The organism is Sphingobacterium sp. HMA12 (genome assembly GCF_002933815.1).
Classification (GTDB): Bacteria; Bacteroidota; Bacteroidia; order Sphingobacteriales; family Sphingobacteriaceae; genus Sphingobacterium.
Genome location: NZ_BEYR01000009.1, coordinates 1 through 57,671, shown reverse-complemented (window position 1 = coordinate 57,671; position 57,671 = coordinate 1). Strand labels below are relative to the sequence as shown.

Sequence of the window (57,671 nt, the reverse complement as noted above, 5' to 3'; positions counted from 1 at the left end):
GAAATTTTCGTTGAAAAAGTTGATATCCTTGAAGTCTACTGCTGTGGATCCCGCAATGACCATTGGGTCTTCGAACAGCGGTGTGATCAAGAGCTCGCTCGCGTATATAGGCGCACGCATAATTCCGAGATCCAATTTTCCGTTTTCTAGCGCTGCTTTTTGTTTTTGTGTGGATGTCTCAAATAGGCTCACCCTTAGATAGGGGAATTTTTGCTGAATCTGTTTCAATACCGTCGCCAACATCTGCTTGGGAGTGGAGCTGATGTAACCTAATTTAAATTCTCCGGAAATATTGTTATGAATCTGTTTGGTGATTGTTTTGCTATGCTCTAAGTTCTGGAGCAGCTCGCCTACCTCTTCCAAAAAGTATTTGCCGGCCTCGGTCAGTTCCACCCTTTTGTTTGTTCTGAAGAAGAGTATAACACCAAGCTCATCTTCAAGATCTTTGATCTGTCTACTTAGCGGTGGTTGAGACATAAATAAACGCTCGGCGGCTCTTCCGAAGTGAAGCTCCTCAGCTACTGTTTTGAAATAAATAAGATGTCGGATTTCCATTGATACTTTTTTGGTATGAATCGATGACAAAATAAATATTTTTAATGAATTCGAGTTAACCCTACCTTTAAATAATTAAAATTTATATATCCAATCCTATCGGAAAAAGCCTAGAATGCTTTTCAAAACGACCTGGATGCGATGTATTCATTAAAAGACAAAGAGCATGGGTAGCTCGTAAATAATATATTACTATGAATAAAGCAACATTACAGGAAATTGAAACGCGATTTGACAAAGATGTCGAACGGTTTGCTAATTTAGAAACGGGACAGGCGACTACATTGGATGCGGTGTGGAATATGGAACTTATAACGGATGCGATTTCATCACTTTACCCTAATCTCCAGCAGGTGTTGGACATTGGCTGCGGTGCAGGTAACTATGATGTCAAATTATTGCAGAAAGTAAGTTCCAATCCAGATGTTACCTTAGTTGATCTGAGTTTACCGATGTTAGAACGGGCTAAAGAACGTGTAGGAGCAATTACCAGTGGGCGGGTGCATCAGGTCAAAAGCGATTTTCGGCAGGCCGATCTATCCGAGGGAAAATATGATGTAATAATCGCGACGGCGGTATTACACCATTTGCGGGACGATCTGGATTGGGAGACTGCATTCCGGAAGCTTTTTAGATTACTCAAAAGTGGTGGTAGTGTATGGATTTTCGATTTAATTGAACAAAATAGTGCGTCTCTTCAACAGTTGATCTATCGCGAAAAATATGGAGCCTACTTGACGAATTTGCAGAATGAAGCATATCGCGATCATGTCTTTGCCTATATCGAACATGAGGATACACCGAGACCGTTGGTTTATCAGCTTGAGTTATTGGCAAAAGTCGGATTTAAAGATATCGATGTATTGCATAAAAATTTGTGTTTTGCCTCTTTCGTCGCATTCAAATAGGATCCGCCATTATAATCGTTGATGGAATTGAGCAACGTTAGAGATTGCTAAAAAAGAAATGAAGCATGAGTATCTAACGTACTCCCGGGATGTGTAAAAGGCTCTAAATAAGGTGTCAGGGGGGCAGCACAAAAATAAGACAAAAAATAAGGCGATACGGGGAGTATCGCCATAAAATCACACTAACTATTAAAAAACCTATAGGACTAGGAATTTACAAATTCAATAAACCAATGTCTGTTTGATATCGCTTTTCCCTTCACTCATCTCGTCTTGCGAGATATCAAAAAAATAATAAAATGTAATTATTAAGGTCAATACTTTAAAAAAACAAAGTATTTCCATTGGTTTACGTAAAGATATATGTTTATTTTTTAAATACAAATAAAATTGACGAAAATTAAAAATTTATTATTATTTCAACGTTTTCAAAAACTCTGCCCAGGCAACTTGATCCGTTTTAAATGTTAGATCCGCTATCGCAAGTGTATGGACAGGAACCCACCGGAAAGACTGACGCTTATTATCTTCAACTTTCTCATTCGGATCAAAGTCAAATGCCTTGGTGGTTGTTCTGATCTGAATGGCTGAGGTATTTTTGACCTGATAATAAATTGATATAATCTGACTATCATTGAAACTTGATTTTTCGTAAAAATCAGTTGTATAGATATGCTTAACGACGTCAATATCGAATGCACACTCCTCTTGGTATTCTCTGACTAGAGCTTCTAATAGCCCCTCTCCATATTCTAATCCTCCGCCCGGAAATTTGGTAAATGAAACATTTTCCGTCCTCTCGTCACTGATCAGTACTTCTTCTTTCTCGTTGATCAATATTCCGTATACTCTTACGTTAAATGGAAACATTCTCTATTCTCTATTTATATAATCAAATTTTTTCTTTTACAACGGCATAAAGCCATTTTCAATCGCAAACTCATCCAATCCGATATAGGAATAATGTCTTGGCAAGAACCAACCGATTGCTTCCATGATATTCGTGAATTCTTTTTCTGTCCTAAATTGATTGGCAACGATATTAAAGACTAGATCTTGAGAAACGTTTTCTTCGTCTTTATAATTACGTGCAATAAGCATAATTTTGGCGTTCTTTACGCCATAATAATCCAAAAACTCACGAAGTTGTGTACGGACTTGATGCGGTAGGATCGTTTCCGACGGTTGACCGACTAATATTTCTTCATCTTTACCAATGGTGGTCTGTTCATTTTTTTGTGAAAAAATGCTCTGGTTCGTGTAAAACTCTTCGTTCAAGAAATAATTAACCAAGTCTCCATAAGTAAAGATCCAATCCGGGTTTTCATTTTGAGTATTGATAGCAATACCAAAACCTTTCGGCAATACAAAATCCTTCAACCGATTTTTGATAACAAAAGCCTGGAAATTTTGGTCCTTAGGCACACTTTCCAGCTGAAAATAAGGAAATCCGTCCGGGCCGATCACAACCTCAGTTTCAGCAAGCTTTAGGGTACATTCTGCTATGTTGTTTAAGAAGGTGTCGCGCCATAATTCATCCCGCTCGCCAAAAGGAACCTCCATCAGGTTATTCATGATGATGGTTTTTTCCAGATCTCCTAGGCGATTGTCGTTCGCATTATTACTATCGTCAAATAAATGTATTGTACTCATCTTGGACTGTGATTTTGTTAATTGCAGGTAAAAGTAAAAGAATAATTATAAACTAACGACGTTTTTTCGATTTTGATTGGCCTTTTCGGGTATTGTTTTGACTGCTGGACAGCATTTTTTCCCAACTCAATAAAAATGGATGTTGATCGTCAATCTGTATCTGTTTATTTAGTGACAATTGTAGTTTGATCCATTTCTGATTATCTTCGGCGTCACAAAGTGTAATAGCTATGCCGTCAGCCTGAGAACGGCCCGTTCTTCCGATGCGATGTGTATATGTTTCTGGGGAGTCTGGCACTTCATAATTAATCATAGCCTCAAGATTTGGGAAATCTATGCCTCTTGCCAATAAATCCGTTGCGATTAATACTCTATTTTCTTTGTTTCTAAATTTATTGACGATATCCTCCCGTTGTTGTTGTGACTTATCACCATATAGGGCGAGAGCCGAAATACCATTTCGCTGAAGGTCTACTTCAATCCGTTCGGCAGCATGAATAGTACGTGTGAAAATAAGCACTTGCGATTTTAACCTGTTTTCAAGCAAGTATCGGATGAGATTTTTTTTATCATTTTTATCAACATACAACACATATTCGCTTATTTTTCCTTTTTTAAGTTGATTGTCTACGACGATTTCGATTGGATTATTGAGCCTTTTCTGAATTATTTTATCCATTTCTGCCGTGCGTGTTGCCGATACGAAAATAGACTGTCTTTCCGTAGGAAGTACCTGCATAATTTTATTGATTTCTAGTGCAAAACCCAAATCAAGCAGTTGGTCAAATTCATCAATGACTAGGGTGTGTATCGATTTCAGGTCAATAATCTGTTGCTCCAGAAAGTCAAGTAGTCTACCTGGAGTAGCCACGATCAGCTGAGCTTTTGGATAGGTTGCGAGTTGGCTTTCGTAAGTTCCGCCGCCATAAAAGCAGGCCATATTGAGGCCTGTACCCTCGATCAGCTTAGCGATTCTATCTTTCGTTTGGATGCAGAGTTCACGTGTTGGAAGCAGAATAAGCACGGAGGCATGTTCCTTTTGATCTTTTTCTAATAAATGTTGTACGAGCGGGATGGCGAAAGCTTCGGTTTTTCCGGTTCCCGTAGGGGCAATCGCCAGACAATCTTTGCCATCCAATAGGGCAGCGATAACCTGTTCCTGTACGGCTGTTAGTACCGAAAGCTTCTGTTTTTCAAGGTTGGAAAAAAGGAACTTATTGAGTTGTAGTGTTGAAAAATTCACAGTAAAAAAATAAAATTAATCCCTATCTATAATAATTAAAAATTTGCAAAAATTAGGAATTTTTCTCAAAAAGTACTAATTTGAGAAATTAGAATATTCTATTTCAAAATCGAACTATTGATTGTCAATTTATTTGACAAACACCAATTATATAGAATAATATTTTTGTTAAATTTGTTGAAACAAAAAAGAATATGCTTGATACTGCATTTGACCAAAACAATGAATCTATTTCCGCTTTGAGCTTTGATGAGTTCAAAAAGATTATTGTGAATGATTATCGAACTGCCTTGGAGAGTCGTTACGTGAGTTTATTGGGGCGTAAAGAGGTGCTTACCGGTAAGGCGAAGTTCGGTATTTTTGGCGATGGAAAAGAATTGGCACAAATTGCGATGGCTAAGGTCTTCAGAAATGGCGATTGGCGGTCGGGATATTACCGTGACCAAACATTTATATTTGCTTCGGGCATCAGTGATGTCTATCGTTTTTTTTCTCAATTATATGCGCATCCGGATGTTGAGGCAGATCCTTCTTCTGCCGGCCGGCAAATGAACTGTCATTTTTCTACACGGGTATTGGACGATGAAGGTAATTGGCTCGATCAGATGGTGCAGAAGAATTCTTTTTCGGATATCTCTACCACAGGTGGGCAGATGGCACGGGTACTGGGACTCGGATTGGCCTCTAAATTATATAAACAAAATAGAAATTTGGATTATTTGTCCTATTTCTCGAATAAAGGAAACGAAGTTACCTTTTGTACCATAGGGAACGCTGCAACTTCAGAAGGGGTGTTTTTTGAAGTTATCAATGCCGCCGGGGTGCATCAGATACCTACAGTTATTTCTATTTGGGATGATGGTTACGGAATTTCAGTATCAAATGAAATACAGACTACGAAAGGTGATATTTCTGAAATACTGAAGGGTTTCCAAAAAGAGGAGCTGACCAATGGAATCGAAATTTTCAAGGTCAGGGGCTGGGACTATGCAGGCTTATGCGAAACGTATGAACGGGCGGCCAGCATTGCAAGAGAAAAACATATCCCCTGTTTGATCCATGTAACCGAATTGACACAGCCTCAAGGGCATTCCTCTTCGGGATCTCACGAACGTTATAAATCTCAGGAACGCCTACAATGGGAAACGGACTTCGACTGTATCGCCAAAATGAAGGAGTGGATTCAAAGTTCGGGTATTGCTACGGATGAAGAGTTGGATCAATTGGATCGTGATGCCAAAGATTTTGTTCGTCGGGAACAAAAAAGGGCTTGGACTGATTATATCAGAACTTTGACGCTTGAAGCAAAAGAAGCCATCGAGTTATTGTCACGAATTCCAAATGAAAAAGCCGACTTTGCCGCAAAAAAACTGCAATCAATGGTAGAACCTTCTTTGAAAGAGGTCTATGGACAGGTTCGTAAGGTACTCCATGAGCTTAAAGGAAGCCAGACCGGAGGTCGTCGGGAATTGTTGGATTGGTATAAAGTTAAACAGGAAAATAACGAAAAACGGTACAATTCCAAACTATTTACTGATGGTATCGATTCTCCGTTCAATGTACCTGTGGTCGCTGCAAATTATACAGAAGATGCTAAAATCGTGGATGGTCGGGAAGTCTTGAATCTTTGTTTTGAACAAAATTTTCAACGCGATGAGCGTTTACTGGCATTCGGAGAAGATGTTGGAAAGATCGGGGATGTCAACCAAGGATTTGCGGGCCTACAGGAAAAGCTCGGCGCGCATCGCGTGTTTGATACCGGAATCCGTGAAAATTCAATTATCGGTAAGGGAATCGGGTTGGCGATTCGCGGGTTAAAACCAATTGCTGAAATTCAATACTTAGATTATTTGATCTATGGAATCACTGTTGCCAGTGATGATCTGGCAAGCTTAAGTTATCGTACTTTCGGAGGTCAAAAAGCACCGGTCATTATCCGTACCCGCGGACACCGTCTGGAAGGTATATGGCATTCCGGATCACCGATGTCTGTAATATTGGGCTCTTTAAGAGGCTTGCACGTTTGTGTGCCACGTAATATGACGCAAGCTGCTGGAATGTATAATACACTTTTCCGCTCTGATGAACCGGCTATTGTCGTTGAATGTCTGAACGGTTATCGCCTCAAAGAACGTTTGCCGGAGAATGTTGGTGAATTTACGGTGCCGATCGGTTACGCAGAACGTATTAAAGAAGGACAGGATATCACGGTTGTCTCCTATGGCTCAACTTTGCGCGTTGTAGAAGAGGCTTCGGTAGAATTGGAACGTCTGGGAATATTTATCGAAATTATTGATGCTCAGACCTTGTTACCTTTTGACAAAGGGCATTTATGTGCGGAGTCTCTGAAAAAAACAAATAAGTTGTTGGTTGTGGATGAGGATGTACCCGGGGGTGCTGCCGCATTTATATTACAGGAAATACTTGAAAATCAAAATGGCTATTATTTACTTGATAGCCAGCCTCGGACATTGACAGCAAAAGCGCACCGACCCCCTTATGGTTCGGATGGTGACTATTTTTCGAAGCCATCTTCGGATGATGTTGTAGAAACTGTGTATGCAATCATGCATGAGGCCAATCCAGAAAAATATCCATCTATGTTTGAATAGATGGATATCTTTTTGGATCTGTTATTTTAACGATGCTATTCAAGGAGCTTCTTGTGGGACGCTCCTTGAATAGCATTCTTTTTTAGGGGAAACGCTATTTTGTGTTTTAAGTCCTGAACTAACTGAAAATACTTGCTGCGCCGATCATGGCTGCCTTCTCACCCAATATCGCTGTATGGATGGTGAATCTATTGAATTCTTCCCGATCTGCAATAAAGATAGGAAGTGCTTTCGCAATATTACCACCAATAATAAAGAGGTTAGTCTGATATTTTTCTTCAAAAAACTGCATAAAATCAAATAAATGTGTTGCGTATTCATCTTTGATTGTAGCGAATGCAGCCGTTTCTCTATGATTGTCCAAGATTTCCTTTAAACCAGTGACATCTTTCCCAGTGATTTCTTTGAATCGTTTGACAAACCATCTTGTCACAAGATATTCTTCAAAGATACTTTCTTGATAAGGTGTATTCCAAAGGTCTGCATCGAAGGCCTTCTCGCCTTTATTCCATACTGCAGATCCTAAGCCTGTGCCCAATGTAATCCCGAGTATTCTCGGATTGGTCTGAAGGTTCTGTACAAATATTTCCCCCTGTAAGAAAGCCGCGGCATCATTGATAAAGTGAATGGCGGTAGGAGGTAAACCCAACTCAGCGGATAAAAGGCTTTTAATGTCTTGATCGTACAAGTTGTCGTACTTGCTTTGTCCTAACATTTTAGAGATACCATTTTCATAGTCAAAAGGCCCCGGCATTGCTATGCCAATGAATTGAATAGCAGTGGGTGAGGTGGTAATACTTTCCTGTATTGTGGAAGCCCAAGTGTGTAAAATCGTTTTAGCATCTCCTTGAGAAAAAACGTGGTTTCTGACCACGTTCTCTAAATGTATATTCCATTGTTTGGTGTCAATGATACAGGCGGAAATATGAGTGCCTCCAATGTCAACACCTACGACATAATTATCTTGCAGCATGTTTGTAACTTTGATGTTTAAGTAGATGATCCGCAATCACAAGTGCTGCCATGGCTTCCACAATAATTACCGCTCTCGAAACAACACAAGGATCATGTCTTCCCTTGCCACTTGCGATGGCCGGATTGCCATGGATGTCGACTGTTTCTTGATCTCTCATGATGGTGGCAACAGGCTTAAATGCTACTTTAAAAGTAATATCCATGCCGTTTGATATACCACCTTGTATTCCCCCGGAGAAATTGGTATGTGTATGCACTTGATTTAAATCATGGTCATCTGCTACAAATATATCATTATGTTCGGAACCTCGCAACTCCGAACCTGCAAAACCTGATCCATATTCAAATCCGTGTACGGCATTGATGCTCATCATCGCTTTTGCAAGGTCAGCATGGAGTTTGTCAAATACGGGTTCTCCAAGTCCAATAGGAACATGTCTTATCACTGTCGAAATGCGTCCACCTACTGTATCACCTGCTTTTCTTACTGAATCTATAAATTCGACCATTTCATTGGCGGTGGCCGGATCAGCACAGCGTGCGATATTGGATTCGCGCAGCTCAAGCAGGGCTTTAAGATCTTTGGTGTCCAAATTGGGCGCTTCGATCCTACCTACACCCGAAACATGCGCGAAGATTTCGATGCCAAATTGTTGTAAAAAGCTCTTTGCAACAGCACCTGCAGCAACGCGGGCGGCTGTTTCACGGGCTGAAGAGCGGCCACCGCCACGGTAATCACGGATACCATATTTCATTTGGTAGGTGAAGTCCGCATGGGAAGGTCTAAAGATATCTTTAATGTGGGTATAGTCCTTAGAACGCTGATCTTCATTTGGTATAACAATGGCAATCGGTGTTCCGGTCGACTTGCCTTCGAATACGCCCGATAATATCTGAGCGGTATCACTTTCTTTTCGTTGTGTCGTAATCCTGGACTGTCCCGGTTTCCGTTTATCTAGTTCAGACTGTATAAACTCTTCGTCTATCGTTATATTTGAGGGGCAACCATCAATAATTACACCGATCGCTTTACCGTGTGATTCGCCAAAAGTGCTGATTCTGAATAAATCGCCAAATGAGTTTCCTGCCATAAGAATTAAATTTCAATAAACTTAGATAAATTTGCCTTTAAATGCAATGAAAACACTACTGTAAAACCTAACTTTATCAATTTTGATGATTTTAAATCACGTCTGAGTCTGTTTACCGGATAGTGTCCTTCCGTTGCCATTAAAGCTATTAATAGCGTGTATATAGGTTATAAAACCTGGAAGTATATAACTGTATTCTCCCAGGTTTTTAAATATTAGTCAATGATAAAAGATTGGGCCTGTAGATGTTTCCAGAAATCAGGATACGATTTTTCTACAACCATTGGCTCGGCAATCTTGATCTGGTCAAAAACCAATGCAAGGGGGGCAAACGCCATTGCCATACGGTGGTCCTCATAGGTGTCAAATGTCACCTCTTTTGGTTGGAATACCTGTGCTGTTTTAAGATGATAGGTTTCGTTATCTGCTATCAATTCAGCGCCAAATTTTGCTATCTCAGTCTGTAAAGCGGTAATTCGGTCCGTTTCTTTGATCTTTAATGTTTCAAGACCTGCAAATGAAACGTCACGACCTAAAGCTGCAGCGACAACGACGACAGTCTGCGCTAGATCTGGGCATTCTTTGAAATCAAATAACGTTTTTTCCGAATCTATTGCTGTTTTATGAAGATGTAAGCCATCGGCTTCAAAACTGGATTGCACGCCAAAATGGGTCATGATATCAACAATTGCAATATCTCCCTGTAAACTGTCTTTTTTAAGTCCCGGTAACACAATAGATGCACCGTCTTCAGCCAACGCTACAATAGCGTACCAGTAAGAGGCTGCGCTCCAATCTGGCTCCACATAAATCGTGCTTTTTGAAAAAGCCTGTGGGGCAATATGTATTTCATTCGCTGTCCACTGATGCTGTATACCGACACTTTTCAGCATATCGAGGGTCATGGATACATAGGGTCTGGAAGTCAGTTCGCCCTCGATTTCCAATGTAAGCCCTTTTTTCAATGCGGGAGCAATTAAAAGCAGCGCCGAGATGTATTGACTACTGATGTTTCCTTTTATCCGTACGCGGTCCTTTCCTTGAAATAAACCTCCTTCTATTTTTAGGGGCGGATAGCCCGCTTTTTTTTCATAATGAATGTCAGCGCCGATTTCCTTCATGGCGTCAACCAATATGCCGATTGGCCTTTGTTGCATGCGTTCGGTCCCGGTAAGGATAAAGTTTCCTGGAACGAGGTTCAGGTAAGCCGTTAAAAAGCGCATTGCTGTACCTGCAGGGCCGATGTCAATCGTGTTGTAGCCGGGTTGGGGATCTGATGCGATCTGCAATACACGGTTTAACGTAACCGTATCGGCAGCCTCGGAAAGATTCGCTATATCAACCTTTCCCTTGCTCAACGAGTGAATAATAAGAGCACGGTTGCTCTCGGATTTTGATCCTGTCAGTTGAACCGTGCCTTTTATTTTTTTTGATGGGTGCGTCAGCTTGATGACTTGTTGATTCATTATGCTTCGGCTGTTGGTTGTTCCTGTGAATTCATTACCGCGTTTTGTTTACGGATAGATTCATTGTGAATTAATTCTAGGAATTTTGTTGCAAATTCACTGCCCAAAGATAGTGCTTCAGCAAGTTTTGTGCGTTTTTGAACAATCTCATCCCAACGGTTTACCTGTAAAATTGTCACATTGTTATCGCGTTTGTATTCACCGATTTTCTCCGCAATTTTCATACGCTCGCCGATTTTCTGAATAATTAAATCATCCAATTTATCAATGTTGCTACGCAATTCGGCTAATTTGTCCTCAAATGATGGGTTGTCAGAATCAGCTTTACGTAATGTCAAATGATTGATCAACTCTGCTAAGGCTGCCGGCGTAACTTGTTGTTTGGCATCTGTCCATGCAACAGAAGGATCAATATGTGATTCGATGATCAAACCTTGCATATCCATATCCATTGCTTTTTGTGCGATGTACGGTAACAATTCGCGGTTACCACAGATGTGGCTAGGATCATTGATGATCGGCAAATTAGGGCAAGCAGTTTTTAATTGGATTGCTAAATCCCACATCGGCTCGTTGCGGAATGCTGTTTTCTCGTAAGATGAGAATCCGCGGTGGATAGCACCTAATTTTTTGATGCCAGCACGGTTGATACGCTCCAAAGCACCGATCCACAACGATAAATCTGGATTAACAGGGTTTTTTACGAAAACTGGTACATCTACTCCCTGTAGTGCATCAGCAATTTCTTGTACTGTGAACGGATTTGCAGTTGAACGTGCGCCTACCCAAAGTACATCAACACCAGCTGCCAAAGCTTCTTCGACGTGTTTTGCTGTCGCAACCTCTGTAGCTGTCAATAAACCGGTTTCTTCTTTCGCTCTCTTCAACCACTCCAAACCAATGGAACCGATACCTTCAAATTCACCTGGACGAGTGCGGGGCTTCCAGATTCCAGCACGTAAGATATTTACTTTTCCAGTATTTGCCAATAAATGTGCTGTAGATACCAATTGTTCTTCTGTCTCTGCACTACAAGGACCTGCGATAATTAAAGGTTTGTCTCCAGTATCCAACCATGATTTCAAAGGAGCGATTTCTAATGTATTTTTCATCGGAATAAATTTTTTAAAGGTATCTGAGTCTGTTAAGCTCTTCTGCTTGTTTTGTAAGCTTTTATCGCTCCAACAGATTCAGGTAAGTTGATTTTTTTATAAGTATTAAATTGTTGATTATAATTTTTCGTTTTTGATGTATTCGCCCATAATATTGAAATTGATACTATGTTTGAGTACTTTTCGGATCGCAGCTTCATAGTCTGATTGTTTTTTCCATTCAACATCAACAAAAAAGTCATATTCGTTGCGTTTTCCGATAACAGGCATGGACTGAATCTTGCTCAGGTTGATATTTTGCTCAGCGAAACACTGTAAAATTGTCGCCAAGGAGCCTACGGTATTTCCAGTTTGAAAAGATAAAGATGCTTTATTGGCATTTTTGTGTTCAACCACCTCATTCGATAGAACCAAAAAACGTGTTGCATTCTTTTTATTGGTTTCGATTCTTTTCTCCAGAATCTCAAGACCATAGATCTCAGCAGCCAAAGTACCCGCAATTGCAGCTGTATCAGTTAATTTTCGTTCAGCGATCATCTTTGCTGTGGCCGCCGTGTCTGATCCTTCGGTAATACGTACACCCTCCAGTTCCGAAAGGAATTCTTCGCATTGACGGATGGCGATCGGATGTGATTCGATGTGTTTTATATCTTTCAATTTAACACCCGGCAATACCATCAGATTCTGCTGAATGTTGAGATAGACTTCACCTGTGATATGAAATTTATAGTCTCGAAGCAGATTGTAGTTTGGTAGCAGGCTACCCGCAATCGAATTTTCAATCGCCATAACAATGTAATCTACTTTTCTTTGCTTAAGCAATTCACAGGTTTTTTTGAACGAATCACATTCAACAATCTCGACTTCGCGTCCAAAATATTTAAATGCTGCTTCCTCGTGAAATGAAGCTTTTGCTCCTTGTATCGCAATTTTTAAACTCATTTTTTTTTGTTGCTATTTTGCCCTTAAACAAGAAAGAGTCCCGATGATCTAAACCGGGACTCTTTCTTGTTATATTTTAATGTATACACAATCTAATCCCGGCTCTTATTTTTAAAATAAAAGAAGTTAAAATAGAAATATGTATATGATCTGTTCATCCTTGTGTTGTTTGACATTTCAAATGTACGAATGTTTTTGAAATATCAAAGAAAAAATAATTTTTTTAATAAAAAATGCATCATTTATAGCTGTTTTTTACTTGTTTTTTGAAGGTAAAAATGGCTATATTTTTATGTGTTTTTTTAGAGTTGTTAAATTGTAAAATTCTTATTTTCATATTGTTGGTATTTTAAAAGCTGTTTTATTGTTGTTTTTTTTATATGATTTTTTAACACAAAAAACGTATATAAAATGAGTTGTTTTTATGTGTATTTTTTATTTAAAAACAGTGATTTTTTTGTTTAAATATGACATATTTTATCCGTTGTCTGCTGAAAAAGTATTTTATTACCTTTGTTCAAATGTAATTTTTATGCTAGCGCGATTTAATTTTTTGGTAAGTGCCACGATCATCTGTTTCTTGTTTTTAGGTTTTTCTTATAAAGGGGAGGAGCGGTATGTGAAGGTGCGACGGGTAATTGATGGTGATACCTTTGTGATTGAAAATGGTAGTAAAAAAGGTGAGCGGGTCCGGTTGATCGGGATTGATGCACCCGAAACAAGGAGATCGGCGCGAAAGGAAGTTGGTTACTATGGCGTGGAGGCAAAAGAATATCTAAAAACTATGTTGACCGGAAAGAATGTGAAACTGGTGTTTGATGTCGGTAAAAAGGATCGTTATGGAAGACTTCTAGCTTATGTGTATCTTAGGGAGAAATTTGTTAACGCGGAGTTGGTAGAGCAAGGCTATGCTGTGACCTACACCCTGACGCCGAATGTTCAGTATGCCGATTTTTTTGTAAAATTAGAACGGGAGGCCCGTCAGGCTAAGCGCGGGCTTTGGAAATAATTTAGTAACAGAACAATGATTTTTGTCCTCATAAGTGTTATCTGCAGCGTCACTGTAGCCGTATTATTAAAATTGGCAAAACAGTATGGCGTAGAAACAAAACAAGTGATTGTCTGGAATTATCCTATGGCGGTTGCTTTGACCTACTTTATATTACGACCTGAAATAAAAGAAATTAGCTGGGATGCCTTACCATTCCCGTTATATGCCGCACTGGCTGTGCTGTTACCGGGGATGTTTGTATTTATTGCGTTATCTATCCGTTATAGCGGTTTGGTAAAAACGGAGGTAGCCCAACGACTGTCTTTATTTATTCCCTTATTGGCGGCATTTTTTTTATTTCACGAAAAGCTACAGGGAAATAAACTATTGGGGATAGGGGGAGGTCTATTGGCGGTAATATGTTCTATCGGTTGGCGAAAATCTCTCCCTACAGTAGCCCTGTCAAATACAGGATATAAAAATAGTCTCTACCCATTGCTTGTTTTTATTGGTATGGGGATTATTGATGTTCTTTTTAAACAGGTTGCATTGCATGTGACAATACCGTACGTCAGTTCGATGTTTATTATCTTTGTCATGGCCATGCTGATTGCATTTGGTTTATTAGGCTATTTTATCTTTGTTGAAAAGCAGAACTTTTCAGGTAAAGCTGTTGTCTACGGCCTGATTTTAGGCGCTTTCAATTTTTGTAATATTTTATTTTATATGAAAGCTCATCGGGCATTACCTGAGAATCCTTCCATCGTATTTACTGGAATGAATATTGGTGTTATCTCGCTGGGTGCTTTGGTGGGTGTATTATTTTTTAAAGAAAGACTCTCATGGTTGAATTACCTGGGGATAGCTCTTTCCATTATTTCAGTTTTAATTATCGCATATCAGTGAGTTTATTTGAAGATACTTATCGAACGATCGATGCAAATTATGAGGGAATTTTTAGAGATAAAGGAAGCAAATTTATTGCCTACGCATTTCCTTTTAAATCTGAGGAGAAATTAAAAGATCTGCTACAGGAGGTGAAATCCCTACATCCAAAAGCAAGACACCACTGCTGGGCTTATCGGCTGACTCCGGATCGGAATGTATTTCGGGTAAACGATGACGGTGAGCCTTCTGGCACCGCGGGGCGTCCTATTTTAAATGCTTTGCTCTCGGCAGATATTACAAATATAATCGTCGTTGTTGTCCGCTATTTCGGTGGAACCCTTTTGGGCGTACCAGGCTTGATTAATGCTTATAAATCGGCCACACAGGATGCCTTGGATCAAGCTCAGATAATCGAGCGTACAGTTAACGATAGCTATGGGCTGACCTTCGATTATCTGAATATGAATGATATCATGCGTATTATTAAAGAGGAAGGACTGGAAATCGAAAAGCAGGAATTTGACAATAATTGCTATCTGGAATTTGAGGTACGTAAAATGCAGGTGAATCGCGTCATTGAACGTTTTTCCAAAATAGAAGGTTGTCAATTGAATTATTTAAAAACGATATGATAAACAATTCAGAACTCATTTTAAATTCAGATGGGAGTATTTACCACTTGAATTTATTGCCGGAGGATTTAGCCGATACGGTCATTACGGTAGGAGATCCGGACCGAGTGACCAAGGTGTCGAAATATTTTGACCGTATCGAGCTCAAAAAGGGGAAGCGTGAGTTTATCACCCATACCGGATATATTGGTACTAAACGGCTGAGCGTAATCTCTACAGGGATAGGTACAGATAATATTGATATTGTATTGAATGAACTAGATGCTTTGGTAAACATCGATTTTCAGCATAAGATTGTGAAAAGTAAGCTAACCTCTTTGGATATTGTGCGTATTGGTACTTCTGGTGCTGTGCAGATGGATATTGAAATGGGAAGTATACTGGCTTCGGAATATGGAGTTGGCTTTGATGCATTGATGCAGTTCTATCAAAAGCCTTACGATGAGATTGAATTGAATATCCAGCAAGCTCTAATTCGGTATTTTCCACAATTGAGTTTAAAACCTTATGTAGCAAGGGCCGGAGAGCGTCTATTAGACCGAATCGCTTTTGATCTGCCCCAGGGGATGACATTGACAGCGCCGGGATTCTATGCACCACAGGGGCGTTGTCTGCGGTCAGACAATACGATTCCAGATCTGATTCCTTTGGTAAATTCATTTAAGCATAACGATTTCCGTTTGACCAATCTGGAAATGGAAACTGCTGGTATCTATGCGCTGGCGAATATGTTTGGTCATCAGGCCTTATCCATTAATGCTATTTTGGCGAGTAGGGTAGCAGGAGAATTTTCAGCGAATCCTGAAGCGGTAGTGGAAAAAGCTATTCAACTGGTACTGGAAAGGATTTAGAAAAATCTCTCCCAGTACCAAATGCAAATTATACGACTCCTTTTCTATTGGAGTCAAATTTGAGCATGATAAAAAGCAGTATCGTGAAACTCCATAGTGAAGATCCTCCATAGCTGACAAAAGGCAATGGAATGCCGATGACAGGGATGATTCCTATGGTCATGCCGATATTGATAAACAGGTGAAAAAATAAAATGGAGGCCACACCGTAAGCGTAGATTCGGGCAAAGGCCGAGCGCTGTCGCTCCGCAATATGAATGATACGCAAGAGTAGGGTGAGATAGATTGTAATCAGTGTTACTGAACCGACAAAACCCCATTCTTCCCCTACCGTACAGAAGATGAAATCTGTACTCTGTTCGGGAACAAAATTATACTTGGTTTGTGTACCCTGTAAATATCCCTTGCCCCAAAATTGGCCTGAACCAATGGCAATTTTAGACTGGTTCAAATTATAACCCTTTCCTCTGAGGTCTTCCGTTTTACCTAGAATAATGTCGATCCGATCGCGTTGATGCGGTTGTAATACGTGGTCGTAAACCAGATCCACACATAGTATAAATGCCGTACAGGCCGCGAAAAGAATGCTTAGATTAATAATGTATTTTCTCTTTTTTCGGAAGCTCCACATAAAAAATCCAATGATAGCCGCCAAGACTAAAATAAGAATCCATGGATTGAATAACAACGCTAAAACGAAAAGTAAGATGCACAGGCCACCGAAGATCAGTAATTCATTGTTCACATAACCTTCGCGGTAAAAAACAAAAATTAAGGAAAAGAACGCCAATGCAGATCCGGTGTCGGGCTGTAGCATAACCAGGAATACAGGAAATAGTACAATGCCTGCACCCATGGCCAAGGTTTGCATAGTGGGCGCTTTATTGCTCTGAGCACTTAAAAAGTTGGCCAGCAACAGACAGGTGGAGAGCTTGGCAAACTCGGATGGTTGCAACCGAAAGAAGCCTAAATCAATCCAGGCTTGATTTCCCCCTACATTTCGGCCGACAACCAAAACAATGACAAGTAAGATCGCCGTTATTCCGTAGAATATCGGTGAGGCTGAACTGAAAAATTTGGCATCTATAATCAAAATGGATATCCCTAATATAATCGCCGAAACAAGATACAAAGACTGTTTTCCATAGTTGGTGCCCAAGGTGAAAAAACCGGGCATATCTGGATTAAAAACAGCTGCACGGATATTGAATAAACCGATCAGACACAACGAAAGCCAAAGCACGATTGTCAGCCAGTCAATTTTTCCAAAGAAACTATTTTTTTGATTATTCATATCTTCTCTTTACCTCGCTATGGTGAACAATTGTTTCCTTTGGCTTTACCAGGGCCGCCACTTGACGTTTTGCTTTAACAGTATCTGTTTTTGATTTGATCGAATCCGCTTTCTTAACATCTTTACTTTTGGGATCTACTACTTTCTTTGGCGCAGGGAGAAAGTTTGCTTTATAGATCCGGTCCTGAATATATTTTGGTGCTGTGATGGTATCTTTTAGGTATTTCTCCACCATCATACTGGCGATCGGGCCAGCCCAAGTACCGCCATAACCAGCGTTTTCAACAAATACCGCTATAGCAATTTTAGGATTTTCCCTTGGGGCAAATGCGAAAAATACGGCGTGATTTTCACCATGTGGATTTTGTGCCGTACCTGTTTTTCCGCACATTTCAATCCCGGGAATACGATTTGACCAAGCTGTGCCTTCAGGTGTGTTTACAGCATCGCTCATTCCTTGGATCACGACAGGATAATATCGCTCATCTACACCAGCGCTTATCTTCTCTGTGAATTCCTTCTTTGCGATTTTTTGCGCACCGATACCCTTAATGAGGTGGGGTCTATAATAAAAGCCTTTATTCGCTACAATAGCCATGATATTGGCCATTTGTAATGGCGTGATACCCATTTCACCTTGTCCGATGGATAAAGAGATATTGAAGCTCGAACGCCACTTGTCATTGCCGTAACGTTTTGTATAAAATTCCGATGTAGGCAATAAACCAGCTTTCTCCCCGGGTAGATCTATCCCTAATTTGTGTCCGATTCCAAACTGTGTCACTGCATTTCGCCAGAGATCGTAGGCTTTCGGACCGGAAAGACCACGGCTATCGATCATCTTTGCATAAGTAAATCCATAGTAGGTGTTACAGGACACTGCGACAGAGCGTTGTAAGGAGGTTGAACCATGATAGTGGGTACAGCCCATCCAGCCACGTCCACCGCCATAGCTATAACCATGCGGACAGAAAAATACCGTATTACGGTCAATTACTCCAGCTTGTTGTGCCGTTAAGGCCGAAACGACTTTAAAAACAGAACCTGGAGGATACGATGCTTGAATAGGACGGTTAAAAAGAGGTTTGGTCTCATCGTTCAACAATTTCATGTAATTGTTGCCAACTTGACGGCCGACCATCAGATTCGGATTGTAACTTGGGCTACTCACATAAGCCAGGATTTCTCCTGTTGCCGGTTCAATGGCAACAATGGAACCTAACTTATTTTTCATGAGGTTTTCACCTAATATTTGAAGATCCTTGTCTAAGGAAGAAACCAAACCTTCACCGGCAACGGCCAGGGTGTCATATTTTCCCTCCATAAATATACCTTTAGGACGATTCAAGGCATCCACCATTAAATTGTTAACACCTCTTTTCCCTCGGATCAGATCTTCATACGAACGTTCAACACCACTTCTGCCGATATAGTCACCACTACGGTAAAATCCATTCGATCGTTCAATATCTTTTTCATTTACCTCGCTGACGTAGCCTAAAAATTGAGCAGCAATACTATCGGGATAACTCCGGATCGTTCTCTTTTGTACATAAAATCCGCGAAATTGATATTGATATTCCTGATACTGTGCCCAAGTCCGGACAGATAGCTGTTTTTCAAAAATTGATGCCCTGTACGGGGAGTGTGCCCTAGCTTTATCCATCCGTTTAATAAAGCCTTCTTTGTCAATCTCAATTAATTTGCAAAACAAAGCGGTATCAATTTCTTTTACCTCGCGTGGGGTTACCATCAAATCATAGACAGGTTCATTTTGTACCAATACCTTCCCCTTGCGGTCTAAAATTACACCCCTTGCAGGGTAAACAATGACCTTGCGCATGACATTGCTATTGGCCGAATGTATATAGGAATCGTCGATGATCTGTAAATAAAATAGGCGGGCGACCAAAGTCAGCGCGATGGCAACAAAGATTCCGGAAACGACGTACTTGCGAGCAAAAAAACTATTCATAGAAATAAATTTCTATCCATCGATCTACTACAACCGATCTTTCTTTTTGTAGAATAATATGCTAAATAATAGCATGATAATTACTGTAAATATACAACTTAAAACAATACTGAGCAGTGTGTATTGTATATGTTGAAAGGAGAAAGATTCCAGTAGATACAGGAAAGTATGGTGAATCAATGTACCGAAAAAGATATAGGAAAAAAACCATCTCACATTCATCAATCCCAACATTGGAGTAAGAAAAGAATCTCGTTCCTCCACTTCAAGCGTGATCTTCATAAAGAAAATGCGAAAGGCAGCCAAGGCTACACATGCGGCAGTATTGACCCCCAGCGTATCGTAGAAAGAATCTACCGTTAGTCCCGTTAGAAACGCGATCAGGTACACCAGAAAATTAGGTGTTCCCGTTGGTAGCAAGAAGACAAACAAAATATAAGGAAACGCAGCAACCAAGTTGTAATAACCGATATTTTGGAATAAAAATACCTGCATTCCAATCAGGACGATAAATCGAATAATGTTAAATATTAAAATCCTAGCCATTGTCCTTAGTCGATTCCTCCAATGTTTTTAACTCATTACTTAATAAATCCTTTACGACATATACATGCTGTAGATTGGAGAAGTTGGTGCTTAAAAGAATGCGAAGATCCAAGAATGCATCTCCGGATGAAATACCCGTTTGAATAACTGTTCCTACAAAAATGCCCTTGGGGAAGTGTCCTGAATATCCTGAGGTATAGACTTTATCGCCTTTGTTTACTTTGATGTGATTAGGGATTTCCTTCACTGTTGCGGCACGATAATCTATATTGTTACCCCAAACTAGAGAACCAAAGACCTCACTGTGGCCCAAGGTTACTGATATGCGGGTATCAGGATGTAGGAGGGACTGTACCGTAGAAAAATTCGGCGAAACGTTTAATACGATACCAACAACACCATTAGGTGCGATGACACCCATTCCTTTTTCTATCCCATCTTTACTGCCCTTATCCAAGGTAATTGTATTCGCTTTTTGATGGATACTATTGTTGATTACATTCGCAATAACAAATTGGTAACGGCCAAATTCGCTGCTATCCATAACCGGTACAGGACCAATTTTGATACTGTCAGTCGATTTGTATGCTTGGAGGTCTTTTCGTAATTGAGCGTTTTCTTTTGCTAATGCATCATTTGTCTCCCCCAGATGTAAATAGCTTTTCCAGGAGTTTACTTTAGCATATAGGCTGCCGATTACATGGTTGGAAGAGTTTAACACAGAATTGCGTTGAAACGAATTGTTGGTAATAATCAAAAATAATGAGAATCCAAAAAATAGGATAAACCAAAAGAATGCATTATATCGTCTCAGGAATAACCAAAGGTTTCTCATTTTTTATTGTGGGTATTTAATAAGCAAGCGATATAATAGTTTTGCATATTATATCGCTCTTTAATAAAATCTTGTTAATTATCGAACGTTAATTATTGCATCAAGAATTTGAATCGACCGATATTTTTAAGCGCAATACCAGTGCCTCTGACAACAGCACGAAGAGGATCTTCGGCAATATGCACTGGAAGTTTTGTTTTCGCTTGAATACGACGATCTAGACCACGTAATAATGCACCGCCACCAGTCAGGTAGATACCTGTTTGATAAATATCCGCAGATAGCTCAGGCGGTGTAATTTCAAGAGCTTTTAAGATGGCTTCTTCAATTTTAGAAATTGATTTATCCAAGCAATGGGCAATTTCTGTATAAGAAACCGTAATTTGTTTAGGGACACCAGTCATCAGGTCACGACCTTGAACAGCAAAATCTGCAGGTGGCTCCTGTAGCTCAGGAAGTGCCGCCCCAACTTCAATCTTAATCTTCTCTGCAGTACGTTCACCGATCATGATATTGTGCTGTCTACGGATGTATTGAACAATGTCGGAGTCAAAGTTGTCTCCTGCCACACGGATGGACTGATCACAGACGATACCGGATAGTGCGATGACAGCAATTTCTGTGGTACCACCACCAATATCGATGATCATGTTACCCATCGGTTCCTCTACGTCAATACCAATACCTACAGCAGCAGCCATTGGTTCGTGGATTAAATAAACTTCTTTGGCGCCGGCGATCTCCGCAGAATCACGTACAGCCCTTTTCTCCACCTCAGTGATACCTGATGGAATACATACTACCATACGTAAAGATGGGAAAAACCAACTCTTACCATTGTTGACCAACTTTACCATCCCTCTGATCAAATGTTCAGCAGCCGTAAAATCAGCAATTACGCCATCACGTAAAGGTCGTACCGTTTTTATATTATCGTGTGTTTTACCTTCCATTTGCATGGCCTGCCGACCAATGGCAATCACTTTGTTTGTGGTGCGGTCAAATGCAACAATAGAAGGCTCATCCACTACTACTTTGTCATTATGAATTATTAGGGTGTTCGCAGTACCCAAGTCAATCGCAACTTCTTGCGTAAACCAATTAAATAAGCCCATTTGCTAATCCTTAAGCTATTTTAAAATAATATGCAAACCTACACAAAAAAAATTAATCTTTTTGAGGTTATACATCAAAAAAAACTATATTCTGCAAGTAAATTCTATCTGGAAAAAACTGTCTTTAAATTTAACGAATATAATCTACAATTGTTACGTCTTGTGCCAACTTATTTTTTATTGAATACAATACGAAACGTGAATTAAACAATGTGTTTTTTAAATATTTGCCAACGGTATAAGTGCTGAGACTCTCTAGATAGTGGCTTTGACAACTATATAGGAAGTGACCGCCAATTTGAATGTTGGATATTTTTTTTTGATCAGCTTTCGATCGTTTTTAAAGGAGGAGAAAAAAGAAGAATGCCATTATTCTTATTGAAAATAATGGCATTCTTCTTTGATTGAAAAACAAGGCTATGCTATTTTTTTATAGCGATTTGGTCATCGGATTTATTGTATCGTTTTAGCTTGTTCTTCCGGTGTAGGCTCATCATATTTATGGAAGATTAAGCGGACACCACTGTTTTTCGTGAAAAACTTCACTGACCAGTTTACAAATGTGATCAACTTATTTCTAAATCCATAAATGGACATTAAGTGGACAAACATCCAGGTCATCCATCCAAAGAAGCCGCTGAAATGAATTTTGCCCATGTCAACGACAGCTTTATTCCGTCCGACTGTAGCCATTGATCCCTTGTCAAAATAGCTGAATTTTTCCGTAGGTTGATTAGACATGGTCTGAAGGATGTGTTTGGCTACATATCCTCCCTGTTGTTGTGCTACTGGAGCAACACCAGGTAAACCACGAGGCAGATCTTCTGTAATAAATGCAGATACGTCACCAATGGCATAAACCCCCGGCATATCAATGACACGACATTGATCATCTGTTTGTATACGGTTACCGCGTTGGATAACTTCCTTTTTGAATCCATCTGGATATTGACCTGCAACACCCGCACCCCAGATTACTGTTTTTGTTTCAATGCTTCTGCCATCTGCGAAGGTAATGGAGTTACCGTCGTATCCGGTTACCTGTACATTCAATAGCACTTCAACACCGAGATCTTTTAAATATTTCTCCGAATTTTTTGATGCTTTCTCTGAGAGATTGGCCAAAACTTTCGGTAGACCTTCCACCAGGTAAACAGACATCTCCGATTTCTTCAATTCTGGATAGTCTTTTTCGAGCACATTATTCTTAATTTCCGCAATAGCGCCAGAAAGCTCTACCCCGGTAGGACCTCCGCCCACGATCACAAAGTTCAAATTAGGCTTACGGTCTTCAGGATTAGGGATCATTACTGCTTCTTCAAGATTTTGAAGAACGTAGCTCCGAATATTAAGTGCTTCCTGGATATTTTTCATCGGCAAAGCATATTTGGTGATCTGCTGATTGCCGAAAAAATTTGTCGTTGCACCAGTGGCAACAACCAAATAATCGTAGTCGAAATCTCCAATATCAGTCTTAACAACTTTAGCCTCGTTATCGATGCTTTTGACGTCGGCAAGTCTAAAATGGAAGTTATCCTGATTTTTGAACATTTTACGCACAGGGAAGGAGATAGAGTCTGCCGAAAGAGTACCCGTAGCAACTTGGTACATTAATGGTTGAAAAGTGTGAAAGTTGTTTCTATCTAATAAGAGAACTTCAACCTCCTTATTTTTAAGCTTTTTAGCAACTTCAATTCCTCCAAATCCAGCACCAATAATGATTACTCTTGGGAATTTTCTATTTGAACTATTGCTTGGCATATTTTTAATAGTTTGTTGTAAAAATTCGTACAATCGAATTAAGCTGCAAATATCTTAAATTTTGAACCAAAAAGCTAAAAAATATTTATTTATTATGGCAATACGTTGTGAAATTTATCGTTACAAGGTCAATTCTTTTAATAAAATATTTTGTAGTGTTTTGGTTTTAAGTCTTTTATACCTTAGAAAGGCTCCAAAAAAAACTTGCACAGCTAACAAAGTCATTGTGTATTTTATACACAATGACTTTGTTATTGCAACGAACCTTTCAGCTTGATTTTCATGCCGTTGTTACTCGGATGGAGATGAAGCTGACAGGCAAGCCGGCTTTGTCCGTCAGCATCGGGTAAGGTGTCTAGCATATCCAATTCCTGATCGCTGGCTTCCGGAAGATTATTCAGTCCCTCAATGATCTGGATATGGCATGTGGCACATAGCGCCATGCCGCCGCAGGTGGCCAGGATGTCATATTCAGATGCTTTCAGAATTTCCATTAAAGACAGGTTGATATCGGTCGGAACCTCTATTGTATTTTCTGTACCGTCACGATCGACAACGGTTACTTGAATCAAATTATCTTCCATCGCTAAAATGTATTTATACCATTAACGGTTGTATATTTAAAGGTCAATTTTTGATCGGGATAAACAAACTTAAAAGCACTTTGACACATTAAGGCCGCCTCATGGTATCCGCATAGGATGAGTTTGAGCTTGCCGGGATAAGTGTTAATGTCACCAATGGCATAGATCCGTTCGACGTTTGTCGAGTAATCAAAGGTATTGACTTCAATCGCATTTTTATCAATATTTAGTCCCCAGTCGGCAATTGGACCAAGCTTGGGCGTCAGGCCATATAATGGGATAAAATAATCGGCTTCGACCGCAATTGTTTCTTTCTCTTTACTTACGGTTTCAATAGCCGTAAGGCTCCCGTTACCCTGTAGATTACTTAAATTATGGGATAAAAGTAAATTGATTTTACCTTCTTGCGCCAATTTAAAGACTTTTTCTGCGGAATCGGGTGCACCGCGAAAGGAATCGCTGCGATGAATGAGCGTAATCTGTTGGGCAATATCGGCTAAATGGTACGTCCAATCCAGTGCAGAATCACCTCCACCAGCAATAACGATCCGTTTGTCCTTGTATTTTGCAGGATCTTTTACCATATAATCCACACCCTTGCCCTCATAGAGATGTAGATTTTGAATGTCAGGCTTACGGGGTTCAAAGCAGCCCAATCCACCTGCAATGACGATTACTTGCGCATGAACTTTTGTATGGTCGCTCGTGGAGAGGATAAAGGAACCATCATCCTGCCGTTCGATATGCTCGACACGTTCCCCTAGTGTAAAGCTAGGGGCAAATGGTTTTATTTGTTCAAGTTGATTATCAATAAGCTGCTGTGCTGTGATGCTCGGGTAGCCCGGTATATCATAAATTGGTTTATGTGGATATATTTCGGATAACTGACCGCCAACCTGAGGTAAAACATCAATCAGGTGGCATCTCATTTTTAGAAGTCCAGCTTCAAATACAGCAAACAATCCTACTGGTCCAGCACCGATGATACAGATGTCAGTATTTATCATAGCTATTGTACATTTAAATTGTTGTAAATCGTGTTTAATATTCTTGTAAAATCCTCGAAATCTTTTTCGGTCAGTTTCTCCCAGGCTTTCATCCGGATTTCTGCAACGATAGGAGATAGGGATGCAACCTTAAGTTTCCCCTCTTTCGTCAAATGAAGATAGAGGCTCCGGCGGTCTGTCTCATCAATCACACGTTCGGCCAAACCTTTCTTCAGCAGAATATCTACGATGCGGGTCAATGTGGGCTGGTCTTTGCCGCATCGTTTGGCCAATTCTTTCTGCGATAACTGTTCGGTTTCGTAGAGTGCCTTTAAGACAGACCATTGATCTACTGTAATGTCAAATCCCTTTTCCGTAAAAGACGATTGTGCAAAATGTTTTACCTTCTTGGCGGTTTGATCCAAGATGAAAGAATAGCGGTCGAATTTTTCGTTTAGCATACAAATATTTAGTATGACAAATATATTTAAAATATTTAGTGTAACAAGTAATTTGAATGCAATAAAAAAGGCGTTCAAAAACTTGAACGCCTCTCTTTGGTATTTTTAATCTTATTATGGTCTTACTACTTCAGCTTTTTTTGCAGCATTACCTTCAGCTAAGTGCTTTCCTTTACGTAAATCGTATACAGAAGGCGCAGCTAGGATAATGGAAGAATAGGTACCCACAATAACACCGATTAAGATCGCGAAAGAGAATCCACGGATAACCTCACCACCAAAGATGAACAAGACCGCAAGAACGAAAACGATCGTCAATGAAGTAATAATTGTTCTGCTTAGGGTAGAGTTGATTGCGTGATTGACAACATCGCCAAGATCTTCGTTATGTGCATTCGGTTTGGATACGAACTCTCTCAAGCGGTCAAATACAACCACCGTATCATTCACCGAGTATGCGATTACTGTTAAGATGGCCGCCACAAAGTGTTGGTCAATATCCAATGAGAATGGTACAATACCATCCAATAAAGAGAATAAACCTAATAGAATAATGGCATCGTGGATGGTTGCAATAGCTGCACCCACAGAATACTCCCATTTGCGGAAACGGATTAAGATATATGCCGCTACAATAATAATGGAGAAGATTGCCGAGCTAGTTGCTCTTGATTTGATGTCAGACGCGATACTCGGTCCTACTTTTTGTGAGGACAGGATTTCATGTTTGTTGGACGCATCTACTTTAGATAGTCCCTGGTTCAATTTATCCAATACTTCTTTATCGGCCGCATCGGAAGTTTCTTCGATATGATATGTTGTTGTCACACGAAGTTGGTTTGATGCGCCAAATACTTTTACTTCAGTTGTTTTTTGGAAGATATCGTCCAAACTGGTACGTACAGCTTCCGGATCAACCGGTTTATCGTAACGAACGGTATAAGTACGTCCACCTTGGAAATCTACACCTAAACTGAAACCTTTTGTGAAAATTGAAGCAGCAGAAATTAAGACCGCTACAATAGAGATCGCATAGAATACTTTACGTTTTTGAACGAATTTGAAGTTTGCATTATGCAAGGTGTTTGCAGACCAAGGGAAAGATACTTTAATTTTGATATCTTTTTCCAGCATCCATTCAAAAATAACACGTGTTACAAGTATTGCGGTAAACAATGATGTAATAATACCAACCATCAATGTTGTTGCGAAACCTAAAATTGGGCCACTACCAAACAAGAATAGGATGATACCGATCAAGAAGGTCGTAATCTGTGAATCTAAGATAGATGGTAAAGCGTGTTTGTATCCATCGGCAACCGCCTGACGGATCGATTTTCCTAAACCGAGCTCCTCACGGATACGTTCATAGATCAGTACGTTTGCATCGACGGCGGTACCCATTGTCAATACGATACCGGCAATACCAGGTAAGGTCAGTACAGCATTGAGTGAGGCTAATACCCCCATGATAATGAATACATTCAACAATACAGCAATGTTAGCCACAATACCTGCAGTGTTGTAATACGCAATCATGAAGATCATTACCACGATAATACCGATGACCGCTGAGTTAATACCTGCATCAATTGCTGCTTGTCCCAATGTAGGACCTACGATCGCTTCTTCAACGATTTTCGCTGTAGTCGGAAGACGGCCAGCTTTCAATACGTTTGCCAAATCTTTTGTATCCTCTACCGTAAATGAGCCGGAGATTGATGAACTACCGTTTGGAATTTCACCATTAACAGAAGGAGCAGAATAAACGACATTGTCCAATACAATAGCGATTGCATCTCTATTTTGAGCCGCTTTCGCCGTAATTTTTTTCCATTCACGCGCGCCCTCACTATTCATTTGCATTCCAACAACAGGTTGGTTTTTCTCATCAAAGTTGGCATTCGCATCGGTGATGACATCACCGGTCAATACAGCACCATTATCCGGTCCTACTGCTTTGATGGCATACAAGGAAAGTTGCTCCGGTGTTTTTTGCTCTGGTTTTACAGCCCATAAAAGCTTTAAGTTGCCTGGAAGAATTGATTTTACTTCCGGACGTTGCAGATAAGCGTTTACTTTAGCGGTATCTTTCAATGAAGCGATACCGACCATAGCACCAGGCATAAGCGCCATTTGTTGATTTTCGCCCATGTAAACTGCTGGACGTAAAGCCTCAAATAATGGATTTTTCTGACCTAGATTAAGCGCTGCACTATCTTTTTTAGCTTTGTTGTCTTTTTGACCGCCAGTTAAGTTAGACAATAAATCGTCTGACTTTTTCGTTGTGTCAGCAACAGCACTGTTTGGCGTAGTGGGCGCAGCTTTTAAAGTAGTCGCTAATGTTCTGTCAATATTTTCTAATACAGGGTAAACTTCTTGATTGGTGTAAGTTTCATAGAATTCCAATTTAGCCGAACCTTGAAGTAAGTTACGAACACGGCTTTCGTCTTTTACACCCGGTAATTCGACCAAGATACGGTTTGTACCTTGCTGAATTTGGATATTTGGTGAAGCAACACCGAATTTATCAATACGGGTGCGCAGTACTTTGTACGAATTTTGAATGGCATTGTCTGCTTCTTTTTGGAGGAATGATTCAACTTTTGAATCAGAATCACCCGGTTTAATTAAAGAAGCGTTGTCTTTTGTCGAAAAGAATGTCGAAAGCGGGGTAGAAGCACCGATGGATTTGTATTCTTCCATAAACAATGCTACGACCGTTTTCGGACTAGTTTTACTCTTTACTACCGCTTGCTCCAACGCCTTGTTGAATTTTTCATCTTTTGGATTATTCGCTAGATTACGGATCAACTCATCCAATGAGATTTCCATGGTAACGTTCATACCACCTTTCAAATCCAATCCTAAAGCCAGTTCATTTGCTTTTGCTTCCCTATAGGTGTATTTCGCAAAACCTAAATTGTACACTACTTCACCTGCCATGGAGTCTAGATAGCTCTTCTCTTTCGCCAAATCTCCTTTGGCAAACTTCTCAGCATCTTGCTCCACCTTGCGGGTCACCCAAGTAAATGATAGGGAGTATAGACACGCTAATGACACCACTATCACTAAAAGTTTAATCAGCCCTTTACCTTGCATCGTCTGTTATTAATTGTATTAATTTTAATGTTAAATACTGTTTATGTAATTGATAATTAGTTCTTGTTTAATCACACTTTACCAAGAATGGCAAAGGTATAAAATTTTTGTAGAATGAAAAGCTTTATTTATGCCATTTAGGTCAAAGGCATAAAATTAGAAGAATTGCTGAAAAAAAGAAATATTTAATGGAATTATTTTACAAAAAAAAGGCCCTGTTTCAAACTGAACAGGGCCTTTTTTATCTTTTCTTAATACTATCTCAACGTATATTTAATACCGAAAGTGAAAGTTGAAGCGTCAAAATCATTACCGTGATTCAATCTCCAGTCTGGTTTCCAGTCTGCGTGAAATCCGATAGGAGCGGCAGGGATCTTAAATTCCAAACCTAATTGTGGTCTCAAACCTACAAGAGTCATATTATCACCAGCGTCGATGAATGTCAATTGAGCACCAACACCCGCATACCATCCTAGTCCGTTTACACCACGGAATGGTCTAGCATATTGATAATCCGCACCTACAGCAACTACATGGTCATCAAACATCACCTGTGCTTGACCATTGTTTGTTCCGCCAAAAGATTGCTTGTATTGAACACCCCAAAGGTCACCACCCGTTCCGTCAAAAACAACACCGATAGCGGCACGTTGTGGAGATTGAGCTTTCGCTTCTTGTGCTCCAAATGCTAATGCTGCAACAGCAGCTAATGAGAGTAATGTCTTTTTCATAATTATCTTTACTTTATATTTTCATTAATTAAAATTACTTTTCGTGTTACCGAAAGCAAATAGCTTGCCAAAAAAAAGAAGCAATCCGTTGGAAGGGAGAATTGTGTCAATTCATAATCGTTCTAATTTGTCTTAGGATTGTAATTTGTATATTTTATTTTTTAATATTGCTTATTTTTCTTAAATTTGCCTGGCAAATAGAAAACCCAATACATATTTGCCATGCAATTAGATCCACAAAAATTCGTAGCAGAAGGTCTCACTTACGATGACGTCTTATTAATTCCAGCTTATTCTGAAATTTTACCACGTGACGTCGATACGAGTACCTCCCTGACAAAAAAAATCAAATTAAATATTCCATTGGTTTCTGCAGCAATGGATACGGTAACGGGTGCTGATTTAGCAATTGCGATCGCACAAGCGGGCGGTATTGGTATGTTACATAAGAACATGACGATTGCAGAACAAGCCGCTGAAGTGCGCAAAGTCAAGCGTTCTGAGAGTGGTATGATCCAAGATCCAGTAACACTATTGGCTACAGCTACTGTTGGGGATGCCTTTAATATTATGAAGGAACATAAGATCGGGGGAATTCCAGTGGTGAATGAAAAAGGCCAATTGGTGGGTATCGTAACCAATCGTGACCTTCGTTTTCAGAAAGATATGACCCGTCCGATCAATGAGCTGATGACGAAAGATAATCTTGTCGTTGCTCCCGAAGGAACGGATTTGGTGAAAGCCGAGGAAATTCTTCAGAACGAAAAAATCGAGAAGCTTCCGGTTGTCAACAATGAAGGCATCTTGAAGGGTTTGATCACTTTTAAGGATATACAGAAATATAAGCATTATCCCAATGCTGCTAAAGATAGCCACGGTCGCCTACTAGTAGGTGCTGCAGTAGGTGTTACGCCAGATACTTTGGACAGGGTTGAAGCTTTGGTAAAAGCTGGCGTGGATGTAGTGACCATTGATACTGCGCATGGCCATTCAAAAGGTGTAATTGATAAATTGAAATTGGTGAAATCCAAATTTCCGGAACTACAGGTGATCGTTGGGAATATCGCAACAGGCGCAGCCGCAACAGCATTAGCTGAGGCTGGTGCAGATGCCGTAAAAGTAGGTATCGGGCCCGGTTCAATCTGTACAACACGTATTATCGCAGGTGTCGGCGTCCCTCAGCTTTACGCTGTGTATGAAGTTGCTAAAGCGCTTAAAGGAACAGGTGTGCCTTTGATCGCCGATGGTGGTATCAAACAAACAGGCGATATCGCGAAAGCTATCGCTGCCGGAGCAAGTACAATTATGGCTGGTTCTCTATTTGCCGGAGTAGAAGAAGCTCCCGGAGAAACAATTATTTACGAAGGCCGTAAATTTAAATCATACCGTGGTATGGGATCTATCGAAGCAATGGAAAAAGGTTCTAAAGACCGTTATTTTCAGGATGTAGAGGATGATATCAAAAAGTTGGTTCCGGAAGGTATCGTCGGACGCGTTCCTTACAAAGGTACATTGGCAGAAGTCGTCTATCAGTATATCGGTGGCTTGCGTGCTTCCATGGGCTATTGTGGTGCTGCAACGATCGAGAAGCTACAACAGGCGCAGTTTGTTCGTATTACAGGTGCTGGCTTGAGAGAGTCTCATCCACATAATATCTCTATTACGAAAGAAGCGCCAAACTATAACAGCAGAGGTTAAACATAAGTGATGCTATAAAAATCCGGCGATTTTAAATTGTCGGATTTTTTTGTGCAAAAATATTGGCTTGATTGCCTTAGTGATCGATAGGAAATTTGTACTTTTATACCCTATTCTCAGGTTTTAAAATTTAAGGAGTTAATTTGGATTATTTAGCGGGTTTAAACCCTTCACAACGAGGAGCCGTAGAGCAAACAGAAGGCCCTGTCATGATTGTTGCAGGAGCTGGTTCAGGAAAAACACGGGTGATTACGTATCGTGTCGCACATTTGATTCAAAAAGGCGTCGATCCATTCAATATCTTGGTATTGACATTTACGAATAAGGCGGCCAAAGAGATGCGCGCGCGTATCGTTTCTGTCGTAGGAAGCGAAGCGAAAAATATTTGGATGGGAACATTTCACTCCGTATTCGCAAAAATACTTCGGGTAGAAGCTGAACTGATCGGATATCCCCGAAATTTTACCATCTACGATACGGACGATACCAAAAGTTTGCTGCGTGCTATTCTAAAGGAGATGAACCTGGATGACAAATTATACAATGTCAATCATGTCTATGGCCGGATATCGCAAGCCAAGAATAATTTGATATCGCCACAGGAATACAATAAAAATGAGGCCATATTAGCCGAAGATATTTCGAATGGACGCGGGCAATTGGGACAGATTTACATGACCTATGCACAGCGCTGTTATCGCGCGGGTGCCATGGATTTTGATGATCTCCTGTTCAAAACTAATGTTTTATTGAATAAACATCCGGAGGTATTGCACAAATACCAGCATCAATTTCGTTATTTGATGGTCGATGAGTACCAGGATACCAACTTTTCGCAGTACCTAATCGTCAAACGATTAGCCGCCGTCAATGAAAACATCTGTGTTGTTGGTGATGACGCGCAGTCAATATATGCCTTCCGGGGTGCCAATATCCAGAATATTTTGAATTTCCAGAAAGATTATCCGGATGTCAAGATCTTTAAACTGGAGCAGAATTATAGATCCACCAAAATGATTGTCAATGCGGCAAATTCGGTGATCGCCAATAACCAGAACCAGCTGGAAAAGAATGTTTTTTCGGATAATGAAGAAGGTGAGAAAATTAAGGTTTCACGTGCTTTCTCTGATAATGAAGAGGGGAAAATTGTTGCAGATCAGATTATTGAAGAGAAATCGCTGAAAGGACTTAATTACAAAGATTTTGCTATTCTTTATCGGACTAATGCCCAATCAAGGGCGATGGAGGAGGCCTTGCGCAAGATCAATATACCTTATAAAATCTATGGCGGCACGTCTTTCTACCAACGGAAAGAAATTAAAGATCTGATCGCTTATTTCCGTCTTACCTTCAATCCCAATGATGAGGAAGCATTGAAACGTGTTATTAACTACCCTCGTCGGGGAATAGGAGATACAACGATTGAGAAGATTATGATCGCTGCCGATCAGAACCAATATCGCATTTGGGATGTGGTGGCTAATGCCGCACATTTCTTGGATGGTCGTAGCGCGACTTCTGTGGGTGGTTTCGCGCAAATGGTACAAAGTTTTCAGGCCTTGGCTAAAAATAACAATGCGTTTGATACTGCGATGCATATTGCACAGCACTGTGGTATCTTGAAAGAACTTTATGAGGATAAGTCGGTAGAGGGGTTAGCGCGTTATGAAAACATTCAGGAGCTACTCAATGGTATCAAAGAGTTTTCGGAACGGGAAGATATTGAAGACCGTGGTCTTGATATATACATGCAGGACATCGCTTTATTGACTAACGATGACAACGATAAAGATCCGAATGCAGATACTGTTTCTTTGATGACTATACACTCTTCTAAAGGACTTGAATTTCCTGTTGTTTTTATTGTAGGCTTGGAAGAAAACCTGTTTCCGTCTCAGTTGTCATTGAATTCCAGGACGGAATTGGAAGAAGAACGAAGACTTTTTTACGTTGCTGTTACCAGAGCTGAAAAAAAATTACTACTTTCGTATGCTACTTCGCGATATCGTTGGGGAACGTTGAATAATTGCGAACCCAGTCGTTTTTTGGATGAATTGAATCCTGCTTGTCTTGCATTGGATTTTAAACCACGACAAACTTCCGCCTCAGCCGGGAGTTTTCAAGGCGAACGAATTGCATGGCAACAAAAGGACAGTGATGATACGTTTTCTAAACCCAAGCCTAAAGCAATGGTTAAAACAACGTCTATACTGCCCAAAGCCCACAAACCTACTGCGGGTTTTGCTCCTTCTGACACATCAAATCTTCAGGTCGGCATGGAAGTTGAACATGAACGCTTTGGATTTGGCAAAGTTGTCAATCTAGAAGGAAATAAAGGAGATATAAAAGCAACTATTTTCTTTAAAGAGTTGGGACAGAAACAATTGTTGCTTAAATTTGCAAAACTTAGAATAATTCAATAATAAAATACCAAAACGAGATCTTAACCGTTTAATAGGTACTTATATTAGCTATATGAACTTTGACTACAACAGCACCAGGCCAAAATTGATCCTTGCAGAATATGGCCGCAATGTGCAAAATATGGTAGATTACATCTGTACTTTACCCACAAAGGAAGAAAGAAATAAACATGCCCAAATCGTGATCGACATGATGGGGGTGTTGAATCCACACTTAAGAGACGTTTCAGATTTTAAGCATAAACTTTGGGATCACCTACAGATTATCTCGGATTTTAAGCTTGATATTGACTCACCATATCCAATCGCCACTGCAAAAAGTGTGAAACATGAGGTTGAACACTTGGGCTATCCGCAGCATTCTATCAAATTCAAACACTATGGATTTACAGTGGAGAAAATGATTGATAAGGCCTTGAAAGTGACCGATGAGCCTAAACGCGAGCAGATGGTTATTGGTATCGCCAATTTTATGAAAATGGCCTATGTCACCTGGAACAAAGATTCCGTATCCGATGAATTGATTATCCAGGATTTGAAGGAATTGTCTGGTTACCAATTGACTTTACCCGAAGGTACGGTATTGACTAAACTTGATTTTAAAACTCCGCCTCCAGGAAACCGTGTCAAAGGTCCTACAACAGGCAATTCAAGTGGAAACAACAATAATAGCAACAGCAACAATAACAACTCTTCAGGTTATCAGTCGAAAGGCGGCGGTGGTAGTGGCAAGCCTCGTATGTCAAATAACAATAACAACATGAAGCGGAATAATTTTGGTGGCAGCAATAACAATAACAACAACAATAGAAATAGAAAACCTCAGAATAATTACAATAATAATAAAAGAGGCTAGTTCTTTAAGTTTTTAATTTATAAGAAGCAGGCAATTGCGAAGTGATTCATATATTTCTTTACAATTGCCTTCTTTATTTATGGAATAGATTTGTTTATCAGTTCCTACCAATGGGAGCTGACTGATCTAAATCTGAGCATTGGAAAATTCCATAAACTTTTTTCAATACAATTTTATTGATTTTAAGGGGCCCGAACTGTCATTTAGCGACATCAGAAAACTAAATTATACACCGGGTTTTGTTGTAATAAGAAGATATCAGTTATATAAATGAATGCATTTGAAATAATCGGTGGAAAACCGTTAAAGGGAGAGATTATTCCACAGGGAGCAAAAAACGAAGCTTTACAGATACTGTCAGCAGTTTTACTGACTGAAGAACCTATGACCATCAGTAATATTCCAGATATTAAAGATGTCAATAAGTTAATCGATCTGTTGGCCGCATTGGGTGTTAAAATTGATCGTATAGATAAGGATACTTACGTTTTTGAAGCGAAAGACATTAATATAGATTATTTCCAATCGTCTGAGTTTAAGGAGAAGGGTGGGGGCTTACGTGGTTCGATTATGATTGTAGGACCATTATTGGCTCGCTTTGGCAAAGCTGCCATTCCAAAACCGGGAGGTGATAAAATCGGGCGTAGACGTCTCGATACACACTTTCTGGGTTTTGAAAAACTAGGGGCCAAATTTGTCTACGACGCATCCACACACTTCTTTAATGTAGATGCTACCGAACTAAAAGGTAATTATATTTTATTGGACGAAGCGTCCGTAACCGGTACCGCAAATATAGTTATGGCTGCCGTATTGGCCAAAGGAACAACAACGATTTACAATGCGGCCTGTGAGCCTTATTTGCAGCAGTTATGCAAAATGTTAAATCGTATGGGCGCTAAGATATCGGGTATTGGATCTAATTTATTAACCATTGAGGGGGTAGAACGCCTCGATGGAACATCACACCGGATGTTGCCTGATATGATTGAGATCGGCTCCTTTATCGGTTTGGCCGCAATGACGGGATCTGAAATCACCATTAAAGATGTTTGTTTTCAGGAATTGGGTGTGATACCATCTGTGTTCTCACGTTTGGGAATACAATTTGAATTGAGAGGGGATGATATCTTTATTCCGGCACAGGATTCTTACGAAATTGATACTTTTATAGATGGTTCCATTCTGACCATCTCGGATGCACCATGGCCCGGATTTACACCGGATCTCCTGAGCATTATTCTTGTGGTCGCCACGCAGGCGAAAGGGAATGTATTAATTCACCAAAAGATGTTTGAAAGCAGATTGTTCTTCGTCGACAAATTAATAGATATGGGCGCACAGATTATTTTGTGTGATCCGCACCGCGCGACAGTAATCGGAATGAATAAATCCCATTCTTTGAGAGGTATCGAAATGACATCTCCTGATATTCGTGCGGGGGTATCCTTATTGATCGCCGCTTTATCTGCAAAAGGAAAATCCGTAATCCACAATATCGAACAGATTGAGCGTGGATATCAAGATATCGAGGAACGCTTACGCAAACTAGGTGCAGATATCAAACGTGTGGACGTGGAACCAAAAGGTCACTAGTCAAAGTATTTGCATATAGCATCGTAAAAGATTATTGCGAAAAACTAAAAAAGCCCCGAAACTCGTTTCCGGGGCTTTTTTTATCCAGCTATCCGGATTATACCAAAGGAGCTGGTGCTTCTTCTTCAAATAAAGGAAATTCCTTGATAATGTTGTACCAAGTGATTACCTTCTTGATATCTGATGTATATACACGGGATTCATCATGGCCAGGAGCAACTTCACGGAAGAAATCCCGCAATGTAGCACCATCTGATTTCGTGTCAGGTAATGTTAAACCTTTTTCTTTAATGGTTTCGAATATATCCAATAGACGGATCTCCTCTTCGTCACCATAAATGGTGATATCCTCCAATGTTGCCATTTTTGTCGAAGATAAACTTACCACGGTCTTAATTTTTGCTTGATCAAGGGTTTCTAAAATAAAACCACCTTTGTTTTGTCCAACCAATTTGAACAATCCTGGTTTACCAGTTACAGATACTAATGCTCTTAAATTCATCTTAAATTTTTTTAAATCTCCAAGAATTAATCTTCGATTACTTCAATTGATAAAATACGGTCTCCTTGTCTGATATCGTCTACCACATCAACATTCTCGATTACCTTTCCGAAACAGGTATGGTTACGGTCTAAGTGAGCTGTATTATTGCGGCTGTGGCAAATGAAAAATTGAGAACCTCCTGTATTGCGACCAGCGTGAGCCATTGACAATACGCCCCTATCATGGTATTGGTTTTCACCAGTTAATTCACAATCGATTTTATAACCGGGACCACCTGTTCCAGGGATACCTGCTGCGCCTTCACGTGAATTTGGGCAACCACCTTGAATAACAAAATCAGGAATAACACGGTGGAAAGCCAATCCGTCGTAATAACCTGATTTAGCAAGTTTAATAAAATTTGCTACTGTATTTGGAGCATCAGCTGTGTAGAATTGCACAGTCATGTCGCCTTTTTCTGTTTTAATAATCGCTTTACTCATGTTCAAAAATTTTTATGAAATACAAAGATAATGTTTCAGAGTGAAATGCGAAGTAAATCCCAATCTGCATTTTTTTAAAATCGCGTTATTTGTCGTAATATCACCTGAAAAATAATGCGAAATATTTTATATATTTATGTTAGCTAGCCGGTTATCGTGTAAACAATGTCAAATCTGTATAAATTAGTTATCAGGGAATGGTCCGAGGCGGACCGTCCCCGCGAGAAATTATTGAATCAGGGACGAAGGGCCCTTTCCGATGCGGAGCTACTGGCGATTCTGATCGGATCTGGTTCAATGGATGAAAGTGCCGTAGGACTTTGCCGGCGTATTTTAGCCGATGCCAACAATAGCCTGGATACACTTTCCAAGATGGAAGTCAATGAATTGAGTCGATATAAAGGCATTGGTGAGGCCAAAGCCATATCGATTATTGCAGCCTTGGAGCTGGCGCGGCGTAAGAAAGAATCTCCAGCAGAGGAAAGGAAGATTTTGAATAGCAGCAAGCGGGTGTATGATTTTATGAAACCAATCCTGCAGGACTTACCCCATGAGGAATTTTGGACACTCTATCTGAACACGGGATGCAAATTGTTGGATCAACAGCTTATTGGCCGTGGTGGAAATGATTTTACACCAGTCGATGTCCGAATTATTCTGAGAAATGCCCTCGCAATAAAAGCACATGCTATTGTGCTGGTTCACAACCATCCTTCAGGGACTTTGCAGCCTAGTAATGCTGACAGAATTCTGACGCAAAAAATTGTCGAAGCATCAAAAATTATGGATATTAGGGTAAACGATCACCTGATCTTTACAGACAATGGATATTATAGCTTCAGAGATGAAGATATAATCGATTAGCTATAGCAAATCTGATATGAGCAAAAATAGTATTGAGCGATTCACCGACAGGGTTGTGGATTATGAAAAATTCAGACCCAATTATCCTAAAGAAATTATTCAGATTCTTCAAGAAAAGATAGGTCTGAATAAAAGCTGGCTGGTGGCAGATATCGGCAGCGGTACCGGCTTATCCACTCAATTATTTTTAGAAAATGGAAATGATGTCTTCGCTGTGGAACCCAACCGGGAGATGCGTGAATCTTTGGTGCACCATTTTAAAACATACCGGAACTTAATTGCATTGAACGCCACGGCTGAGGATACGGCGATCGAGTCCGGTTGCGTAGATTTAATTTTCGCCGGACAATCTTTTCATTGGTTCAATCGGAGCGCCTGTTCCAAAGAATTTAATCGTATTCTTACCAAAACCGGTCATATTGTACTGGTCTGGAATCAACGTGATCCAGAAGATGCTTTCCAGCAGGAATACGAGCAGTTTTTACGCAATCATATTCCCAGCTATCAATCTGTCAGTCATAAAAATATAACCGATGAGGACCTCCGTAATTTTTTTGCCGATAGACCAATGACGAAGGTATCCTTGCCCAACCAACAAGTATTTGACCTGAAATCCTTTTTGGGAAGGGTAAGATCATCCTCTTATTTTCCTAAAGAGGCGCCGGAGAATAAAAATTTATACGATGACCTTCGCGCGTTGTTTGAAAAATATGCGATCTCTCAACGTATCGTGTTTCGATATATTACAGAGATTTATATCAGTTGAGATTAAGCGACCGGAATCTGTAGGGCTTCTTTTGTTGTATTTTTTCTTTTCCAGTTGAAAATGCGTCTGGTTGGGGAAGAATGATAGGGAAACACCAAAATGAGGAATACGAGGATCAGTCCTACAATAAACAATCCGTTATAACTGTCCCGAATGGCGAGCAAAGAGGCTTGTATCTGTACTGATTTGCCAATATTGGCTGATTGTAAAACCAGGCTATTCGTGTTATCTATGATGTTGGCCAGATGGCTTGTCTTGATGACCTGTTGTTGGTAATACCAATTGGCAATCGTATTGGTCCACACAACGGGTACCAAGAAGGAACGGGTCAGGATCAGAAAAACCAATCCAGATAGGTAATATTTGTTTGGAATATTACCCGCCATATATACACCTATGCCAATATACGATGTTATGACAGCGATCCCTCTTAAAATCATAGGCAGGTAAAATAGGCTGGTATGTATCTGTAGGCCGGCAATCTGTGCAAAGAAAAAGGATGATAATGCATAGCAAATGGCGGAAAAAGCTAAGATGAATTTACATTTTTTGGTAAACTTAAAGTATGCATACGAAATCAGTGCACCGATAAGATATCCGGGAATGACGTAGGTGTTTACCTTAGCGATTTCCAAAGGGTTTGTACCGAATGTAATTCCCAATAGGGAGGTATATAAGGATGTGGAACTATAGAAGATTCCGAATACAAAGATCGTTCCGACGGATATGGGTAAAGTTCGCGTTGAAAAAGCGTCAAAGTTCATCAGCGACTTTCGGATGATAACACTTCTATTTACAAAGAGAACAAGGAATAAAATTGCTGCTGTTCCCGTCAGTATAATCAATTTGGAATGAAACCAGTTTTGTGTTAATCCATAAGTACTAAAATAGGCTAAATTGAGCAGGGAAATGCAAAACAATATGCTCCCAAACCAGTCATACTGATAAAGAGGTACTTTTTTAAAGGTGGACGATTTCATGAAAATAATGCATAGCAACAAACCGATTGCTAATAATATATTCTGGAACAGGAATACAGTCTCCCAGTAGAATGTTGCCGCAAAAATGGTGGCTATATAATTTGCTATTGCCGGGATGACCATTGTCATCGGGTAGTAAACCGCATAAAGCTGGTAACGTTCTCCACGCGGCATTAAAAAAGGAATCATTTCCCCGATAATGGCCATGGTGACGATAATTTTGGCACTTCCAATAAAAAACGTAGCCATACAGATATTGATGCCATTGCTTGCATGTTCCAAAATTGCATTTGAAAAAAGGATGATGATGGTAGAAACAATCAATATCGTTTTTTTTGGGAAGAGCTTAATCAATCGAAACACTAAGGGAATTGCACAGACCATGCCTGCATAATAACAATATGTTGCCATATTGAGATCGGCGCTTATGCCCGCGTAACCGTTCATCACATAGGTATTGACTGACGATGGAATTCCATTATTAAAGGAAAATATAATGTTGAGCACAAACAAAAGGAATAGTTCCCATGCTGGGCTCAGCCAATCTCTGAAAATACGATCTTTCATGATTGAATTACTTTACACGTATGATAGCATTCATGCCCACCCGGAGAAGATCCATATCTCGTTTGGAGTTGGATGCTGTGAAATTGATACGGACAGGGATCCGTTGCTGAACCTTCACAAAGTTTCCTGTGGCGTTGTCAACAGGAACAGCCGAATACTTAGATCCCGTCGCTTCAGATATTGCAACCACTTTACCTTCAAAGGTTTTCCCTGGCAAAGCATCAATTTCTATGTTGACTTTTTTATCCATTGTGATGTTTTTCATTTGGCTTTCGGTGTAGTTTGCTGTTACCCATTTCTGTTCATCACGGATGATATTGACCAGCGGTGTACCATTTTGTACCAGTTGTCCCTCTTCGATATTCCGTCTGCCCAATACCCCATCATAAGGAGCGGTTATTACGGTATATGATAAATTCAATTCGGCTAAGCCTATCGCAGATTTGGCCTTTAGCAATGCAGCGTCATTAACGGATACTTTTTGTTCGGATTCATGGCTGTTGAGTTTGGATGTTTGTTGTTGAGCAAGCAGTGCTTTGTATTTGGCAGACATTGCTTCATACTCCGATTTTACCTGATCGAATTGATAACGGGTTACTGCCTCGTCTTTTACCAGACTCGCATACCTGTTGTAATTGGCTTCCATGTTGTCCAGCCTGGCCTTCATCTCCTCAATATTGGCATTGGCGATAACCGTACCAGTATTTGCAATGGCGATTCCGGACTGTGTTATGGTCTTGTTGGCTTTTGCATCGGCTAAGCTGGCTTTTGCATTCTGTAGCAAGATGCGATACTCTGAGTCGTCTATGATCACAAGTGTGTCGCCTTTGTGTACTTTTTGGTGTTCATCAAAACGTATGTCCTTAATATAGCCACTGATTCTTGAATTGATCGGTGTGATATGGGCATCTACTTGGGCATCATCTGTATAAACAGATTCATTGATGTGAAAGAAAATCATAATCCCCCATACAATCGTTGTGACAATGACTAAGGCCGATACACTATTGATTGTCCATATTCTTCTTCTTCGTTTAACTTCTTTTTCACTTAATGTTGAACTATTCATGGCTCGTTTTTACTATTCGTCTCGTACGGAAAAGTATCTCGTACGTTATGTTTGTTTACTGCTTATCAATAATAACAGTCAATTTTTCTAAAAATTCCGTGATCTCCGATACCTTGTGCTCCGTGATTTCTTTTAGGATTGCATGATAAAGATCTTGCTGTACAGGATTCAATAATTCCCTATAGGCGTCCCCTTTTAAGGTGAGCTCAATCAGGTTGTTCCGACGGTCATTGGGGTCACTCACACGTTTAACTAGGTCTCGTTTGCAGAGGTTGTCTATCAGTGGAGTCACACTCGCTTTGTTTTTTTGAATTGCAACAGCGATATCCTGTTGATTCATCCGTTCCTTTTTCCAAAGAGCCGCCAATACCTGCAACATCTCATAGGTGATATCCAATTGTTGCTCCTTGATTTTTTGGATATAATATTGTTTTAAGCTGGTTCTTAAAGCGATGATACTATCCACTAACGGTTTTACCGGGTTGGGCAATTCATTTTCCATGCAACAAAGTTAAATATGAAACAGTTAAATATCAAACTAATATGGGGCGATCGTTAAAAATATGTTAAAGATATGACGTGAACAGGTGTATGGCATTTTATTTGGAAGTGATTTAGGCACAAGTAAAAAAGATATGCTGAGAGTTGAATTGATATTCTTTAGACGCTGCTTATTTTTACTGCCAATTTTTGTATTTGCAAGTAGAGTAGATGGTCAGCAGCTTACTTCCTTTAATAATTGGGAGGAAAATTTCCCTATTGTAAATCGCTGGATAGATCCTTTTTTCCCTTTAAACATACAGTCTAATGTCGTTAATTTAGAACTAACGGGTGATAAAGGTAAGAAAGCTATCGCCAAGGAGGAAACGATGGATAAAGTTGATGTGGAGTCTGTTGATCTTTCTCATGGGACTGTTGCGCGTAGTAGACATCAAGGAAATATCAAGTATTCTTCTTCGCGTTCGGGGGCATTATATCGCGTTGCATTGGATAAGCAGACCGACGAACGGTATGACGGGAAGCCTGTTTTTGTCGATGCTAAGGGGGTAAAATATATAATTGACTCGAAATATAGAAAGCAAATTGTCAAATAATTGGATTGCTAAGTTAAAAGTCTGTTAAAAAAAATATTGTAAGGAAAATTTGGCATTTGTATTGTACTTTCACTTACAATTATTTAAATAACAATTGCGTTATGAAAACATTAAATCGTTTCAAAAAAATCACAGCTGCATTAGCTCTGATCGCTACATTTGGATTGGGACAATCCTATGCGCAAACAGCTCCTAAAAAAATGGAGAAAGAAGCCAAAAAGACAGAACAAAAAGCAAAACAAGTAAAGACAAAGGCGAACGAGACCGAAACGAAAGCTGCTCCAGCTAAGACGATGGAGAAGAAAGACGCAATGGCTAAGGAAAAATCTACGCAAACTAAAAAAGCCGCTGAAACCAAGGCCGCTCAGGTAGAGGCAAAAGAAAAAGCCGTCAAGAAAGAAGCAACAAAGACTCAGAAACAGGCCGCTGCCGTCAAAAAAGATGCCGTTACAACAGCTGACAAAGCCACAAGTGAAAAATATAATGGACATATCGTATATGTAGGTCCAAAAGGAGGTAAATATTACATCAATGGAAATGGTAATAAAACCTATATTTCTGATAAAAAATAATAACGAAAACGCATTATATACAAAACAAAAGCTGCATCCATGGGTGCAGCTTTTGTTTTGTATATAGTCAAGAAATGATCCCTAGCGTAAAATCTTGAGTAAATAATCCTTATCAAGGTAAAAAGCGTCTAAGCTTCCCCCATCTTCAAGGATAGTGCTGCTGATTTCCTTTTTATGCTGCTGAAGTGCCTGAATTTTATCTTCAACCGTATTTGGACTGATCAGGCGGACCGCGGTGACATTTTTTTGTTGGCCGATACGGTAGATCCGATCAATCGCCTGTTGTTCCACAGCCGGATTCCACCAGGGATCGACGAGATAGACCACATCTGCGGCAGTGAGATTAAGTCCTGTTCCTCCGGCCTTCAGGCTAATGAGAAAAACCCGGCTATCTTCATTCGATTGGAAATCATCGACAAGCTGTCCCCGGTTTCGCGACTGACCGGTGAGGGTCAGCGATGGTATCCCATTTTTATCCAACGCTTCTTTAATCAGGTGTAACATGCTGACAAACTGGGAGAACACGATGATTTTGTGCTGATCTTTTTTATGCTGGATTTGCTCGATCAGCATTTCAATCTTTGCTGAATCTTCGGCAGAAGTTAAATCTTCGCTCTGGAGCAATTTACTGGAATTGCAAATCTGTCGTAATTTGGTCAGACCTTTCAGAACATGCATCGGACTTTTCTTGATTTCATCCCCATCTTTAGCAGAGATAAACTCCCGAAATTCTTTTTCATAGAGATCATATATCCGTCGTTGTGCGGTTTTCATTTCGCAATAGAGTACCAATTCATTTTTTGCAGGAAGATCATCCAATACATCCCGTTTTGTTCTTCGAAGGATAAAGGGTTTTATTTTTTCCTTTAGCATCTTCTTTCTTTTGCGATCATGAAAAGCATCAATTGGTGTCGTATAGACGTCCTTAAAGTATTTTTTATTCCCCAATAAACCCGGAATGGCGAAAGAAAGCTGCGCAAACAAATCCATGGTATTATTCTCAATAGGTGTTCCTGTTAGTATGATACGATTTCGTGAGCGCAGTAAATTTACCGCTTTGTACCGCTGTGAATCCGGATTTTTTATGTGTTGAGACTCATCGAGTATAACATAATTGAAGGTCAGCTTCTTTAACCTATTGATGTCGGTCAGTAGATTGTGGTAAGAAATAAGTACGATATCGAGTTCTTCAAACTGGTCGCTTATGTCGCGTCGGTTTGGACCCTCTAGGACCAGTGTATTAAAAGAGGGCAAGAATTGCTCAATTTCGCGCTTCCAATTAAAAATCAGCGTCGTAGGCAGAACCAGCAATGTTGGCGTGGTAATGCCTTTTTCTTTTTGAGTGGCCAGAAAGGCAAGGATTTGAACTGTTTTTCCCAGCCCCATATCATCTGCCAGGCAGGCACCAAAATTTAATTTGTCCAAGAAGTTGAGCCATTGTAACCCTTGCTGCTGATAGTGACGTAAATTGCCGACAAAAATGTCCGGTAATTGCACTGGCGGGTAGGTTGATAGTGTCGAGAGCTGATTTCTTAAATAGTCGATCTCGACGGATACGTCATGATCGATATCCTCGTTGGAAAAGAGCTGGTCGATTTCATTAAACTTATATTTGGGAATCTGAATAAGTTCGTCTTCTATGATTTCCGCGGCGTTAAAATAGGCCTCAAATTTTTCCAACCATTCCTGAGGTAGGACACCAAGTGTGCCATCGTCTAGAGTAATAAATTGAGAACGATTGCGAACCGCTTTTTCCAGCTTCTTAAGCGAGACACTTTTGGGGCCAAATTTGACCTGGATATTTGCATTAAACCAATTTTGTCCACTTAATACCTCTATCTGTATTTTGCCTTTGAACCTACTCAATTTGTTGCCCCGTATGGTATTGAATCCAATGATTTGAATTCCGTGCTGATGCCACTCTTCAAATGCATTCAAAAACCAGTCTTTATCGAGAAAATATTTACGGTGTAAATAAAGGTGTTGAAAACTATCATCATCCAATTGCTCCTGAAAATAAGTATGCTGCTTGAGAAGCAGTGAGATGACTTTTGTTTCAGCCTCTTTTTTTCGTTCCACCAAAAATTGGGATCCTTTCGCATCGGTTCCAAATATGTTTCTTTTACTTAGGATAGGAACCTCAACATCACCGTAACGCATGACAGGAATGATGTTTACAAAATCTTCCGATTCTTCCAGGAAAATAAGTGCTTGCATATCCTGATAGTAGAGGTTTTCCTTCAGTTGCGGTTTATTCGCCTTGGGGACATCCTTAAAATTTAACGCTACCGAATTGGCCAGAGGAGCCAGAAATAATTCGTTAAACTCTTTAAATTTGTTGCGGTGTATGCGCAACTCATTTCCTTTGTTTCCAAATAAACGAATCAGTTTGAGATGAAGCTTATTCTCAACGAGATAAAGATGTTTTTTTAAGGCGATAAAGTGATCAAAAAGAATAGTTAGATCCTGTAGCTCGTAAGTGATTCCGTGAATGGATAATTCTCCTCTAATGCAATAGAAGAAACCGCTCTGTTCGATCAGCAATTTGATTTCGCCTTTATTCAGAGCGATTTGAATCGGAGATAAGGAAGTGGCTGTTATATTTTCTGCTTTTTCATAATCATGAAGGAAAAAATCCAGTCCCAAAGGATTTTTAGCAATGGCCCGCAGACTTCGGCCAGCGGGCGTATCTGTCTGTTGTAATGGTTGAGCTAATTGGCTGAGCGCCGCAAAAAACTGGGTTTCGTCAATGGTGTCCGTTTGCCAGATACGTGATTGGCTCTCCACTGTAGAAATGGGGTTTTTCGGCATACCCGATTTCGATAAGGGTGCCTGACATAGCAGGATCTGTAATTGTTTATAATAGCGATTACGTGTCAGTACAATGAAGCTATGCAGTTGTTCACTGTGAATTTTAGAGGGCCTTGTTTGTGGCTCCAAGAGATCAAAATCGTCTAGGGATGTAAGGTGTTTATCTTTGAGAACAAATTGCAGCTCTGCATCTATAACATGTGCCGAAAAATAGTTTTCTAACAAGGGTTCATGTTCCAAACCATATTGTACCGCAATCTTTTTTAAAAGATTGCGATACCGGTTAAAGTCAAAAAAACACAACCAGTTTTCTTGTCCGAATAGCCTTGTCAATGTCGCTTTCTGGTGATTACAGAAACCTGGCTCCGTACAATTGCAGAAAAGCGAAGTTACAGGTGATCTATGAACAAGCATCACCTGGAAATTTGTGTAATTTTCAAGAACTTGAAAAGTCGCCTGGTTGAATTCCATCTCTACGACACTGATTTGGATATTCGCCAAGGCGGTATCCATCCAGGGAAAATAAGAATAACGGCCTACTGTACCGAAATTTATTGTTGTCAATGTATATTGATGGAACTCCATATAGCACGATGTTAAAAATGAAAACTCATGCCACCATAATAATTTCGCAATGGCGCAGGATTGAAATACCGCCCACCAAAAGCATTGATATCATTGCCGAGACTATATTTTTGGTTTAGCAAATTGTCGGCACCAACAAAAAAATTGAGTTGATATCCTTGACCTATCGCTTTACTCCAGGATATTTTTCCCTGTAAGAGATGATAGCGCTTAGCATAGACTGTATTGGCATCATCCAAGGGTATTGCAGCGGTTAAATTCGAAAGAAGATCCAATCGAATTTGATAGGGGAAAAGAGCATTTAAGGTATTGACCCAAACTGTTTTCGGTACCGCTGTTAGTTTGTTGCCACTATAATCTTTCTCTCCCACCTTATAGTTTTTGAAAGCATAATTATTTAACGAAAAATTGCTTCCGACCTGTAAACTACGGATAAGTCCCGAAGACTTTGGGGTCATCAAGTAAGTCAATATAGCGGCTTCAATTCCCTTTTGGTCTATCTTTCCTGCATTCTGAAAATATTCTGCGCCCGTTTCACGTACTTGTCGAATAATAGCATCATTCATTTGATAACTGTATGCTGAGGCATCAAAAATAATTCGACGATTCCATAAATGCCATCGAACGCCAAATTCATGGTTGGTACCGGTCTCCGGCTTGAGGTTGTTATTAATTACATTGTCAGATGAGCGTACTTCTGCAATTGTTGGCGCAGAAAATCCTTTTGAGATTGAGGCCCGAAGGGCGAGCGTGGCTGTGGCTAGGTAGGAGACTGCTGCGCGTGGCATCCAGGTATTCCCAAAATTGATGTGCGCTTTATCCGCCTGGGCTACAGGATAGCGCTGTTGATAAGCAATTTTATTCTCATTGAGTCCGACGGATAATTCGACCTGAAGGCGTTCCAGCCAAGCCAACTGGGTGCGGGCAAAAAAAGATTGTTGGCTGTTTTCCAATTTATCTTTCGCTTGGGGATTACCGATATTGCCCTGATTATTATCGTAATTGTCAATATCGTACCATCCTTTTTGGGCTTCTAAACCAAATTGCAGTTCATATTTTACGTTTTTGCTGACCCGGTCGACATAGGATAGATATAGTCGTGTACCCAGATTCTTCTCATCCCTTTTTTCATAATTTGTGATAAAAGGATTTTTAATTTGGTTGGATGAACCGAATACATTGGCAAACAGGGTTAATTTAGAACTGATATTCGTTTGGTTACTCAGACCCCCGAAAAATGTTTTATCGTAAATTGCTGCTTTTTGTTCTGCAGCACCCGGGTTGGGACCGGCCTTGGGACGGGACTGCCGTCGGTCGTCATCCATTTGTGCGGCAGTCAGGCCACCGGGAGTCTGATAGCCCAGGTCAGTGTAGAATCCAGTAAATTTTAGTTCAGAATGTTTGGCATATTGCCAATTGTAGTTTAGCTGAATGTTCTTCTTATTCAGAGCTGAATGCTGTCGATACCCGTCACTACGCGTCCAACTTTGATTGATGGCCAACTGTTGTGTCTGGTTTAAGGGCAGTATGGCATTGAGCTGCTGTTGAAATAACCCATACGAACCTCCTGTTAGCTGTAGGTTGACTTCGGGCTCGGTCAAGGTATTATAACCTTTGCTATAGAGTGAAATTACACCACCGGCATTTGCACCATAAATGGAACCATCAGGACCTTTCAACACATTGATCTGGTCTATCGTGTAAGGGTCGATCAAGTTTAGGTAAGTGTTTCCACCTGCATCCGTGAGCGGAAAGTCATCCAGATAGATCTTTACATTACGTACACCGAATGGAGAACGCAGCATACTGCCACGCAGCGCCAGTCGGTAGCTCCCAGGGGAACGCTCTTCCATACGTAGTCCGGGTACCGTATTCATTACCGAGACAAACGTGGGCGATTGCTGCGATTGCAGCCGTTGCTGACTTAACACAGCCGCGGATGAGGTTAGTTTTAATAAAGGCTGTTTATTAAAATAAGCTTTAATTTCCACTTGTTCAAGCCTATTGTTGGTGCTGTCAGTCGTTTGTGCATATAATTTACCGCATAGACAAAGGGCGGCTAGTATGTAATTTCTTTTCATGGCTAATGGTTCGATCGGCTAGTCCGCAAATTCTTGGCTAAAGTAAATTTCAAAAACTTCTTTGGTCTTATTGTATTTTAAGCATTGGTAATTCGCATAGACTGAACTTGTCGGTATACACAGGGTATTAGCCATGGTATTTTTCGAAAAATCTTTGCTTAGGCATCCCTGTTGCAGATCGAAGTTGTTATTTTTTGAGATATCATCAACGGAGAATGCCTTGTCATCGATCAAGTAATTTGATTGACTTGAACGGATATAGTCTTCCTGATAGATCAATTCGGCTGCAATGCTATAATCTATTGTGCCATTGGTGTAGTAACAATCGGATTGCTGCAATAAATTGGATACATGTACATCCCGATACAATGTTTTAAACCGTTTGTCCTGCTGGTCAAAAAGAAGAATTTCAATTTGATATTTTTCTTTATCATAGACGACATAAGCATAATCATTTTCCTTGTTGCCAAAAATATCCCCATTTGTTTGAGCGAGTATATTAAGATTTGTATGACCCTCGAAATAATTTTTTTGACTCTCAGCTAGGCCTGCTTGCAGTTTTAGATGTAATTTTCCAAAGAGCCCCTCATCAGCCAATTTGACGAGCTCTTGTCGTTGCTGTTTAGCTGTCTCTTCGGTTCTTGGATTAGCATAGGTGGATGTATCAAGTAGAGGTTCCACTGTAATGGGACTTTCAGCTACCTGCTGATTTTGATTGTTGACCGCACTATCTTTTGTTGGGATATTTTGAGGATTAGATTGAATTGTCTGCTGACAGGAAGCAAACCCAAAAAGTAAAAAGTAGAGAAAAATTGTTTGTAAATTCATGCGTATTTATCTTCAATGGGGAACTCCGTCTATTGGATTTTAGACGAAGTCACAATATCGGCTAATTTAATGATTTTATAGAAAAGAAGTCTAGCCAGTTTCCATTAAATTAAAATGCTTCATTCAATCCAAGGAAGAATCCACGGGATCCATATTTTCCTATGGCGTAGTCCAAACAGAGATTTGTTCGGGTGGCTTTGTTAAATAGGACGCGTAATCCCGCGCCTCCTCCCGGTTGCCATCTTTCAAAAAGTTTTGTCCCTAATTCATCACTTGCACTTTGAAGATTAAAAAAAGCCGCACCGCTTAAAAAGCGATTTTTTAGAATTGGAAAGCGGTATTCCGTTTCGGCATAAGCAAAAGACAGCCCTTTGAAATAACCAATGGTATAACCACGGCCTGTTCTTACCGCGGCATCCCTTCCTGTTCCCGGCAGATCGAAGTAGGGGAGGACTCCCCCGAGTTTATAGGAACCCCAATACCAGAATGCAAGTACATGTGCCGGATCTGATTGCGATAAACTAAAATATTTACGAAAGTCAGTCGTAAGTTGGACGGCACTTTTGCTACTGCCCAGTAAGGTCGTGTTCCATCGCAGGCCAATGTCTGAATAGATTCCTTTATAAGGTCTGTTGGGATTATCACGCGTGGTATACTGCATATTCAGCAACAGCCCGTTTGAATTGTAGCTATCCGGAGCGAAACCGTGTTTTTCCGTATAAATGGTGTTTGGCGTAATATTTCCATTTGGACCACTACTCGTTATTTTTCGACGAAGATCGAATGCTAGCCCAGCTCCTAAAAACAAACCATCGGCAACCTTTTTATAAACCTTCTCGTTGAAAGTAAAGGCATTGTATTTAGCCCCATATTTTGTATGTTCGGGATTCGCAAGTATTTCCTCCTCTTCATTGTTCCATTTGCCATGTGGCGTCATACCCAGGCCCGCATCCAAAGCCACCATTTTAACCAAGGCAAAGGCCCCCTGAAAATTCAGTTTATTGTTAGGGGTAAATATATTGTGGCTAATGTAGAAAACCATGATGTTTTTTGTAGTAATGGATGCCGATGTTGCGGCGATTGACATGGTTGTCGTTTTCGGATCGCCCAATACTTTTCCGGCAACGGCCTTTACACCTATTTGTCCACCAATCGTCGGGTTATAAGCAATATTTGGCATCAGAGTGATCGGCGAACGTTTGCTGGATCGTTCCTTTTTACGTTTGGGGTGAATAATCCGGCCGATCAAATCGGAGATATCATATTGACTCGCCAGAATCGAATCGCGTTGTTTTTTATAGAATGAAGTGGAATCTATTTCAGATTGAGCTACAAGGGTATTGGATACCAGCAGGAAGCACGATAGGAAAAGACAGAAAGTGAATAAATAGTGATGACGTAAACGTTGCTGCATGCCTTCGGGTTTATCTTAGATCTAAACGTCAAAAATATTAAAATGTTTTCTAAAAGGATAAAGCCAATTCCATAAAGCATTGATTGGTGTTAGCTAATAGCGGTGGAGCTGTATGCTTGTATTGCTCAGATGCTGCCGAAGAAGAGTGCGACTGGAGCAATTCCTAGCGATAGGACAGAATCAGATAATTAAACTTGGAAGTAAGCGCAAATTTATCTTAGTTTTGATTATTTAATTCGGAGATATGATCAGACAAAATATCTATCGCTGCGGTTTGGCTTTACTATTGATGACAAGCTTAGCACATGCGCAGGAACTCTATACACCCAGAAATATTAAACAAGCCATTGAAAAAGGTACACGGACCACCACGGGAGAGCCCGGTAAAAATTACTGGCAAAACTTTGGAAAATACGATGTAAAGGTACAATTGGATCCGACGACGAGGACTGTTCGTGGAAATGAGACAATTTTATATACCAACAACAGCCCCGATACATTGAAGCAGTTGGCTATCCGGTTTGTGAATAACGTACACAAGCCTAATGCCGTTCGTGCTAACTATGCCTCGGATAATTATTTGACCTCGGGGTTGAAAATAAAATCATTCACGCTCAATGGACAGGTTTATGAGGTAAATAGTGCAGACTGGGGCACGGTCAAACTTGGTGATTTTGGGCAGAAAATTCTTCCGGGAGCAGTGGCGACCCTAGCGATCAGCTGGGAATACCCCTTATCGGTTGAGAGCGACCGCGATGGCATGCTCAATGCGTCTACTTTCTATTGTGCTTATTCCTATCCTCGTGTATCTGTCTATGATGATTATAATGGTTGGGACGTTTTGGAGCATAACGGTAGGCAGGAGTTCTATAATGGTTTCAATGATTATCAGTTTGAAATTGCTGTACCTAAGAATTTTGTTGTATGGGCCACTGGAGAGCTTCAGAATGCGGCGGAAGTATTACAGAAGCCTATTTTAGAACGCTTTGACCAATCGAAACAGCGTGATGAGCCTATCCATGTTGCTACAGCCTCCGAGATGAAGGAGGGCAGGGTAACTGCACAACAAGAATGGAATAAGTGGAAGTTTAAAGCAACCTATGTTCCTGACTTTTGTTTCAGCGTGAGTGACAATTATATTTGGGACGCGGCCAGTGTAGACTTGGGAACGAAGCGCGTCAGTATACAATCCAGCTATGTTGCTGGTACACCCGATTTTGAACAATACATTGGCTGGCAGCAATACTGTATTGAATGGTTTTCGAAAAACTGGCCCGGAGTGACCTATCCCTATCCAACGATGACAGCAGTACAGGGATTTGCGGATATGGAATACCCAATGATGATCAATGATTCAAGTGTGCCCGATAATTTTGTTGATGCTCGACAAACAGCAGATCATGAGATCGCCCATACCTATTTCCCTTTTTATATGGGAATCAATGAGACCCGATATGGGTATATGGATGAAGGCTGGGCTACGGCTCTCGAATTTTGGATCGGTAATGCGGAGATTGGCGCCGAAAAAAATAAGGAGCTGTTTAAAGATTCGCGTGTGAAACGATATATCTTTGATCCATCGACCGAGGAGGATCAACCATTGATTACCATGACTTCACAACTGAATGGTCTGGGTTATGGAAATAATGCTTATATCAAAGCCGCTTTATCGTATATCGCGCTACGGGATTATCTTGGTGATACGCAGTTCAAAAAAGCGCTACATCATTATATGGATCTTTGGCATGGTAAACATCCAACACCATGGGATTTCTTTTATAGTATCAATGCCGGAGCTGGTCAGAATTTAAATTGGTTTTGGAAGAACTGGTATTTTACCAATAATTATATTGATTTAAAGGTGGATAACTTTAAGCAGTCTGGGAATAAAAACACCTTGTTGATCACAAACGCAGGGGGATTTGCGATTCCTTTTGATGTCTTGATCACCTATACAGACGGCACTTTGGAAACAAAACATCAAACACCTGTAATTTGGCAACACAATGAAAGACAGGCAATAGTCAGTTGGTCATCTTCAAAGAAAGTGAAGAAAATTACGTTGGATGGTGGTGTTTTTATGGATTACACCGCCAAAGATAATGAATGGGAAGTTGTAAAATAACAACGTTATTTGTGTCAATCTCGTAATAAGATGGAGATTGACACAATTCCTGCTAAATTTATAGCTGAACATGCTCTGATAATGAAATTGTTGTACGGTTAGGTCAGCCCCCAAATATAAAGTCGATGTTTTTGTTGCTGATGATTTCAGCGCGGAATATCCTTTACTATATGGATGGAAAACTTTAAAATAATCAACTTGACGAATCAATTGTCTGTTTTATTGAAAATTGTCAATAGTTCTGAAGGTCAGATTCACGCGCGGCATAAATACCTTTTTTGTAGGGGGGAGGCGGTGCAACCAATAAGTCTGTGTGAGATCTTTCATGACCAAGAGGCTACCATTTCCCAAAATAAGATCTATCTTTTCTTTTGTTGTCTTGTGCTTGAATGCAAACTTTCTTTCGGCTCCAAAACTTAATGAAGCAATTGCGCCATTTTTCTTCAGGTCTTTTTCTCCGTCACTATGCCAGGCCATACCTTCATCACCATTGTGATATAGATTCAATAAACAAGAATTATAAGTTTCTTGGGTTTTTAATTCTGCAAGTGCTTTTAGTTCGAGTAGTTCTTTTGTCCAAGGGAGAGCCCTTTTTGTGGTATTAGAATAGCTATATTCAAAGGCCTGCTCGCCGTACCAAGCAACTTTGCGTTTGGTGATAATTTCATTTCCAAAAATAATAGCGCGATCATTTACCCATTCGATGGAATCCATTAGCCGGTCAAAATAGTGATCCGCTTGCGTTTGATCTAGTATTTTACCGTAGTAATTGACTGTCCCGTCATAGGGCAATATGTTTTTATTTCCATCAAAAAGATTGTCGAAGAGTTCCATGATATCCTTGCTGTTTTGTTTTCTCATATCGCTGCGTGGAGGCTTTCCCAACCAATCATCGCTGTTTTTCGCATCGGATCCCAACGATAACCGCCAAATATTCCACTGTTTTGAATAACCCGATGGCAGGGGATCAGATAAGCAATCGGATTGCTGCCGACGGCGGTACCCACAGCACGTGAAGCCTTGGGGTTTCCAATCTGAGACGCGATTGAACCGTAAGTACTTAAGTTGCCCATGGGGATTTTTAACAATGCTTCCCATACTTTCAGTTGAAATTCCGTCCCCTTGAGATGCAATTTCACCTGACCAATGTCATTATTCTGTGGATTTAATGCTTTCAGTGCATTCTCGTGCATGATGTCTCCTTGCTGTATAAATTTGGCATTTTGAAAACGGTTTTGGAGTGTCTTGAGCGCAGAGTCTTTATCTTCTTCGTATGCAATATGGCAAATGCCCTTTGAGGTAGAAGCGATAATGATAGGACCAAAAAGCGTTTCATAATAATGATAAGAAATGAGCAAGTTGGCGCCTTCATTCTTGTACTCAGCAGGTGTCATTCCTTCGATATTGATAAACAGTTCGTGTAGCCTGCTGCTACTAGAGAGTCCGAGCTGAAAGGTGGTTTCTGCAATATTGTTTTCCTTCAATAGTGATTTGGCGTGATTTAAACTGATATATTGCAAGAACTTCTTTGGGCTTGTGCCTGCCCAGGAGGTAAACATCCGTTGAAAATGAGCTTCACTCATGTAGACATGAGAAGCGATCTGCCCTAATGTGGGTTGAGTTCTAAAATTTTCCTGTAAGAAATGTATGGCCTTAGCGATACGTTGAAAATCTACTTCTTGTTGAATAGTCATGATTGTCCATTTAGTGTATACAAAGGTGCTAAGAAGAAGAAGCTTATAAAATCCGATTTATGCTATATTGAACGAATGCTAGGAAGTTTTATCCGAATGTCCCAATGATTTTTCAGGAGCAACAATATCCCGAATCAATTGTTTTAGCTCCTTTATTTCCGGAAATCGGCCGGCTCTCTTTCGATCGAAGATTTCTTTGCTGTCTATGCGTATAGTATAGCGTCCTGAAATTTCACTCGGAATAAGCAGGACCCCGTGGATATCTTCGGTGAATGAGCTCAGGATCTCTTGGGACATATAGGCCGCACGCAACATCCAATTGCATTTTGGACAGTATTCGATTTCGATAACAGGTTTTGTTGCCATGATTTAAATTAAGCGATTATACATTCTATCTATAAGACAAATGTAGCTATCTCCCTGTTGCCATCAAAACAGCATGGTAGGAAATCCGTTAACCTTATGGAGAAATGTTTTTTTCTATTAACCGATTTTTAATGAGGTCATAGTGAGGGAACCTGCTACAGAATTGTCATTAAACAAAAATAAATCTTCATTTTTTTCCTGTAAAGCTAGACTATAGATTAGAGGAAGATAGTGCTCCGGCGTAGGGATTGCCAGGTCAAACTCTTTCCCCTGCTGCCTGAAATCGATTAAAGCCTGATGATTACCATCCAGAATAAACTTTTTCATCTTATCATTGGCAAGGGTAGCCCACTCGTAAGCATATCCTGTTGTATTGAGTTTATCCCAGGCAACCATGCTGAGATTGTGGACCATATTTCCACTTCCAATAATCAAGACACCTTTTTTTCGCAGTTCAGCCAGCTGTTGTGCAATTTCATAGTGATAGGAAGCAGGTTGAGAATAGTCTATACTCATCTGAATAATAGGAACATCAGCATTGGGATATAAGTGTTTGACAACAGACCAGGAGCCGTGGTCCAGTCCCCATTTATCGTCGAGATGAACTTCTGTTTTTGTGACGATGCGCTGTGTCTCATGAGCTAACGCGGGGCTTCCGGGAGCAGGGTATTGTACGTTAAACAAAGCTTGCGGGAAACCGCCAAAATCATGGATTGTAGCCGGATGCTCCATGGCGGTAACAAATGTTCCACGTGTCTCCCAGTGCGCCGAGATCACTAAAATTGCTTTCGGTTTTTCGAATGTCTGTCCTATTTTTCTGAACCCTTGGACAAACTCATTGTCCTCAATGGCATTCATGGGGCTTCCGTGTCCTAAAAAGAGAACCGGAAATTTGTCTGTAGCAGCAAGGTCAGTAGACAATTTACGTAATGAACTTGCGGGGCTTGCTATGCCTGATAGGGGGAGTGTTGCCATAATTTTGATAAAATCCTTTCTACGCATTTGAATGATACGAATAGCGTTAATTATTAGCACAAAATTAGGCAGTCTGGGGCGGTACTAGGTATTGTTTTTTTGCCAAATTGTTGTATTATTCGGAAATCAGCTTCTGAATCTCATTTCTAAATTCAGATGGGGTCATTCCAGCTTTCTTTTTAAAAACATTGGTGAAATAAGCCTTTTCCTGATAGCCTAATTCAAAGCCTATTTCTGAAATGGTCTTATTTGTTGTTAGCAGCAGATTTTTGGCTTCGATCAGTTTTCTTGTTTCGATGATTTCCGACACACTTTGTTGTAATATACTTTGGCAGATCAGGTTTAAATTACGCGCAGACATAAAAAGTTTTTCAGCGTAATAGTTTACGCCTTCCGGTCGGCGATAATTCTCTTCCAGTATGGATAGAAAACTGGTGAATGTTGTACTTTGGTTTTTTAATTGCTGCTGTGTGGCGGGGAATTGTTTTTTTCGCTCAGACTCGATCATAATAAATATAGTACTTAACAGCTGCTTGATCACCGCATAGTCAACTACGGTTTGTTGTGTTTCCTGTTGAATCATTTGGCACAGGATAACCAACCTGGAAAAACAAAGGGGTTGAAAAAAAGTCAATGTTGCATTTTCATGAAAATGTGCATAGAGCTGGAAGGTAGTTTCGGGGATGAATTCGCTTTTAAATCGGATAACCCAAAAGTCGATCTCTTGATTCAGCAGGAGAGGTGTTACCCGGTGATTTTTACCCTGTGCGATAAAACTGACGAAAGGAGCAGTATATGTTTTCGCTTTAAAATCAATGAAATGTTCTAACTGTCCCTTTACACCAACAATCAGTTCTTCGAAATCATGTTTGTGTATTTCATTTTTCGACTCTTGGATGCGCAGTGCTTCTTTGGCATCGATTTGATATATTTTGAAAAGTGCGTTCAAAATGATGCAGGTATTAAATATTCATGTTAATGATCAAGTATCCTTACTAATGTACGGCTTAATTTGTATTTTTTTTCAATTGCTTTTCCGAAAAACAGCGATTCCCTTTTCCGAAAACAGCGATTCCGATAGTGAGCCCGCATGTATGGTGTATTTTTGTCCAATTCCAGAGAAGGAGTGAAGTTCTTTTGCTTCTGCTGGGCAACTTGCGATCTTTGAATAGAGTTTTGGTCATACCTTATTCGCCCCCTGTTAGGAATATCCCTGTCCATTCCTTAATGTTTCTTTATTGTTTACCTATCCAAAGAACAGGCAATCAAAAGGGGAAAAGTAGAATGGATAGGTAAAAAGTAGGCAAAAGCCGAAGGGGATGGCAAGAATGTGCAAACAAACCCCGGAAGAAAGATGCTTTTGCCCATATGGATCCCAGGTTTGGTATTTTTTAGGGATGAGTCCAATATTAAATTAGTAATAGTCTACTATTAGGTTAGGGTAAAGTTAGGTTTAGTTTAGCTTTTCCCTAAACTAAACCTAACCAATACCTAAACTAAACCTAAACAAACCCTAACTAAACTACGAATTTCTGCTGACCTTTGATGACACGCTTTTGCCTTGCTTTTCTGCGGTCTCCTCGGTTTGTGGCTGCGGTTTTTATGCCTGTCTACCGTTCCATATCTTCTGATCCGGGAGATCCGGCCCATCGGATTTTTTTCTGCTTTTTACGGTCTGTTTCCGGTTACGGTTTTTCTGCTGTGTCCATGTCATTCGATCTTTCCATCCCGGGTTCGGGGTATCCCTAATGTTTTCTATTAGCCAGTGCTGTGCTTTTGGGCTAACAACTATTAGGGAGTCAGTACCCCAATCAAAAGAATAAGCGAAAGCTGCCCGGAAGCCTTTTCTACAGCCCTCCGGCCAGTTGCGGGGAAAAACAATCGGTCAAGTTTCCAGTGAGTTACAGACATATTGAAATAAATAAGAACAAAAGGCTTGGAAGTTTGTTAGTAAACTCCCTATCTTTGCACCACTCCGCAAGGGAGGCAGGGTTACTTCGAAAGAGGGAAC

49 protein-coding genes (1 of these 49 running past the window's edge) are annotated in these 57,671 nt (G+C 40.2%); 15 read left to right on the top strand and 34 right to left on the bottom strand.

The window, feature by feature from the left end:
* On the bottom strand, positions 1–555 hold the 5' portion of the coding sequence (locus tag HMAT_RS26315; protein ID WP_104385814.1) for a LysR family transcriptional regulator. The gene continues 327 nt to the left of window position 1, outside the view; only the first 555 of its 882 coding nucleotides appear in the window; its start codon is at positions 553–555; its stop codon lies beyond the left edge, outside the window.
* 194 nt (positions 556–749) lie between these two features.
* On the opposite strand from HMAT_RS26315, the gene HMAT_RS26310 reads away from it, so the two are divergent.
* A complete protein-coding gene (locus tag HMAT_RS26310; RefSeq protein WP_104385813.1) occupies positions 750–1,463 on the top strand; it encodes a class I SAM-dependent methyltransferase in 714 nt (237 codons plus the stop codon).
* Between the two features lie 414 nt (positions 1,464–1,877).
* Here HMAT_RS26310 and HMAT_RS26305 read toward each other — a convergent pair whose 3' ends face one another.
* Genes HMAT_RS26305 through HMAT_RS26295 form a run of 3 tightly spaced genes read right to left on the bottom strand, consistent with a single transcriptional unit; the run spans position 1,878 to position 4,359 of the window.
* Positions 1,878–2,333, bottom strand: a complete 456-nt coding sequence (locus HMAT_RS26305; protein WP_104385812.1) for an NUDIX domain-containing protein — start codon at positions 2,331–2,333, stop codon at positions 1,878–1,880.
* A 36-nt stretch (positions 2,334–2,369) separates the two neighbouring features.
* Positions 2,370–3,116 carry a hypothetical protein gene (locus HMAT_RS26300; protein WP_104385811.1) on the bottom strand — a complete coding sequence of 249 codons (747 nt, stop codon included), beginning with the start codon at positions 3,114–3,116 and terminating at the stop codon, positions 2,370–2,372.
* A gap of 52 nt (positions 3,117–3,168) precedes the next feature.
* Positions 3,169–4,359, bottom strand: coding sequence for a DEAD/DEAH box helicase (locus HMAT_RS26295; RefSeq protein ID WP_104385810.1), 1,191 nt, complete (start codon positions 4,357–4,359; stop codon positions 3,169–3,171).
* A 194-nt stretch (positions 4,360–4,553) separates the two neighbouring features.
* Between HMAT_RS26295 and HMAT_RS26290 the strand changes: the two genes are divergently transcribed.
* Positions 4,554–6,971, top strand: a complete 2,418-nt coding sequence (locus tag HMAT_RS26290) for a thiamine pyrophosphate-dependent enzyme (protein WP_104385809.1) — start codon at positions 4,554–4,556, stop codon at positions 6,969–6,971.
* 118 nt (positions 6,972–7,089) lie between these two features.
* Here HMAT_RS26290 and HMAT_RS26285 read toward each other — a convergent pair whose 3' ends face one another.
* From HMAT_RS26285 to HMAT_RS26265, 5 genes are all read right to left on the bottom strand, one after another.
* Positions 7,090–7,944, bottom strand: a complete 855-nt coding sequence (locus HMAT_RS26285) for an ROK family protein (protein ID WP_104385808.1) — start codon at positions 7,942–7,944, stop codon at positions 7,090–7,092.
* Positions 7,931–9,037: a chorismate synthase gene (gene aroC / locus HMAT_RS26280; protein ID WP_104385807.1), complete on the bottom strand. Its 1,107-nt coding sequence runs from the start codon at positions 9,035–9,037 to the stop codon at positions 7,931–7,933. Before aroC ends, HMAT_RS26285 begins: the two co-directional genes overlap by 14 nt.
* A gap of 215 nt (positions 9,038–9,252) precedes the next feature.
* Positions 9,253–10,503, bottom strand: a complete 1,251-nt coding sequence (gene aroA, locus HMAT_RS26275) for a 3-phosphoshikimate 1-carboxyvinyltransferase (protein WP_104385806.1) — start codon at positions 10,501–10,503, stop codon at positions 9,253–9,255.
* The gene (locus HMAT_RS26270) at positions 10,503–11,615 is read right to left on the bottom strand and encodes a chorismate mutase (RefSeq protein WP_104385805.1); all 1,113 of its coding nucleotides are present in this window, start codon (positions 11,613–11,615) and stop codon (positions 10,503–10,505) included. Before HMAT_RS26270 ends, aroA begins: the two co-directional genes overlap by 1 nt.
* 117 nt (positions 11,616–11,732) lie before the next feature.
* A complete protein-coding gene (locus HMAT_RS26265) occupies positions 11,733–12,557 on the bottom strand; it encodes a prephenate dehydratase (protein WP_077437425.1) in 825 nt (274 codons plus the stop codon).
* 532 nt (positions 12,558–13,089) lie between these two features.
* On the opposite strand from HMAT_RS26265, the gene HMAT_RS26260 reads away from it, so the two are divergent.
* Genes HMAT_RS26260 through HMAT_RS26245 form a run of 4 tightly spaced genes read left to right on the top strand, consistent with a single transcriptional unit; the run spans position 13,090 to position 15,919 of the window.
* Entirely contained in the window at positions 13,090–13,566 is a 477-nt protein-coding gene (locus tag HMAT_RS26260; RefSeq protein ID WP_104385903.1) for a thermonuclease family protein, read from the top strand.
* Between the two features lie 15 nt (positions 13,567–13,581).
* The gene (locus tag HMAT_RS26255) at positions 13,582–14,454 is read left to right on the top strand and encodes a transporter (RefSeq protein ID WP_104385804.1); all 873 of its coding nucleotides are present in this window, start codon (positions 13,582–13,584) and stop codon (positions 14,452–14,454) included.
* Positions 14,451–15,068 carry a YigZ family protein gene (locus HMAT_RS26250; RefSeq protein WP_104385803.1) on the top strand — a complete coding sequence of 206 codons (618 nt, stop codon included), beginning with the start codon at positions 14,451–14,453 and terminating at the stop codon, positions 15,066–15,068. Before HMAT_RS26255 ends, HMAT_RS26250 begins: the two co-directional genes overlap by 4 nt.
* Positions 15,065–15,919 (top strand): nucleoside phosphorylase, encoded by an 855-nt coding sequence (locus HMAT_RS26245; RefSeq protein ID WP_104385802.1) that lies wholly within the window; start codon positions 15,065–15,067, stop codon positions 15,917–15,919. Before HMAT_RS26250 ends, HMAT_RS26245 begins: the two co-directional genes overlap by 4 nt.
* A 28-nt stretch (positions 15,920–15,947) precedes the next feature.
* On the opposite strand, the gene rodA is transcribed toward HMAT_RS26245, so the two are convergent.
* From rodA to HMAT_RS26190, 11 genes are all read right to left on the bottom strand, one after another.
* The gene (gene rodA / locus HMAT_RS26240; protein WP_104385801.1) at positions 15,948–17,213 is read right to left on the bottom strand and encodes a rod shape-determining protein RodA; all 1,266 of its coding nucleotides are present in this window, start codon (positions 17,211–17,213) and stop codon (positions 15,948–15,950) included.
* Positions 17,206–19,188, bottom strand: coding sequence for a penicillin-binding protein 2 (gene mrdA / locus HMAT_RS26235; RefSeq protein WP_104385800.1), 1,983 nt, complete (start codon positions 19,186–19,188; stop codon positions 17,206–17,208). The genes rodA and mrdA overlap by 8 nt, the downstream gene beginning before the upstream one ends.
* Positions 19,189–19,215: 27 nt before the next feature.
* Positions 19,216–19,734, bottom strand: coding sequence for a rod shape-determining protein MreD (locus tag HMAT_RS26230; RefSeq protein ID WP_104385799.1), 519 nt, complete (start codon positions 19,732–19,734; stop codon positions 19,216–19,218).
* A complete protein-coding gene (mreC, locus tag HMAT_RS26225; RefSeq protein WP_104385798.1) occupies positions 19,727–20,569 on the bottom strand; it encodes a rod shape-determining protein MreC in 843 nt (280 codons plus the stop codon). The genes HMAT_RS26230 and mreC overlap by 8 nt, the downstream gene beginning before the upstream one ends.
* A 92-nt stretch (positions 20,570–20,661) precedes the next feature.
* Positions 20,662–21,684, bottom strand: coding sequence for a rod shape-determining protein (locus tag HMAT_RS26220; RefSeq protein WP_028071379.1), 1,023 nt, complete (start codon positions 21,682–21,684; stop codon positions 20,662–20,664).
* Positions 21,685–22,137: 453 nt separating this feature from the next.
* On the bottom strand, positions 22,138–23,445 hold the full coding sequence (locus HMAT_RS26215; protein ID WP_104385797.1) for an NAD(P)/FAD-dependent oxidoreductase: 1,308 nt from the start codon (positions 23,443–23,445) through the stop codon (positions 22,138–22,140).
* Between the two features lie 251 nt (positions 23,446–23,696).
* Positions 23,697–24,017 carry a 2Fe-2S iron-sulfur cluster-binding protein gene (locus tag HMAT_RS26210; protein ID WP_371412065.1) on the bottom strand — a complete coding sequence of 107 codons (321 nt, stop codon included), beginning with the start codon at positions 24,015–24,017 and terminating at the stop codon, positions 23,697–23,699.
* Between the two features lie 14 nt (positions 24,018–24,031).
* Entirely contained in the window at positions 24,032–25,036 is a 1,005-nt protein-coding gene (locus HMAT_RS26205) for an NAD(P)/FAD-dependent oxidoreductase (protein WP_104385795.1), read from the bottom strand.
* Positions 25,037–25,038: 2 nt separating this feature from the next.
* Positions 25,039–25,476, bottom strand: coding sequence for a MarR family winged helix-turn-helix transcriptional regulator (locus HMAT_RS26200; RefSeq protein WP_104385794.1), 438 nt, complete (start codon positions 25,474–25,476; stop codon positions 25,039–25,041).
* A gap of 114 nt (positions 25,477–25,590) precedes the next feature.
* Positions 25,591–28,578, bottom strand: a complete 2,988-nt coding sequence (gene secDF / locus HMAT_RS26195; protein ID WP_104385793.1) for a protein translocase subunit SecDF — start codon at positions 28,576–28,578, stop codon at positions 25,591–25,593.
* 257 nt (positions 28,579–28,835) lie between these two features.
* Positions 28,836–29,309 (bottom strand): hypothetical protein, encoded by a 474-nt coding sequence (locus HMAT_RS26190; RefSeq protein WP_104385792.1) that lies wholly within the window; start codon positions 29,307–29,309, stop codon positions 28,836–28,838.
* A gap of 222 nt (positions 29,310–29,531) precedes the next feature.
* Between HMAT_RS26190 and guaB the strand changes: the two genes are divergently transcribed.
* The 4 genes from guaB to murA all read left to right on the top strand — a co-directional run bounded on the left by guaB (position 29,532) and on the right by murA (position 35,882).
* On the top strand, positions 29,532–31,007 hold the full coding sequence (guaB, locus tag HMAT_RS26185) for an IMP dehydrogenase (protein ID WP_104385791.1): 1,476 nt from the start codon (positions 29,532–29,534) through the stop codon (positions 31,005–31,007).
* Between the two features lie 143 nt (positions 31,008–31,150).
* On the top strand, positions 31,151–33,430 hold the full coding sequence (locus HMAT_RS26180; protein ID WP_104385790.1) for an ATP-dependent helicase: 2,280 nt from the start codon (positions 31,151–31,153) through the stop codon (positions 33,428–33,430).
* A gap of 52 nt (positions 33,431–33,482) precedes the next feature.
* Positions 33,483–34,286, top strand: coding sequence for a DUF4290 domain-containing protein (locus tag HMAT_RS26175; protein ID WP_104385789.1), 804 nt, complete (start codon positions 33,483–33,485; stop codon positions 34,284–34,286).
* Positions 34,287–34,556: 270 nt separating this feature from the next.
* Positions 34,557–35,882 carry a UDP-N-acetylglucosamine 1-carboxyvinyltransferase gene (murA, locus tag HMAT_RS26170; RefSeq protein ID WP_104385788.1) on the top strand — a complete coding sequence of 442 codons (1,326 nt, stop codon included), beginning with the start codon at positions 34,557–34,559 and terminating at the stop codon, positions 35,880–35,882.
* A 97-nt stretch (positions 35,883–35,979) separates the two neighbouring features.
* Here the strand turns inward: murA and HMAT_RS26165 are convergent, their stop codons facing one another.
* Entirely contained in the window at positions 35,980–36,384 is a 405-nt protein-coding gene (locus tag HMAT_RS26165) for a DUF5606 domain-containing protein (RefSeq protein ID WP_104385787.1), read from the bottom strand.
* A 26-nt stretch (positions 36,385–36,410) separates the two neighbouring features.
* Positions 36,411–36,869 carry a peptidylprolyl isomerase gene (locus HMAT_RS26160; protein ID WP_104385786.1) on the bottom strand — a complete coding sequence of 153 codons (459 nt, stop codon included), beginning with the start codon at positions 36,867–36,869 and terminating at the stop codon, positions 36,411–36,413.
* Positions 36,870–37,034: 165 nt separating this feature from the next.
* On the opposite strand from HMAT_RS26160, the gene radC reads away from it, so the two are divergent.
* Positions 37,035–37,733 carry a DNA repair protein RadC gene (gene radC / locus HMAT_RS26155; protein ID WP_104385785.1) on the top strand — a complete coding sequence of 233 codons (699 nt, stop codon included), beginning with the start codon at positions 37,035–37,037 and terminating at the stop codon, positions 37,731–37,733.
* Between the two features lie 16 nt (positions 37,734–37,749).
* Positions 37,750–38,499 carry a class I SAM-dependent methyltransferase gene (locus HMAT_RS26150; protein WP_104385784.1) on the top strand — a complete coding sequence of 250 codons (750 nt, stop codon included), beginning with the start codon at positions 37,750–37,752 and terminating at the stop codon, positions 38,497–38,499.
* Positions 38,500–38,501: 2 nt separating this feature from the next.
* Here the strand turns inward: HMAT_RS26150 and HMAT_RS26145 are convergent, their stop codons facing one another.
* From HMAT_RS26145 to HMAT_RS26135, 3 genes are read right to left on the bottom strand one after another with little or no spacing between them, the layout of a single operon-like run.
* The gene (locus HMAT_RS26145; protein ID WP_104385783.1) at positions 38,502–40,046 is read right to left on the bottom strand and encodes an MFS transporter; all 1,545 of its coding nucleotides are present in this window, start codon (positions 40,044–40,046) and stop codon (positions 38,502–38,504) included.
* A 7-nt stretch (positions 40,047–40,053) separates the two neighbouring features.
* Positions 40,054–41,115 (bottom strand): HlyD family secretion protein, encoded by a 1,062-nt coding sequence (locus HMAT_RS26140; RefSeq protein WP_104385782.1) that lies wholly within the window; start codon positions 41,113–41,115, stop codon positions 40,054–40,056.
* A gap of 55 nt (positions 41,116–41,170) precedes the next feature.
* Complete coding sequence (locus HMAT_RS26135; RefSeq protein ID WP_104385781.1) at positions 41,171–41,617, bottom strand: MarR family winged helix-turn-helix transcriptional regulator; 447 nt, start codon at positions 41,615–41,617, stop codon at positions 41,171–41,173.
* 133 nt (positions 41,618–41,750) lie between these two features.
* On the opposite strand from HMAT_RS26135, the gene HMAT_RS26130 reads away from it, so the two are divergent.
* Together HMAT_RS26130 and HMAT_RS26125 are read left to right on the top strand one after the other, a co-directional pair.
* Positions 41,751–42,209, top strand: coding sequence for a hypothetical protein (locus HMAT_RS26130; protein WP_104385780.1), 459 nt, complete (start codon positions 41,751–41,753; stop codon positions 42,207–42,209).
* A 101-nt stretch (positions 42,210–42,310) separates the two neighbouring features.
* Positions 42,311–42,781, top strand: coding sequence for a hypothetical protein (locus tag HMAT_RS26125; RefSeq protein WP_104385779.1), 471 nt, complete (start codon positions 42,311–42,313; stop codon positions 42,779–42,781).
* Between the two features lie 81 nt (positions 42,782–42,862).
* Here the strand turns inward: HMAT_RS26125 and HMAT_RS26120 are convergent, their stop codons facing one another.
* The 4 genes from HMAT_RS26120 to HMAT_RS26105 form a co-directional block, all read right to left on the bottom strand.
* The gene (locus tag HMAT_RS26120; protein ID WP_104385778.1) at positions 42,863–46,177 is read right to left on the bottom strand and encodes a DEAD/DEAH box helicase; all 3,315 of its coding nucleotides are present in this window, start codon (positions 46,175–46,177) and stop codon (positions 42,863–42,865) included.
* A gap of 11 nt (positions 46,178–46,188) precedes the next feature.
* Positions 46,189–48,258: a TonB-dependent receptor gene (locus tag HMAT_RS26115; protein ID WP_104385777.1), complete on the bottom strand. Its 2,070-nt coding sequence runs from the start codon at positions 48,256–48,258 to the stop codon at positions 46,189–46,191.
* Between the two features lie 18 nt (positions 48,259–48,276).
* The gene (locus HMAT_RS26110; RefSeq protein ID WP_104385776.1) at positions 48,277–49,086 is read right to left on the bottom strand and encodes a hypothetical protein; all 810 of its coding nucleotides are present in this window, start codon (positions 49,084–49,086) and stop codon (positions 48,277–48,279) included.
* 109 nt (positions 49,087–49,195) lie between these two features.
* Positions 49,196–50,500, bottom strand: coding sequence for a BamA/TamA family outer membrane protein (locus tag HMAT_RS26105; RefSeq protein ID WP_104385775.1), 1,305 nt, complete (start codon positions 50,498–50,500; stop codon positions 49,196–49,198).
* Positions 50,501–50,744: 244 nt separating this feature from the next.
* Here HMAT_RS26105 and HMAT_RS26100 point away from each other — a divergent pair, with 244 nt between their 5' ends.
* Complete coding sequence (locus HMAT_RS26100) at positions 50,745–52,625, top strand: M1 family metallopeptidase (protein WP_158656160.1); 1,881 nt, start codon at positions 50,745–50,747, stop codon at positions 52,623–52,625.
* A gap of 219 nt (positions 52,626–52,844) precedes the next feature.
* On the opposite strand, the gene HMAT_RS26095 is transcribed toward HMAT_RS26100, so the two are convergent.
* The 5 genes from HMAT_RS26095 to HMAT_RS26075 all read right to left on the bottom strand — a co-directional run bounded on the left by HMAT_RS26095 (position 52,845) and on the right by HMAT_RS26075 (position 56,609).
* Positions 52,845–53,486, bottom strand: coding sequence for an alpha-ketoglutarate-dependent dioxygenase AlkB (locus tag HMAT_RS26095; protein ID WP_371412064.1), 642 nt, complete (start codon positions 53,484–53,486; stop codon positions 52,845–52,847).
* On the bottom strand, positions 53,483–54,319 hold the full coding sequence (locus tag HMAT_RS26090; RefSeq protein ID WP_199768774.1) for a methylated-DNA--[protein]-cysteine S-methyltransferase: 837 nt from the start codon (positions 54,317–54,319) through the stop codon (positions 53,483–53,485). The genes HMAT_RS26095 and HMAT_RS26090 overlap by 4 nt, the downstream gene beginning before the upstream one ends.
* 78 nt (positions 54,320–54,397) lie before the next feature.
* Positions 54,398–54,685: a SelT/SelW/SelH family protein gene (locus tag HMAT_RS26085; RefSeq protein ID WP_104385774.1), complete on the bottom strand. Its 288-nt coding sequence runs from the start codon at positions 54,683–54,685 to the stop codon at positions 54,398–54,400.
* A gap of 117 nt (positions 54,686–54,802) precedes the next feature.
* Positions 54,803–55,660: a 4,5-DOPA dioxygenase extradiol gene (gene ygiD, locus HMAT_RS26080; protein ID WP_199768773.1), complete on the bottom strand. Its 858-nt coding sequence runs from the start codon at positions 55,658–55,660 to the stop codon at positions 54,803–54,805.
* A 115-nt stretch (positions 55,661–55,775) separates the two neighbouring features.
* Positions 55,776–56,609 carry an AraC family transcriptional regulator gene (locus HMAT_RS26075; RefSeq protein ID WP_104385772.1) on the bottom strand — a complete coding sequence of 278 codons (834 nt, stop codon included), beginning with the start codon at positions 56,607–56,609 and terminating at the stop codon, positions 55,776–55,778.
* Positions 56,610–57,671 lie beyond the last annotated feature (1,062 nt).

Excerpts from the sequence above, each read along its gene's own strand:
- HMAT_RS26310 (WP_104385813.1), top strand. The coding sequence starts at position 750 with ATGAATAAAGCAACATTACAGGAAATTGAAACGCGATTTGACAAAGAT.
- HMAT_RS26305 (WP_104385812.1), bottom strand. The coding sequence starts at position 2,333 with ATGTTTCCATTTAACGTAAGAGTATACGGAATATTGATCAACGAGAAA.
- HMAT_RS26300 (WP_104385811.1), bottom strand. The coding sequence starts at position 3,116 with ATGAGTACAATACATTTATTTGACGATAGTAATAATGCGAACGACAAT.
- HMAT_RS26290 (WP_104385809.1), top strand. The coding sequence starts at position 4,554 with ATGCTTGATACTGCATTTGACCAAAACAATGAATCTATTTCCGCTTTG.
- HMAT_RS26285 (WP_104385808.1), bottom strand. The coding sequence starts at position 7,944 with ATGCTGCAAGATAATTATGTCGTAGGTGTTGACATTGGAGGCACTCAT.
- aroC (WP_104385807.1), bottom strand. The coding sequence starts at position 9,037 with ATGGCAGGAAACTCATTTGGCGATTTATTCAGAATCAGCACTTTTGGC.
- aroA (WP_104385806.1), bottom strand. The coding sequence starts at position 10,503 with ATGAATCAACAAGTCATCAAGCTGACGCACCCATCAAAAAAAATAAAA.
- HMAT_RS26270 (WP_104385805.1), bottom strand. The coding sequence starts at position 11,615 with ATGAAAAATACATTAGAAATCGCTCCTTTGAAATCATGGTTGGATACT.
- HMAT_RS26265 (WP_077437425.1), bottom strand. The coding sequence starts at position 12,557 with ATGAGTTTAAAAATTGCGATACAAGGAGCAAAAGCTTCATTTCACGAG.
- HMAT_RS26260 (WP_104385903.1), top strand. The coding sequence starts at position 13,090 with ATGCTAGCGCGATTTAATTTTTTGGTAAGTGCCACGATCATCTGTTTC.
- HMAT_RS26255 (WP_104385804.1), top strand. The coding sequence starts at position 13,582 with ATGATTTTTGTCCTCATAAGTGTTATCTGCAGCGTCACTGTAGCCGTA.
- HMAT_RS26245 (WP_104385802.1), top strand. The coding sequence starts at position 15,065 with ATGATAAACAATTCAGAACTCATTTTAAATTCAGATGGGAGTATTTAC.
- rodA (WP_104385801.1), bottom strand. The coding sequence starts at position 17,213 with ATGAATAATCAAAAAAATAGTTTCTTTGGAAAAATTGACTGGCTGACA.
- mrdA (WP_104385800.1), bottom strand. The coding sequence starts at position 19,188 with ATGAATAGTTTTTTTGCTCGCAAGTACGTCGTTTCCGGAATCTTTGTT.
- HMAT_RS26230 (WP_104385799.1), bottom strand. The coding sequence starts at position 19,734 with ATGGCTAGGATTTTAATATTTAACATTATTCGATTTATCGTCCTGATT.
- mreC (WP_104385798.1), bottom strand. The coding sequence starts at position 20,569 with ATGAGAAACCTTTGGTTATTCCTGAGACGATATAATGCATTCTTTTGG.
- HMAT_RS26220 (WP_028071379.1), bottom strand. The coding sequence starts at position 21,684 with ATGGGCTTATTTAATTGGTTTACGCAAGAAGTTGCGATTGACTTGGGT.
- HMAT_RS26215 (WP_104385797.1), bottom strand. The coding sequence starts at position 23,445 with ATGCCAAGCAATAGTTCAAATAGAAAATTCCCAAGAGTAATCATTATT.
- HMAT_RS26205 (WP_104385795.1), bottom strand. The coding sequence starts at position 25,036 with ATGATAAATACTGACATCTGTATCATCGGTGCTGGACCAGTAGGATTG.
- HMAT_RS26200 (WP_104385794.1), bottom strand. The coding sequence starts at position 25,476 with ATGCTAAACGAAAAATTCGACCGCTATTCTTTCATCTTGGATCAAACC.
- secDF (WP_104385793.1), bottom strand. The coding sequence starts at position 28,578 with ATGCAAGGTAAAGGGCTGATTAAACTTTTAGTGATAGTGGTGTCATTA.
- HMAT_RS26190 (WP_104385792.1), bottom strand. The coding sequence starts at position 29,309 with ATGAAAAAGACATTACTCTCATTAGCTGCTGTTGCAGCATTAGCATTT.
- guaB (WP_104385791.1), top strand. The coding sequence starts at position 29,532 with ATGCAATTAGATCCACAAAAATTCGTAGCAGAAGGTCTCACTTACGAT.
- HMAT_RS26175 (WP_104385789.1), top strand. The coding sequence starts at position 33,483 with ATGAACTTTGACTACAACAGCACCAGGCCAAAATTGATCCTTGCAGAA.
- murA (WP_104385788.1), top strand. The coding sequence starts at position 34,557 with ATGAATGCATTTGAAATAATCGGTGGAAAACCGTTAAAGGGAGAGATT.
- HMAT_RS26165 (WP_104385787.1), bottom strand. The coding sequence starts at position 36,384 with ATGAATTTAAGAGCATTAGTATCTGTAACTGGTAAACCAGGATTGTTC.
- HMAT_RS26160 (WP_104385786.1), bottom strand. The coding sequence starts at position 36,869 with ATGAGTAAAGCGATTATTAAAACAGAAAAAGGCGACATGACTGTGCAA.
- radC (WP_104385785.1), top strand. The coding sequence starts at position 37,035 with ATGTCAAATCTGTATAAATTAGTTATCAGGGAATGGTCCGAGGCGGAC.
- HMAT_RS26150 (WP_104385784.1), top strand. The coding sequence starts at position 37,750 with ATGAGCAAAAATAGTATTGAGCGATTCACCGACAGGGTTGTGGATTAT.
- HMAT_RS26145 (WP_104385783.1), bottom strand. The coding sequence starts at position 40,046 with ATGAAAGATCGTATTTTCAGAGATTGGCTGAGCCCAGCATGGGAACTA.
- HMAT_RS26140 (WP_104385782.1), bottom strand. The coding sequence starts at position 41,115 with ATGAATAGTTCAACATTAAGTGAAAAAGAAGTTAAACGAAGAAGAAGA.
- HMAT_RS26135 (WP_104385781.1), bottom strand. The coding sequence starts at position 41,617 with ATGGAAAATGAATTGCCCAACCCGGTAAAACCGTTAGTGGATAGTATC.
- HMAT_RS26130 (WP_104385780.1), top strand. The coding sequence starts at position 41,751 with ATGCTGAGAGTTGAATTGATATTCTTTAGACGCTGCTTATTTTTACTG.
- HMAT_RS26125 (WP_104385779.1), top strand. The coding sequence starts at position 42,311 with ATGAAAACATTAAATCGTTTCAAAAAAATCACAGCTGCATTAGCTCTG.
- HMAT_RS26120 (WP_104385778.1), bottom strand. The coding sequence starts at position 46,177 with ATGGAGTTCCATCAATATACATTGACAACAATAAATTTCGGTACAGTA.
- HMAT_RS26115 (WP_104385777.1), bottom strand. The coding sequence starts at position 48,258 with ATGAAAAGAAATTACATACTAGCCGCCCTTTGTCTATGCGGTAAATTA.
- HMAT_RS26110 (WP_104385776.1), bottom strand. The coding sequence starts at position 49,086 with ATGAATTTACAAACAATTTTTCTCTACTTTTTACTTTTTGGGTTTGCT.
- HMAT_RS26105 (WP_104385775.1), bottom strand. The coding sequence starts at position 50,500 with ATGCAGCAACGTTTACGTCATCACTATTTATTCACTTTCTGTCTTTTC.
- HMAT_RS26100 (WP_158656160.1), top strand. The coding sequence starts at position 50,745 with ATGATCAGACAAAATATCTATCGCTGCGGTTTGGCTTTACTATTGATG.
- HMAT_RS26095 (WP_371412064.1), bottom strand. The coding sequence starts at position 53,486 with ATGAGAAAACAAAACAGCAAGGATATCATGGAACTCTTCGACAATCTT.
- HMAT_RS26090 (WP_199768774.1), bottom strand. The coding sequence starts at position 54,319 with ATGACTATTCAACAAGAAGTAGATTTTCAACGTATCGCTAAGGCCATA.
- HMAT_RS26085 (WP_104385774.1), bottom strand. The coding sequence starts at position 54,685 with ATGGCAACAAAACCTGTTATCGAAATCGAATACTGTCCAAAATGCAAT.
- ygiD (WP_199768773.1), bottom strand. The coding sequence starts at position 55,660 with ATGGCAACACTCCCCCTATCAGGCATAGCAAGCCCCGCAAGTTCATTA.